53 protein-coding genes, 1 rRNA gene, 1 pseudogene and 1 riboswitch are annotated in these 56,313 nt (G+C 70.6%); of the genes and pseudogenes, 36 read left to right on the forward strand and 19 right to left on the reverse strand.

The annotated features are described in order from the left end of the window. The 11 genes from rrf to ABZT12_RS24900 form a co-directional block, all read left to right on the forward strand. Positions 1–95: ribosomal RNA gene (rrf, locus tag ABZT12_RS24850) — 5S ribosomal RNA — on the forward strand; the annotation flags it as partial. Between the two features lie 113 nt (positions 96–208). Next, entirely contained in the window at positions 209–817 is a 609-nt protein-coding gene (locus ABZT12_RS24855) for a CDP-alcohol phosphatidyltransferase family protein (protein ID WP_356388434.1), read from the forward strand. A gap of 115 nt (positions 818–932) precedes the next feature. Beyond that, positions 933–3,428 (forward strand): mannose-1-phosphate guanyltransferase, encoded by a 2,496-nt coding sequence (locus ABZT12_RS24860; RefSeq protein ID WP_356388436.1) that lies wholly within the window; start codon positions 933–935, stop codon positions 3,426–3,428. Positions 3,429–3,595: 167 nt separating this feature from the next. Next, positions 3,596–4,432, forward strand: a complete 837-nt coding sequence (locus tag ABZT12_RS24865) for a DUF881 domain-containing protein (protein ID WP_356388646.1) — start codon at positions 3,596–3,598, stop codon at positions 4,430–4,432. Next, a complete protein-coding gene (locus ABZT12_RS24870; RefSeq protein WP_356388438.1) occupies positions 4,429–4,761 on the forward strand; it encodes a small basic family protein in 333 nt (110 codons plus the stop codon). Before ABZT12_RS24865 ends, ABZT12_RS24870 begins: the two co-directional genes overlap by 4 nt. Before the next feature lie 5 nt (positions 4,762–4,766). Then, positions 4,767–5,618, forward strand: a complete 852-nt coding sequence (locus ABZT12_RS24875; RefSeq protein ID WP_356388440.1) for a DUF881 domain-containing protein — start codon at positions 4,767–4,769, stop codon at positions 5,616–5,618. A 61-nt stretch (positions 5,619–5,679) separates the two neighbouring features. After that, a complete protein-coding gene (locus ABZT12_RS24880) occupies positions 5,680–6,579 on the forward strand; it encodes an FHA domain-containing protein (RefSeq protein WP_356388442.1) in 900 nt (299 codons plus the stop codon). Positions 6,580–6,598: 19 nt separating this feature from the next. After that, complete coding sequence (locus tag ABZT12_RS24885) at positions 6,599–7,336, forward strand: MerR family transcriptional regulator (RefSeq protein WP_356388444.1); 738 nt, start codon at positions 6,599–6,601, stop codon at positions 7,334–7,336. Positions 7,337–7,420: 84 nt separating this feature from the next. After that, complete coding sequence (locus ABZT12_RS24890) at positions 7,421–7,894, forward strand: bifunctional nuclease family protein (protein ID WP_006123076.1); 474 nt, start codon at positions 7,421–7,423, stop codon at positions 7,892–7,894. 273 nt (positions 7,895–8,167) lie between these two features. Beyond that, the gene (locus ABZT12_RS24895; RefSeq protein ID WP_356388446.1) at positions 8,168–8,812 is read left to right on the forward strand and encodes a MerR family transcriptional regulator; all 645 of its coding nucleotides are present in this window, start codon (positions 8,168–8,170) and stop codon (positions 8,810–8,812) included. A gap of 56 nt (positions 8,813–8,868) precedes the next feature. Continuing rightward, positions 8,869–10,356 (forward strand): DNA polymerase IV, encoded by a 1,488-nt coding sequence (locus ABZT12_RS24900; RefSeq protein WP_356388448.1) that lies wholly within the window; start codon positions 8,869–8,871, stop codon positions 10,354–10,356. Here the strand turns inward: ABZT12_RS24900 and ABZT12_RS24905 are convergent. Next, on the reverse strand, positions 10,278–10,649 hold the full coding sequence (locus ABZT12_RS24905) for a PRC-barrel domain-containing protein (RefSeq protein WP_356388450.1): 372 nt from the start codon (positions 10,647–10,649) through the stop codon (positions 10,278–10,280). The genes ABZT12_RS24900 and ABZT12_RS24905 overlap by 79 nt on opposite strands. A 113-nt stretch (positions 10,650–10,762) precedes the next feature. Further along, positions 10,763–10,858, forward strand: a riboswitch (glycine riboswitch). A 176-nt stretch (positions 10,859–11,034) separates the two neighbouring features. Between ABZT12_RS24905 and gcvP the strand changes: the two genes are divergently transcribed. Continuing rightward, entirely contained in the window at positions 11,035–13,920 is a 2,886-nt protein-coding gene (gene gcvP, locus ABZT12_RS24910; RefSeq protein ID WP_356388452.1) for an aminomethyl-transferring glycine dehydrogenase, read from the forward strand. A gap of 57 nt (positions 13,921–13,977) precedes the next feature. Here gcvP and ABZT12_RS24915 read toward each other — a convergent pair whose 3' ends face one another. The 5 genes from ABZT12_RS24915 to ABZT12_RS24935 all read right to left on the reverse strand — a co-directional run bounded on the left by ABZT12_RS24915 (position 13,978) and on the right by ABZT12_RS24935 (position 18,056). Then, entirely contained in the window at positions 13,978–14,397 is a 420-nt protein-coding gene (locus tag ABZT12_RS24915) for a TOBE domain-containing protein (protein WP_356388454.1), read from the reverse strand. A 27-nt stretch (positions 14,398–14,424) separates the two neighbouring features. Beyond that, the gene (locus ABZT12_RS24920; RefSeq protein WP_356388456.1) at positions 14,425–15,516 is read right to left on the reverse strand and encodes an ABC transporter ATP-binding protein; all 1,092 of its coding nucleotides are present in this window, start codon (positions 15,514–15,516) and stop codon (positions 14,425–14,427) included. Positions 15,517–15,566: 50 nt separating this feature from the next. Next, positions 15,567–16,424 carry a molybdate ABC transporter permease subunit gene (gene modB / locus ABZT12_RS24925; protein ID WP_356388458.1) on the reverse strand — a complete coding sequence of 286 codons (858 nt, stop codon included), beginning with the start codon at positions 16,422–16,424 and terminating at the stop codon, positions 15,567–15,569. Then, positions 16,421–17,260 carry a molybdate ABC transporter substrate-binding protein gene (gene modA / locus ABZT12_RS24930; protein WP_356388460.1) on the reverse strand — a complete coding sequence of 280 codons (840 nt, stop codon included), beginning with the start codon at positions 17,258–17,260 and terminating at the stop codon, positions 16,421–16,423. The genes modB and modA overlap by 4 nt, the downstream gene beginning before the upstream one ends. 400 nt (positions 17,261–17,660) lie before the next feature. Next, a complete protein-coding gene (locus ABZT12_RS24935) occupies positions 17,661–18,056 on the reverse strand; it encodes a helix-turn-helix transcriptional regulator (protein ID WP_356388462.1) in 396 nt (131 codons plus the stop codon). Positions 18,057–18,170: 114 nt separating this feature from the next. On the opposite strand from ABZT12_RS24935, the gene ABZT12_RS24940 reads away from it, so the two are divergent. The 5 genes from ABZT12_RS24940 (at position 18,171) to ABZT12_RS24960 (ending at position 23,924) form a co-directional block, all read left to right on the forward strand. Next, entirely contained in the window at positions 18,171–18,791 is a 621-nt protein-coding gene (locus ABZT12_RS24940; protein ID WP_356388464.1) for a DUF1707 domain-containing protein, read from the forward strand. Positions 18,792–19,276: 485 nt separating this feature from the next. After that, the gene (gene kdpF, locus ABZT12_RS24945) at positions 19,277–19,366 is read left to right on the forward strand and encodes a K(+)-transporting ATPase subunit F (RefSeq protein WP_356388466.1); all 90 of its coding nucleotides are present in this window, start codon (positions 19,277–19,279) and stop codon (positions 19,364–19,366) included. A gap of 8 nt (positions 19,367–19,374) precedes the next feature. After that, positions 19,375–21,075: a potassium-transporting ATPase subunit KdpA gene (gene kdpA, locus ABZT12_RS24950; RefSeq protein ID WP_356388468.1), complete on the forward strand. Its 1,701-nt coding sequence runs from the start codon at positions 19,375–19,377 to the stop codon at positions 21,073–21,075. Continuing rightward, the gene (kdpB, locus tag ABZT12_RS24955; protein ID WP_356388470.1) at positions 21,072–23,216 is read left to right on the forward strand and encodes a potassium-transporting ATPase subunit KdpB; all 2,145 of its coding nucleotides are present in this window, start codon (positions 21,072–21,074) and stop codon (positions 23,214–23,216) included. Before kdpA ends, kdpB begins: the two co-directional genes overlap by 4 nt. 24 nt (positions 23,217–23,240) lie before the next feature. Beyond that, positions 23,241–23,924, forward strand: a complete 684-nt coding sequence (locus ABZT12_RS24960; RefSeq protein WP_356388472.1) for a potassium-transporting ATPase subunit C — start codon at positions 23,241–23,243, stop codon at positions 23,922–23,924. 102 nt (positions 23,925–24,026) lie between these two features. Here the strand turns inward: ABZT12_RS24960 and ABZT12_RS24965 are convergent, their stop codons facing one another. Beyond that, positions 24,027–24,233, reverse strand: a complete 207-nt coding sequence (locus ABZT12_RS24965; RefSeq protein WP_356388474.1) for a DUF5999 family protein — start codon at positions 24,231–24,233, stop codon at positions 24,027–24,029. A 422-nt stretch (positions 24,234–24,655) separates the two neighbouring features. Further along, positions 24,656–25,240, reverse strand: a complete 585-nt coding sequence (locus ABZT12_RS24970; protein WP_356388476.1) for a hypothetical protein — start codon at positions 25,238–25,240, stop codon at positions 24,656–24,658. Positions 25,241–25,782: 542 nt separating this feature from the next. Between ABZT12_RS24970 and ABZT12_RS24975 the strand changes: the two genes are divergently transcribed. Next, positions 25,783–27,300 (forward strand): glutamate--cysteine ligase, encoded by a 1,518-nt coding sequence (locus ABZT12_RS24975; RefSeq protein ID WP_356388478.1) that lies wholly within the window; start codon positions 25,783–25,785, stop codon positions 27,298–27,300. Positions 27,301–27,953: 653 nt separating this feature from the next. Then, positions 27,954–28,754 (forward strand): type II CAAX endopeptidase family protein, encoded by an 801-nt coding sequence (locus tag ABZT12_RS24980; RefSeq protein WP_356388480.1) that lies wholly within the window; start codon positions 27,954–27,956, stop codon positions 28,752–28,754. A gap of 27 nt (positions 28,755–28,781) precedes the next feature. Here the strand turns inward: ABZT12_RS24980 and ABZT12_RS24985 are convergent, their stop codons facing one another. After that, positions 28,782–29,591, reverse strand: coding sequence for a PhzF family phenazine biosynthesis protein (locus ABZT12_RS24985; protein ID WP_356388482.1), 810 nt, complete (start codon positions 29,589–29,591; stop codon positions 28,782–28,784). Between the two features lie 221 nt (positions 29,592–29,812). Between ABZT12_RS24985 and ABZT12_RS24990 the strand changes: the two genes are divergently transcribed. Further along, the gene (locus tag ABZT12_RS24990) at positions 29,813–30,442 is read left to right on the forward strand and encodes a PadR family transcriptional regulator (RefSeq protein WP_356388484.1); all 630 of its coding nucleotides are present in this window, start codon (positions 29,813–29,815) and stop codon (positions 30,440–30,442) included. A gap of 99 nt (positions 30,443–30,541) precedes the next feature. Here ABZT12_RS24990 and ABZT12_RS24995 read toward each other — a convergent pair whose 3' ends face one another. Next, on the reverse strand, positions 30,542–30,970 hold the full coding sequence (locus tag ABZT12_RS24995; protein WP_356388486.1) for an SRPBCC family protein: 429 nt from the start codon (positions 30,968–30,970) through the stop codon (positions 30,542–30,544). A gap of 299 nt (positions 30,971–31,269) precedes the next feature. Here ABZT12_RS24995 and ABZT12_RS25000 point away from each other — a divergent pair, with 299 nt between their 5' ends. Beyond that, positions 31,270–31,830 carry a Clp protease N-terminal domain-containing protein gene (locus tag ABZT12_RS25000; RefSeq protein WP_356388488.1) on the forward strand — a complete coding sequence of 187 codons (561 nt, stop codon included), beginning with the start codon at positions 31,270–31,272 and terminating at the stop codon, positions 31,828–31,830. An 89-nt stretch (positions 31,831–31,919) separates the two neighbouring features. Further along, positions 31,920–32,924 (forward strand): EamA family transporter, encoded by a 1,005-nt coding sequence (locus ABZT12_RS25005; RefSeq protein WP_356388490.1) that lies wholly within the window; start codon positions 31,920–31,922, stop codon positions 32,922–32,924. 48 nt (positions 32,925–32,972) lie between these two features. On the opposite strand, the gene ABZT12_RS25010 is transcribed toward ABZT12_RS25005, so the two are convergent. Next, entirely contained in the window at positions 32,973–33,620 is a 648-nt protein-coding gene (locus ABZT12_RS25010; RefSeq protein ID WP_356388492.1) for an FMN-binding negative transcriptional regulator, read from the reverse strand. Further along, complete coding sequence (locus ABZT12_RS25015; protein WP_356388494.1) at positions 33,620–34,303, reverse strand: pyridoxamine 5'-phosphate oxidase family protein; 684 nt, start codon at positions 34,301–34,303, stop codon at positions 33,620–33,622. Before ABZT12_RS25015 ends, ABZT12_RS25010 begins: the two co-directional genes overlap by 1 nt. Positions 34,304–34,338: 35 nt before the next feature. Here ABZT12_RS25015 and ABZT12_RS25020 point away from each other — a divergent pair, with 35 nt between their 5' ends. Then, positions 34,339–35,670 (forward strand): aminotransferase class I/II-fold pyridoxal phosphate-dependent enzyme, encoded by a 1,332-nt coding sequence (locus tag ABZT12_RS25020; RefSeq protein WP_356388496.1) that lies wholly within the window; start codon positions 34,339–34,341, stop codon positions 35,668–35,670. A gap of 61 nt (positions 35,671–35,731) precedes the next feature. Here the strand turns inward: ABZT12_RS25020 and ABZT12_RS25025 are convergent, their stop codons facing one another. Further along, on the reverse strand, positions 35,732–36,466 hold the full coding sequence (locus ABZT12_RS25025) for a TetR/AcrR family transcriptional regulator C-terminal domain-containing protein (RefSeq protein WP_356388498.1): 735 nt from the start codon (positions 36,464–36,466) through the stop codon (positions 35,732–35,734). Between the two features lie 134 nt (positions 36,467–36,600). Between ABZT12_RS25025 and ABZT12_RS25030 the strand changes: the two genes are divergently transcribed. After that, positions 36,601–37,734, forward strand: a complete 1,134-nt coding sequence (locus ABZT12_RS25030; protein ID WP_356388648.1) for an NAD(P)/FAD-dependent oxidoreductase — start codon at positions 36,601–36,603, stop codon at positions 37,732–37,734. A 36-nt stretch (positions 37,735–37,770) separates the two neighbouring features. Here ABZT12_RS25030 and ABZT12_RS25035 read toward each other — a convergent pair whose 3' ends face one another. Further along, entirely contained in the window at positions 37,771–38,781 is a 1,011-nt protein-coding gene (locus ABZT12_RS25035; RefSeq protein ID WP_356388500.1) for a DMT family transporter, read from the reverse strand. 74 nt (positions 38,782–38,855) lie between these two features. On the opposite strand from ABZT12_RS25035, the gene ABZT12_RS25040 reads away from it, so the two are divergent. Beyond that, positions 38,856–39,761 carry a LysR family transcriptional regulator gene (locus ABZT12_RS25040; RefSeq protein WP_356388502.1) on the forward strand — a complete coding sequence of 302 codons (906 nt, stop codon included), beginning with the start codon at positions 38,856–38,858 and terminating at the stop codon, positions 39,759–39,761. 10 nt (positions 39,762–39,771) lie between these two features. Here the strand turns inward: ABZT12_RS25040 and ABZT12_RS25045 are convergent, their stop codons facing one another. Further along, positions 39,772–40,239 carry a pyridoxamine 5'-phosphate oxidase family protein gene (locus ABZT12_RS25045; RefSeq protein ID WP_356388504.1) on the reverse strand — a complete coding sequence of 156 codons (468 nt, stop codon included), beginning with the start codon at positions 40,237–40,239 and terminating at the stop codon, positions 39,772–39,774. A gap of 162 nt (positions 40,240–40,401) precedes the next feature. Between ABZT12_RS25045 and ABZT12_RS25050 the strand changes: the two genes are divergently transcribed. Beyond that, on the forward strand, positions 40,402–41,052 hold the full coding sequence (locus ABZT12_RS25050) for a cysteine hydrolase (protein WP_356388506.1): 651 nt from the start codon (positions 40,402–40,404) through the stop codon (positions 41,050–41,052). 3 nt (positions 41,053–41,055) lie between these two features. On the opposite strand, the gene ABZT12_RS25055 is transcribed toward ABZT12_RS25050, so the two are convergent. From ABZT12_RS25055 to ABZT12_RS25065, 3 genes are all read right to left on the reverse strand, one after another. After that, complete coding sequence (locus ABZT12_RS25055; RefSeq protein ID WP_356388508.1) at positions 41,056–41,556, reverse strand: Rieske (2Fe-2S) protein; 501 nt, start codon at positions 41,554–41,556, stop codon at positions 41,056–41,058. Between the two features lie 211 nt (positions 41,557–41,767). Then, a complete protein-coding gene (locus ABZT12_RS25060; RefSeq protein ID WP_356388510.1) occupies positions 41,768–42,430 on the reverse strand; it encodes a response regulator transcription factor in 663 nt (220 codons plus the stop codon). Further along, positions 42,427–43,590: a histidine kinase gene (locus ABZT12_RS25065; RefSeq protein WP_356388512.1), complete on the reverse strand. Its 1,164-nt coding sequence runs from the start codon at positions 43,588–43,590 to the stop codon at positions 42,427–42,429. Before ABZT12_RS25065 ends, ABZT12_RS25060 begins: the two co-directional genes overlap by 4 nt. 117 nt (positions 43,591–43,707) lie before the next feature. Between ABZT12_RS25065 and ABZT12_RS25070 the strand changes: the two genes are divergently transcribed. The 7 genes from ABZT12_RS25070 (at position 43,708) to ABZT12_RS25100 (ending at position 52,716) form a co-directional block, all read left to right on the forward strand. Then, a complete protein-coding gene (locus ABZT12_RS25070) occupies positions 43,708–44,508 on the forward strand; it encodes a hypothetical protein (RefSeq protein WP_356388514.1) in 801 nt (266 codons plus the stop codon). A 457-nt stretch (positions 44,509–44,965) separates the two neighbouring features. Continuing rightward, positions 44,966–46,987 carry a glycosyltransferase gene (locus ABZT12_RS25075; RefSeq protein ID WP_356388516.1) on the forward strand — a complete coding sequence of 674 codons (2,022 nt, stop codon included), beginning with the start codon at positions 44,966–44,968 and terminating at the stop codon, positions 46,985–46,987. A 51-nt stretch (positions 46,988–47,038) separates the two neighbouring features. Beyond that, positions 47,039–47,635, forward strand: coding sequence for a dTDP-4-dehydrorhamnose 3,5-epimerase (gene rfbC / locus ABZT12_RS25080; protein ID WP_356388518.1), 597 nt, complete (start codon positions 47,039–47,041; stop codon positions 47,633–47,635). A 155-nt stretch (positions 47,636–47,790) separates the two neighbouring features. Beyond that, complete coding sequence (locus tag ABZT12_RS25085) at positions 47,791–49,050, forward strand: alpha/beta hydrolase-fold protein (protein ID WP_356388520.1); 1,260 nt, start codon at positions 47,791–47,793, stop codon at positions 49,048–49,050. A 112-nt stretch (positions 49,051–49,162) separates the two neighbouring features. Further along, the gene (locus ABZT12_RS25090) at positions 49,163–50,008 is read left to right on the forward strand and encodes a hypothetical protein (protein ID WP_356388522.1); all 846 of its coding nucleotides are present in this window, start codon (positions 49,163–49,165) and stop codon (positions 50,006–50,008) included. A 264-nt stretch (positions 50,009–50,272) separates the two neighbouring features. Beyond that, entirely contained in the window at positions 50,273–51,919 is a 1,647-nt protein-coding gene (locus tag ABZT12_RS25095) for an alkaline phosphatase family protein (protein ID WP_356388524.1), read from the forward strand. A 251-nt stretch (positions 51,920–52,170) separates the two neighbouring features. Continuing rightward, positions 52,171–52,716, forward strand: coding sequence for an alpha/beta hydrolase (locus ABZT12_RS25100; protein ID WP_356388526.1), 546 nt, complete (start codon positions 52,171–52,173; stop codon positions 52,714–52,716). Positions 52,717–53,013: 297 nt separating this feature from the next. On the opposite strand, the gene ABZT12_RS25105 is transcribed toward ABZT12_RS25100, so the two are convergent. Continuing rightward, positions 53,014–54,216, reverse strand: coding sequence for a hypothetical protein (locus tag ABZT12_RS25105; protein WP_356388528.1), 1,203 nt, complete (start codon positions 54,214–54,216; stop codon positions 53,014–53,016). Between the two features lie 306 nt (positions 54,217–54,522). Between ABZT12_RS25105 and ABZT12_RS25110 the strand changes: the two are divergent. The 3 genes and pseudogenes from ABZT12_RS25110 to ABZT12_RS25120 form a co-directional block, all read left to right on the forward strand. Beyond that, positions 54,523–54,621: pseudogene (locus ABZT12_RS25110) on the forward strand (IS5/IS1182 family transposase); the annotation flags it as partial. Positions 54,622–55,139: 518 nt separating this feature from the next. Continuing rightward, positions 55,140–55,433 carry a hypothetical protein gene (locus ABZT12_RS25115; RefSeq protein ID WP_356388530.1) on the forward strand — a complete coding sequence of 98 codons (294 nt, stop codon included), beginning with the start codon at positions 55,140–55,142 and terminating at the stop codon, positions 55,431–55,433. Positions 55,434–55,439: 6 nt separating this feature from the next. Continuing rightward, positions 55,440–56,210, forward strand: coding sequence for a DUF2637 domain-containing protein (locus ABZT12_RS25120; protein ID WP_356388532.1), 771 nt, complete (start codon positions 55,440–55,442; stop codon positions 56,208–56,210). The last annotated feature ends 103 nt before the right edge of the window (positions 56,211–56,313 follow it).

Raw genomic sequence — 56,313 nt, forward strand, 5'->3', positions numbered from 1 at the left:
AAACGCCCGGTTACATTTCGAACCCGGAAGCTAAGCCTTACAGCGCCGATGGTACTGCAGGGGGGACCCTGTGGGAGAGTAGGACACCGCCGAACTCCTTTTAGATAGAGCTCTGGCTCTTGGGCATACAGCCCAAGAGCCAGAGCTTTTTTGCGTTGCGGTAGGGTCAGGGGGCATCGTCGGCTTATTTCCCACAGGAGGCCCCCGGGTGGAGGTCCAGGAGACCCGTGTCCAGACAGACCGGGTACTCACCATCCCGAACATCCTCAGCATGGCGCGGCTCGTCGGGGTACCCGTTTTCCTCTGGCTGATCCTCCGGCCCGAGTTCGGCGGCCCCAAGAGCGACGGCTGGGCCCTGCTCGTACTGGCCTTGAGCGGGATCACCGACTACCTGGACGGCAAGCTCGCGCGGCGCTGGAACCAGATCAGCAGTCTCGGCCGGCTTCTCGATCCCGCAGCCGACCGGCTCTACATTCTCTCGACCCTGGTCGGGCTGACCTGGCGCGAGATCCTCCCCATCTGGTTGACCGCTCTACTGCTGGCGCGGGAGCTCGTCCTGCTGGTCATGGTGGGCATCCTCAGACGCCATGGCTATCCGCCGCCCCAGGTGAACTTCCTGGGGAAGGCCGCCACCTTCAACTTGATGTACGCGTTCCCGCTGTTGCTGCTCAGTGACGGAAGCGGATGGCTGCCGTCACTCGCTGCTGTTTTCGGATGGGCGTTCGCCGGATGGGGTACAACGCTCTACTGGTGGGCAGGAGTCCTGTACGTGGTTCAAGTCCGCCGGCTGATCCGTGCGGACGCCGCGGCCGACTGAGTCCGGCCGACTGGGCGCCAACAGTGGCTCGATGGCCCGCAACGGCAAAGTGCGGGACAATCTGTAGTGGTGAAGTCGGCTGGACCGTCATCTCTTAGAGGAGGACGCTTCCGACATGAAGGCCGTAGTGATGGCCGGAGGCGAAGGCACGCGCCTTCGCCCTATGACCTCGAGTATGCCCAAGCCGCTCCTGCCCGTGGTGAATCGCCCGATCATGGAGCACGTGCTGAGGCTGCTCAAAAGGCATGGGCTCAATGAGACCGTTGTCACAGTGCAGTTCCTGGCCTCGCTGGTCAAGAACTACTTCGGTGACGGCGAGGAGCTCGGCATGGAGCTCTCGTATGCCAATGAGGAGAAGCCACTCGGCACCGCCGGAAGCGTCAAGAACGCTGAAGAGGCGTTGAAGGACGATGCCTTCCTCGTCATCTCCGGTGATGCCCTGACCGACTTCGACCTCACCGAACTGATCAATTTCCACAAGGAGAAGGGCGCGCTCGTCACCGTCTGCCTGACGCGTGTGCCCAATCCGCTGGAATTCGGGATCACCATCGTCGACGAAGAGGGCAAGGTCGAGCGGTTCCTGGAGAAGCCGACCTGGGGTCAGGTCTTCTCGGACACTGTGAACACCGGCATCTACGTGATGGAGCCGGAAGTCTTCGACTACGTCGAGTCCGACGTGCCCGTCGACTGGTCCGGCGATGTCTTCCCGCAGTTGATGAAGGAAGGCAAGCCGGTCTACGGCTATATCGCCGAGGGCTACTGGGAGGACGTCGGCACCCACGAGAGCTATGTGAAGGCTCAGGCCGATGTCCTGGAGGGCAAGGTCGACGTCGAGATCGACGGTTTCGAGATCTCGCCTGGTGTCTGGGTGGCCGAGGGTGCCGAGGTGCACCCCGACGCGGTGCTGCGGGGCCCGCTCTACATCGGCGACTACGCCAAGGTGGAGGCCGGCGCCGAGATCCGTGAGCACACCGTCGTGGGCTCCAACGTCGTCGTGAAGACCGGGGCCTTCCTGCACAGAGCCGTGGTGCACGACAACGTGTACGTCGGACAGCACAGCAACTTGCGCGGCTGCGTGGTCGGGAAGAACACCGACATCATGCGGGCGGCCCGCATCGAGGACGGCGCGGTCATCGGTGACGAGTGCCTCATCGGTGAAGAATCGATCGTGCAGGGCAATGTGCGGGTCTACCCGTTCAAGACGATCGAGGCCGGCGCCTTCGTCAACACCTCCGTCATATGGGAGTCCAGGGGCCAGGCGCACCTCTTCGGTGCCCGTGGTGTCTCCGGAATCCTGAACGTGGAGATCACGCCGGAACTCGCGGTACGCCTCGCGGGTGCCTACGCGACGACCCTGAAGAAGGGGTCGACCGTCACGACGGCCCGCGACCACTCCCGTGGTGCCCGGGCGCTCAAGCGGGCGGTCATCTCCGCGCTCCAGGCGAGCGCCATCGACGTACGGGACCTGGAGAACGTACCGCTGCCTGTGGCACGGCAGCAGACCGCGCGGGGCAGTGCCGGCGGCATCATGATCCGGACCTCGCCCGGAGTGCCGGACTCCGTCGACATCATGTTCTTCGACGGGGACGGCGCGGACCTCTCGCAGGCGAGCCAGCGGAAGCTGGACCGGGTGTTCGCGCGGCAGGAGTACCGCCGCGCGTTCCCCGGTGAGATCGGGGACCTGCACTTCCCGGCCAGTGTCTTCGACTCGTACACCGGGTCGTTGCTGCGGAACGTGGATACGACCGGCATCGCCGAGTCCGGTCTCAAGGTCGTGGTGGACGCGTCGAACGGCAGTGCCGGGCTGGTGCTGCCCAGCCTGCTCGGCAAGCTCGGCGTGGACTCGCTCACCATCAATCCCGGTCTGGACGAGTCCAGGCCCACGGAGACGAGCGACTCGCGGCGGTCGGGGCTGGTGCGGCTCGGCGAGATCGTGGCGTCCGCGCGCGCGGCGTTCGGCGTGCGGTTCGACCCGGTCGGTGAGCGGCTGTCGCTCGTGGACGAGAAGGGCCGGATCGTCGAGGACGACCGGGCCCTGCTGGTGATGCTCGACCTGGTGGCCGCGGAGCGGCGCAGCGGGCGGGTGGCGTTGCCGGTGACCACGACGAGGATCGCCGAGCAGGTTGCGGCGTACCACGGCACACAGGTCGAGTGGACCACGACGTCGCCCGACGATCTGACCAGGGTCGGCCGCGACGAATCGACCATCTTCGGCGGGGACGGCAAGGCCGGCTTCATCATTCCGGAGTTCAGCAGCGTCTTCGACGGTACGGCGGCCTTCGTGCGGCTGATCGGGCTGGTGGCGCGGACGCAGCTCACGCTCAGCCAGATCGACGCGCGGATTCCGCGGGCGCACGTCCTCAAGCGGGACCTGGCGACTCCCTGGGCCGTCAAGGGACTTGTCATGCGACGGGTCGTGGAGGAGGCCGGAGACCGGTTCGTGGACACGACGGACGGTGTACGGGTCGTGGAGACCGACGGACGTTGGGTGATGGTGCTGCCCGACCCCGCCGAGGCGGTCACGCATCTGTGGGCCGAAGGCCCTGACGATGCCTCCGCGCAGGCCCTGTTGGACGAGTGGGCCGCGGTGGTGGACAGCGCGGGCCGGTAGACGAGGCGGTACGCGCGCGTGCCGGGCAGGTGTCCCTGAGGGGGCCTGTCCGGCACGCGCGCGGGGCCATTCGGAGGTAGCGGTCGCGACGTGCGACGATGTGCGGCATGCCGCAGCAGCCCCCCGTTCGGAGCACACCTACGCGCCCCTCGCGTCCGGACGCGTCCATGTCGCTGCTGACCAACGTCATGGACCACAGCCTCGACGACGGATACGCGGAGGCGGCGGCCCGCAAGACGGCGGAGGGTTCGGGCGGTCTGCCGAAGACCCTGCGGGCGAAGCTCGGCCTGGCCGCGGGACTGGTGCTCGCGGCCCTTGTCGTGACCGTCGGCGCGGCGCAGGCGCGGGTGGCCGCCCCGGTGGTGGCCAAGGAGCGCCAGGAGCTGATCGACCGTATCGACAAGGAGACTGCGTCGGCGGACACGTTGGAGAGCACGGTCGACAAGTTGCGCGACGACGTGAACGCGCGTCAGCGGGCGGCTCTCCGGACGAGCGGCGGCGGTGAGGGCACGGAACTGGTGGACCTGCTGTCGGGCGCCGTCGCGGTGCACGGCCCCGGCGTACGACTGGTCGTGAACGACGCGAAGGAGGCCACCTCCGGAGGTGGCGACAACCCGCGTGAGACGTCCGACTTCTCCGACATCGGGCGGGTGCGTGATCATGACATGCAGCGGGTCGTCAACGGTCTCTGGGCGGCGGGCGCCGAGGCCGTCTCCATCAACGGACAGCGGCTGACGGCACTTTCGGCGATCCGGGCCGCCGGTAACGCGATACTGGTCGACAACAAGCCGCTGGTGCCCCCCTACACGGTCCTCGCGGTGGGGGACGGCAAGCGGCTGAGCACCACGTTCCAGAACGGCGCCGACGGCCTGTATCTGCACGCCCTGGAGGAGGACTACGGGATCCGGGCCACCATCTCCGTGGTGGGCGACCTGCGGCTGCCGGCCGCACCGAGTGTGATCGTACGTACAGCACAGCCGAGATCTGAGAAGGGCACATCGTGATCGCCGTACTGGGCCTCATCGTGGGAGTGGTGGCCGGACTGTTGGTCCGGCCGGAGGTTCCTGCGGTCGTCGAGCCTTATCTGCCGATCGCCGTCGTGGCGGCCCTGGACGCCGTGTTCGGCGGGTTCCGGGCCATGCTGGACGGCATCTTCGACGACAAGGTCTTCGTGGTCTCCTTCCTGTCGAACGTGGTCGTGGCGGCCCTGATCGTGTTCCTGGGCGACAAGTTGGGCGTGGGCGCGCAGTTGTCGACGGGTGTCGTGGTCGTCCTCGGTATCCGGATCTTCTCCAACGCCGCGGCGATCCGTCGGCACGTGTTCCGGGCGTGAGGGCGATGAGTGATCAGAACGGGCCCCACGAGCACCGGCTGCGCAAGGAGTTGCCCGAAGAGGTGCCCGCGGCGGCTCCCCGGCATGTCGGGAGCGCGGGGGAGGCCGAGCAGCCCGAGCAGCCCGAATCGAAGGTGACGGGCCGGCAACGGCTGGTGCAGGGTGTGTGGCCGCCCCGGCTGAGCCGCGCCCAACTCATCGTCGCCGTGCTGCTGTTCGGGCTGGGATTCGGACTCGCCGTCCAGGTCGCCTCGAACAGCGACAGCGACAGCGCGCTGCGCGGCGCACGCCAGGAGGACCTCGTACGCATCCTCGATGAACTGGACGCGCGTACTCAGCGTCTTGAGGACGAGAAGCAGGGTCTGCAGAAGCAGCGCGACGAGTTGGCGAACAGCTCCGACCAGGCCGAGGAGGCCCGCAAGCAGACGGTCGAGAAGGGGAAGCAACTCGGCATTCTGGCGGGCACCGTGGCCGCGCAGGGACCCGGTATCACGATGACCATCGACGACACGAAGGGGACGGTCGAGGCGGACATGCTGCTCGACGCGATCCAGGAGCTGCGTGCGGCCGGGGCGGAGGCGATCCAGGTGAACAGTGTGCGAGTGGTCGCCGGCACCTATCTGGCGGACTCCGGCAAGAGCGTGAGCGTCGACGGGAACAAGATCAACGCTCCCTATCGTTTCAAGGTCATCGGCAAGCCGCAGGATCTCGAACCGGCGCTCAACATCCCTGGAGGCGTGGTGCAGACTCTCGAGAAGGAGCAGGCCACCGTGACCGTCGAGCGGTCGGACAAGATCGTCGTGGACGCCTTGCGGGCCGCGAAGCAGCCTGACTACGCTCGGTCGTCCTCCCGGTGAACCGCGGGTGCATGCGGGCCGTCGTGCGAGGGCATGAGCTTGCGGGGGGTCGGCGCACCGATTGGGTGGTGCGTGGTGGAAACTGTCTGGTGGATACGGACGTTGTGAGGATGTCCGGGTCGACCGGTGTGTGCAGTCAGGGTTCGTCCTGCCCCACGGGCGGGTCTGTTTCGGTCAAGGGGAATCGCCCGTGAAGTTGTTTGCGAAGTTGTTCGGCAAGAGCGCGCGAGAGGGCGGCGAGAACCAGACCGCCCGCCATCGCGCACAGCCCGACGCAGAGGGTCAGCGGCCGCTGTTCCGCGATCAGGTCCCCGGCGGGGACGTTCCCGGAGGTCAGGGCGGGTCGTCGGTTGACCCCGCACAGGCCGGCGGCATAGGTTTCGGCCAACCGTCGACCTCGAGTACGGGTGGAGGGTTCTCTCCTGTGTCGAACCTGGTGTGTACGAGGTGCGGTAACCGCAACGCGGAGAACAGCCGCTTCTGTTCCAACTGCGGAGCGCCGCTGCGTCCCGGCGTGACTCCCGAGCGGCCGTCCGAGACGACCTCCACGATCTCCATCTCCGGCCTTGAGGCGTACGACGCCGAGGTGACCGGTCAGACGCAGATGCCCACGCTCTCCCCGGAGGCGCAGGCGGCCGTGGACGCTCTGCCAGTGGGCTCGGCCCTGCTGGTAGTGCGCCGTGGGCCGAACTCGGGCAGCCGCTTCCTCCTGGACAGCGACCTGACCACGGCCGGCCGTCATCCGCAGAGCGACATCTTCCTGGACGACGTGACAGTCTCGCGCCGGCACGTGGAGTTCCGGCGCGCCGCGGACGCCTCGTTCACGGTCGCCGACGTCGGCAGCCTCAACGGCACGTACGTCAACCGCGAGCGGATCGACCAGGTCCCTCTGTCGAACGGTGACGAGGTCCAGATCGGCAAGTACCGGCTGGTCTTCTACGCGAGCCAGCGAGGTTACTGACCCTCCCCGGAGAAGGTCGATGCTTCAAACACCGAGCGGCGGTGCCGGACACGGCGCCGCCGCCGCGGACGGTGGACTGATGAGTATCGGGGCGGTGCTGAGCGCGCTGCGTGCCGAGTTCCCCGAGGTCACCATCTCCAAGATCCGTTTCCTTGAGTCCGAGGGACTCATCGAGCCGCGGCGGACCCCTTCCGGGTACCGCAAGTTCAGCGCCCGGGACGTCGAGCGGCTCGGCCATGTACTGAGGATGCAGCGGGACCACTATCTGCCGCTCAAGGTGATCCGCGAGCATCTGGACGCCGTGGAGCGCGGAGAGGCCGTGGCGCTGCCCGGCGTGGGGCGCCAGCGGGACGGGGAGAGTGCCCTGGAGCCCGCCGAGGCGCCCACGGTGGCCCGTATCGGACGGGTCCAGCTGCTCGACGCGGCCGGGATCGGCGAGCGGGAGCTGGACGAGTGGGAGTCGTACGGGCTCATCGCCCCCCTCCCGGAGGGCGGCTACGACGCGGAGGCGGTCACCGTGGCGGCCCTCGTCATCGAGCTGGGGCGGTTCGGGATCGAGCCGCGGCATCTGCGGGCCATGAAGGCGGCGGCCGACCGTGAGGCGGGGCTCGTCGACCAGGTGGTGGCTCCGCTGAAGCGTCACCGCAATCCGCAGACCAGGACGCACGCCGAGGCTCGTACGAAGGAGCTGGCCGGGCTCACGGTGAGGCTGCACGCGGCCCTGGTGCAGACCGCGCTCGGTGTGCGGCTGCCCTGAGCCGGGCGGCTCGGCGGCCTCCGATCGGCCGCCCGTTGCGGGCCCGACTACCCAAACGTCCCGGGCACGGCCTAGGGTTGCTGTGTGAACGAGCTCGATGTCGTAGGTGTCCGGGTCGAAATGCCCTCCAACCAACCGATCGTGCTCCTGCGTGAAGTGGGAGGCGACCGCTACCTCCCCATCTGGATCGGGCCCGGGGAGGCGACGGCCATCGCCTTCGCCCAGCAGGGCATGGCCCCCGCACGACCGCTGACCCATGACCTGTTCAAGGACGTGCTGGAAGCCGTCGGCCAGGAACTGACCGAAGTGCGCATCACGGATCTGCGTGAGGGCGTCTTCTACGCGGAGCTGGTCTTCGCCAGCGGCGTCGAGGTGAGCGCCCGCCCGTCCGACGCCATAGCGCTGGCCCTGCGCACCGGAACGCCGATCTACGGCAGTGACGGTGTGCTCGACGACGCGGGGATCGCGATTCCGGACGAGCAGGAGGACGAGGTGGAGAAGTTCCGCGAGTTCCTCGACCAGATCTCGCCCGAGGACTTCGGGACCAACAGTCAGTGAACCGGCCGTCGATGACCGAGGCGTTCCGTGTGGACGCCCGGTCCTCGACGGCTCTGCTGTGTCCGGGGGCGACGGGAATGCCAGCATTTGCCCGCGGCGAGTGAGAGCGTCCTGCGGCCCGTCCGGAGCGCATTCGGCTAGCCTTTCCCCGCGGTGGGACACGGGAAACCACTCCTTGGGTGATTATCACTCGGCGTGCCGAGTGTGGCGATCGTTGACGCACCCCTGGTGACTGCCTACCGTCGAGAAGGCAGGTCAAGGACGGAGGTCGGCGTGAGAAGCAGCGGCGACGGTACGGCTGGGGGTGCCCCGGAGCGCAGTTTCGGGGACAGTGGCCCGTACCCGCTTCACGGCAGTGCGGCTGATCACGTTCCGCATCGACCCACTGCCGTGCCGAGCAGCGGAGGGGCGACGTCCATGGCGTCCGAGCAGATCGGCTACCGGGGGCCCACGGCCTGTGCGGCCGCCGGCATCACCTATCGGCAACTCGACTACTGGGCCCGCACCGGGCTCGTCGAGCCCAGCGTGCGGCCCGCCCACGGGTCGGGGACGCAGCGGCTCTACAGCTTCCGGGACGTCGTCGTCCTGAAGATCGTCAAGCGGTTCCTGGACACCGGGGTGTCGTTGCAGAACATCCGCACCGCCGTCCTGCATCTGCGGGAGTGCGGTTTCCGTGATCTGGAGCGCATGACGCTGATGAGCGACGGTGCCACGGTCTACGAGTGCACCTCGCCCGACGAGGTCCACGCGCTGCTCCAGGGCGGCCAGGGTATCTTCGGGATCGCCGTGGGCGTGGTGTGGCGAGACGTGGAGAGCGCGCTCTCGCAGCTGCACGGGGAGCGCGTCGACACCGGCGAGACACTCGTCGGGCCCAACCCCGCCGACGAACTGGCGCGGCGGCGCAACCGCGCGGTCTGAGCCTCCCGGGGCTGCTCGAGAGGGCATTGTCAGTGGCGTAGGGCAGCATCGGTGTGGTGAGAACCGCGCCCACGATCCTGCATCTCGACATGGATGCCTTCTTCGCCTCGGCGGAGCAGGCGTCCAAGCCGAGCCTGCGCGGGAAGGCCGTCGTCGTGGGCGGGCTCGGGCCGCGCGGGGTGGTCGCGACCTGCTCCTACGAGGCGCGTGTCTTCGGAGTGCACTCGGCGATGCCCATGGCCCAGGCGCGCCGGCTCGCTCCGAACGCCGCGTACCTGGTGCCGCGCTTCGAGTTCTACCGGGCCATCAGCGAGCAAGTCATGGCGTTGCTGCGGGCGATGTCGCCGCTGGTGGAACCCTTGAGCCTGGACGAGGCGTTCGTCGATCTGGAGGCCGGGGGAGTGGCCTGGGACGCCGGGTCGGCGCAGCTGACCGGCGCACGGCTGCGCGAGGACATACGGGCGGTCACGGGGCTCACGGGCTCGGTGGGGCTGGCCGCCTCCAAGATGCTCGCCAAGATCGCCTCGGAGCAGGCCAAGCCCGACGGCCTGGTGATGATCGAGCCCGGGACCGAGCGCGCCCTGCTCGGCCCGATGTCGGTGCGCACGCTGCCCGGGGTCGGCCCGGCGACCGGTGACCACCTGCGGCGCGCCGGGATCCTCACGGTCGACGAGATCGCCGAGGCCGGCGAGGACGAGTTGGTGCGGCTGGTGGGCAAGGCGCACGGGCACGCGCTGTACGCGATGGCGCTGGCGCACGACGAGCGGCCCGTGGTGTCCGAGCGGGAGACGAAGTCGGTGTCCGTGGAGGACACCTACGACGTGGACATCCACGACCGGGTCCGGGTCGGCCTGGAAGTGCAGCGGCTGGCCGACCGCTGCGTACGGCGGCTGCGCGCGGCGGGGCTGTCGGGGCGGACCATCGTGCTCAAGGTGCGCAGGTACGACTTCTCCACGCTGACCCGGTCCGAGACGCTGCGCGGGCCCACGGACGATCCGGGCGTGGTGCGCGAGGCGGCGGCCCGGCTGCTGGACTCCGTGGACACGACGGGCGGGGTGCGACTGCTCGGGGTCGGGGTCTCCGGGCTCGCCGACTACACGCAGGAGGACCTGTTCGCGCAGGCGGCGGGGGTGCCGGTCGATCTGCCCGCGGAGCGGCGGGCGGAGGAGTCCGCCGCGGAGGGGGCCGCGCCCGTCGAGCGGCGCTGGCCCGCCGGGCACGATGTGCGGCACGCTGAGCACGGGCACGGCTGGGTGCAGGGCAGCGGGGTGGGGCGGGTCACCGTCCGCTTCGAGACGCCCGACTCGGCGCCCGGGCGGGTACGGACGTTCCGGACCGACGACCCTCTCCTGGAGCCGGTCGAGCCGTTGCCGCTGGTGCCCCTGGCGGAGCCGCCGGCGCCGAAGGCACCGCGAAGACCCGGCGGCCCGCCCCCTGGTTCACCGCTCCCGCCGCTCCCACCGTTTCAGGACTCGTCCGAGCCCGCCAGCCTGCCGAAGTCGCGGTCCGGCAGCGGGGGCGGGGCCGACACGTCGAGCCCGTAGTGGTGGTAGAGCTGGAGTTCCTGTTCCGGGGAGAGGTGGCGGCCGACGCCGAAGTCGGGGGCGTCCTTGATGAGGGAGCGCTCGAAGGGGATGTGCAGGGCGCCGTCGATCAGTTCGCTGGGCTCCAGCGGCACGAAGGCGTCCCGCGAGAACAGGCCGGTCCGTATGGCCGCCCACTCCGGTACGCCGGTCGCGTCGTCGAGATAGACCTCGTCAACGGTGCCGATCTTGGCGCCGGTGCGGTCGAACGCCTTGCGGCCGATCAGGTTGCGCGGATCGATGTCGGTCTGCACGGGCCCTCCTCTTGGTCGCAACTCATCCGTAAGCACTACAAAAGAGTACATTCGGGCAGGTGGCCACTCGAAGGTCTGTGCGGTGGCTCGCTGGTAGGCTGGCGAACGGCTGCTGACCCCGCGCGGGAGAGTCCTCCGGGAACCACTGGAGGCGCCGAAGGAGCAAATCCTCCCCGGAATCTCTCAGGCTCACGTACCGCACGGGCGAGGTCACTCTGGAAAGCAGGGCGGGTGCCGACGGCCTCCGCTCTCACCGACGGTGAAAACCGGTGGCTCACGGGCCGCCTGGTGAAGCTCTCAGGTCGAGATGACAGAGGGGGAGGCCGTCCGGGTACCCGTGCCGTGGTGCCCCTCGAAGGTCGTGTCTGACCAGGAGGCCTCCGTAATGACCGTCCCTCGCACTCCGCTCTCCGAGCTCGAACAGGGCATCCCCTTCGAGCAGCGTCACATCGGGCCCGACCAGGAGGCGCGGGCCAAGATGCTCGCGCAGGTCGGATACGGCTCGCTCGACGAACTCACGGCCGCCGCCGTCCCGGCCGTGATCAGGAACGCCGACGCCCTGGAGCTGCCGGGCGCCCGCACCGAGGCCGAGGTACTGGCCGAACTGCGCTCGCTGGCCGACCGCAACCAGGTGCTCGACTCGATGATCGGGCTCGGTTACTACGGGACCTTCACCCCGCCCGTCATCCTGCGCAACGTGATGGAGAACCCGGCCTGGTACACCGCCTACACGCCGTACCAGCCGGAGATCTCCCAGGGCCGGCTCGAAGCGCTGCTGAACTTCCAGACGATGGTCGCCGATCTGACCGGTCTGCCGACCTCCGGCGCCTCCCTGCTCGACGAGGGCACGGCCGCCGCCGAGGCCGTGGCGCTCTCCCGGCGTATGGGCAGGAACAAGAAGGGTCTCTTCCTGGTCGACGCGGACGCGCTGCCGCAGACCATCGCGGTGATCCGGACCCGCGCCGAGCCGGCCGGTGTCGAGATCGTCGTCGCCGACCTCAGCGAGGGCATCCCGGCCGAGATCGCCGAGCGGGAGATCAACGGCGTGCTGGTGCAGTACCCGGGCGCCTCCGGTGCCGTACGGGACTTCGCGCCGCTCGTCGAGCAGGCGCACGCTCTCGGCGCGCTCGTCACGGTCTGCGCCGACCTGCTGGCGCTGACCCTGCTGAAGTCGCCGGGCGAGCTGGGCGCGGACATCGCGGTCGGCACCACCCAGCGCTTCGGTGTGCCGATGGGCTTCGGCGGCCCGCACGCCGGCTACATGGCCGTACGCGAGAAGTTCGCGCGCAGCCTGCCCGGGCGGCTCGTGGGCGTCTCCGTCGACGCGGACGGGAACAGGGCCTACCGGCTCGCCCTCCAGACGCGGGAGCAGCACATCCGCCGGGAGAAGGCCACCAGCAACATCTGTACCGCGCAGGTGCTGCTCGCCGTCATGGCCGGTATGTACGCCGTCTACCACGGGCCCGAGGGCCTGCGGGGCATCGCGCGCCGCACCCACCGCTACGCCACGGTCCTCGCCGCCGGACTGACGGCCGGGGGCGTCGAGGTCGTGCACGGTGCCTACTTCGACACGCTGACCGTACGGGTGCCGGGCCGGGCCGCCCCGGTCGCCGCCGCCGCGCGGGAACGCGGGGTCAATGTGCACCTCGTCGACGCCGACCACCTCTCCCTCGCGTGCGACGAGACCACCACGCGGGCCCAACTGGCCGCCGTCTGGGCCGCGTTCGGGGTCGAGGGCGACATCGAGGCGCTCGACGCGAGGGCCAGGGACACGCTGCCGGAGGCGCTGCTGCGGACCGACGAGTACCTGACGCACCCGGTCTTCCGTCAGTACCGCTCCGAGACCGCGATGCTGCGGTACCTGCGCCGGCTCGCCGACCGCGACTACGCGCTCGACCGGGGCATGATCCCGCTCGGCTCCTGCACCATGAAGCTCAACGCGACGACGGAGATGGAGCCGGTCACCTGGCCCGAGTTCGGCGGCCTGCACCCCTTCGCCCCCGCTGAGCAGGCGCGGGGGTACCTCACGCTCATCCGTGAACTGGAGGAGGGGCTCGCCGAGGTCACGGGCTACGACAAGGTGTCGTTGCAGCCCAACGCCGGTTCGCAGGGCGAGCTGGCCGGGCTGCTCGCCGTACGCGGGTACCACCGCGCCAACGGGGACGAGCGGCGCACGGTCTGTCTCATCCCGTCCTCCGCGCACGGCACCAACGCGGCGAGCGCCGTGATGGCCGGCATGAAGGTCGTCGTCGTGAAGACCGCCGGGGACGGCGAGATCGACATAGAGGACCTGCGGGCCAAGATCGAGCAGTACCGCGACGAACTCTCCGTCCTGATGATCACCTACCCGTCCACGCACGGGGTGTTCGAGGAGCACGTCGCCGACATCTGCGCGCAGGTGCACGACGCCGGCGGGCAGGTCTACGTCGACGGCGCCAACCTCAACGCCCTGGTGGGGCTCGCCAAGCCGGGCCACTTCGGCGGTGACGTCTCGCACCTGAACTTGCACAAGACGTTCTGCATCCCGCACGGCGGGGGCGGTCCGGGCGTCGGTCCCGTCGGGGTGCGCGCGCACCTGGCGCCGTATCTGCCCAACCACCCGCTCCAGCCGGCCGCCGGTCCGGAGACCGGGGTCGGGCCGGTCTCGGCCGCGCCGTGGGGCTCGGCGGGCATCCTGCCGATCTCGTGGGCGTACGTCCGCCTGATGGGCGGCGAGGGGCTCAAGCGGGCCACGCAGGTGGCCGTGCTCTCCGCCAACTACATCGCCAAGCGGCTGGAGCCGCACTACCCGGTGCTCTACACCGGCCCCGGCGGCCTCGTCGCGCACGAGTGCATCATCGATCTGCGCCCGCTGACCAAGGCGACCGGCGTCAGCGTGGACGACGTGGCCAAGCGGCTCATCGACTACGGCTTCCACGCGCCGACGATGTCGTTCCCGGTGGCCGGGACGCTGATGATCGAGCCGACCGAGTCCGAGGACCTGATCGAGCTGGACCGGTTCTGCGAGGCGATGATCGCGATCCGCGGCGAGATCGAGAAGGTCGGAGCCGGCGAGTGGCCCGCCGAGGACAACCCGCTGCGCAACGCCCCGCACACCGCGGGCGCGCTCGGCGGCGAGTGGGCGCACGCCTACGACCGCGAGGAGGCCGTCTTCCCGGCCGGGGTCTCGGCCGCCGACAAGTACTGGCCGCCGGTGCGCCGGATCGACCAGGCCTTCGGCGACCGGAACCTGGTCTGCTCCTGCCCGCCGCTGGACGCCTACGAGGACTGAGGACCGTCCGTACCGTAGGGGCTCCCCGCCGCGCCTGGCGGGGAGCCCCTACGGCTGTCAGGCCGTCGCCAGGGAGACCTCGGTCGCCTTGATCAGGGCGACGGCGGGGGAGCCGGCCCTCAGGGCGAGATCGTCGACGGCTTCCCGGGTGACGGCCGCGGTCAGCACACCGCCGTCCACGGAGAGCTTGACCGAGGCCATCGCGCCCCCGGTGGTGACGTCGGTGACCGTGCCGGGCAGCTGGTTGCGGATCGACAGGCCCTCGACCGGCCGGGTGGCGAGCGCGACCTCGGTCGACTTGACCAGGGCGCGGACGGCGGAGCCCGGGGCGAGTCCGAGTTCGGTCACCGCCTCCAGGGTGATCGCGGCGGTGAGGGTCCGGCCACCGGTGAGGCGGACTGCCACGGTGGCCATCACCTCGCCCGGAGTGACGGTGGTGACGGTGCCGGGGAGCTGGTTGCGGATGCTCAGGGTCATGGGCGCCACCGTAGGGGGCCGGGAGGGCTATGCGGGGTACGCGTGGGTCTGCGTTGCCTTGACGGTCGCCCAGACCGGTGCGCCGGGGTGCAGGTCGAGTTCGGCCGCGGCGACGGTGGTCAGGTCGGCGGCGAGCGGGAGTTCGCCGCGCAGGTCGGCGCGGATCTGGTCGCCGTAGGTCTCCAGCCCGGCCACCTCGCACCGCCAGAGGTTACGGGCGCTGGTGCCTGCGGGGCGCTCCCGGAACAGGGTGACCGCGCTCGGCGGGAACGCGACGAAGACCGGGCCGGAGAGGACGTCGGTGGTGGTGATCGCCGGCCCGGCGTCCAGGGCGACCGCGTGGCCGTCGGAGTGCCCCCGGTAGAGGTTGAGGCCCACGAGCCGGGCGATGTAGTCGGTACGGGGGTGACGGGCGATGTCCGCCGGGGAGCCCTCCTGCACGACCCGGCCCCCCTCGATCACCACCAGCCGGTCGGCGAGCACCATGGCGTCCAGCGGATCATGGGTGACCAGGACGGCGACGGCCTCGAACTCGGCCAGATGGCGCCGGAGTTGGCCGCGCACATCGAGGCGGGTGCGTGCGTCCAGGGCCGCGAGCGGCTCGTCCAGGAGGAGCAGCCGGGGGCGGGTGGCCAGCGCGCGGGCGACGGCGACCCGCTGGGCCTGCCCGCCGGAGAGGCCGCGGGGCCGGGTGCCGGCGTGGGCGGTGAGATCCATCCGGTCCAGCCACTCGGCGGCCAGGGCCCGCGCCTCCGCCTTGCTCGCGCCGTGGCAGCGCGGCCCGAAGGCGACGTTGTCGAGCGCGGACAGGTGCGGGAAGAGCAGATAGTCCTGGAAGACCACACCGACCGGCCGCGACTCCGGCGGCGTACGCTCCAACGAAGCGCCGTCCAGACGTAGGTGACCCTCCGTCAGTTCGGTGAGGCCCGCGAGGGCGCGCAGCGCGGTGGTCTTGCCCGCGCCGTTGGGGCCGAGCAGCGCGACGACGTCACCGGGCGCGGCGGTCAGCGCGATGTCGAGGCGGAAGGACCCGCGGTCGATGACGAGCCGGGTGTCCAGGCCCGGTCGGCCGGGGCCGGTGGTCACCGGGCGGGCTCCGCCGCCGTCGATGTCGGTCATGGGGTGCACGTCCAGGAGACTGGGGAGAGCACGATCGTAGGGCCCGAGGCTCATGACGGGGTCAGCCAGCGGTCCCGCAGGCCCGCCAGGACCGCGATCGACACGGCCAGCAGCACGAGGCTGAGGGCGATCGCCGCCTCCGGGTCGTTCTGAAGGGCCAGGTAGACCGCGAGCGGCATCGTCTGGGTGCGGCCGGGGAAGTTGCCGGCGAAGGTGATCGTGGCGCCGAACTCGCCGAGCGCCCGCGCCCAGGCGAGCACCGCGCCGGCCGCGACGCCCGGTGCGATCAGGGGCAGCGTGACCCGGCGGAACGCGGTGAAGCGGGAGGCGCCGAGCGTCGTCGCCGCCTCCTCGTAGCGCGGGTCGGCGGCGCGCAGGGTGCCCTCGACGCTGATCACGAGGAACGGCATCGCCACGAAGGCCTCGGCGACCACGACACCGGCCGTGGTGAACGGCAGGGTGATGCCGAACCAGGAGTCCAGCCACTGCCCGACGACACCGTTGCGGCCCAGCGCGAGCAGCAGGGCCACTCCGCCCACCACCGGGGGCAGCACCAGCGGCAGGGTCACCAGGGCACGGACGACACCGCGTCCGGGGAAGTCCGTACGGGCCAGCAGCCAGGCCAGCGGTACGCCCAGGACCAGGCTCACGGCGGTGGCCGAGGTCGCGCTGACCAGGGAGAGCTGGAGCGCCTGCCACACCGCGGCGCTGGTGAGCTGTCCCGGCAGGGAGCGCCACGGGGCCCGTACGAGCAGCGCGAGCAGCGGCAGCAGGAGGAACGCCAGGCCCAGCAGAGCGGGCAGCAGCAGCGGCAGCGGCACTCCGCGGGAGACGGTCCTGACCTGGCCGCGCCGCGGCCCGCCCGTGCGGGGGACGGCCGCGGTGCGGGATCTGTCGCTCCGGGTCACGGCTTGAGGAATCCCGCCGCGGACAGCACCTTCTGGCCCTCCGCGGACCGCACCAGCGCGATGAACGCCTTGGCGGTGACGGCGTTCGGCGCGTTCTTCAGCAGCGCGATCGGATAGTCGTTGACGGCGTCGGCGGACTCGGGGAACTCCACGCCCGCCACCTTCTCACCCGCCGCGTGCACGTCGGTCTTGTAGACGACCGCCGCGTCGGCCTCCTTCAGCTCCACCTTGGTCAGGGCGCTCTTCACGTCCTGTTCGTAGGAGACCGGGGTGAGCTTCAACTTGGCCGCGTCCAGGGCCTTTTGAGCGGCGGCGCCGCACGGCGCCGTCTTGTCGCAGAGTACGACCTTGAGTCCGGACTTGGTGAGGTCCTTCAGCGAGGTCACCTTGTCGGGGTTGCCCGGCGGGGTGGCGATCTCCAGCTGGTTGCGGACGAAGGTGACGGGGGTGCCGACCGCGTCCTTCTTGTCCGTCACCGTCGCCATGGTCTTGGGGCTCGCGGCGGCGAAGACGTCCGCCGGGGCGCCGCCGGTGATGCTCGCGGCGAGCGTGTCGCTGCCGCCGAAGCTGAAGGTGACCTCCGTGCCGGGGTGCGCCTTCTCGAACTCCTTGCCCAGGGCGGTGAAGCTCTCCTGGAGCGAGGCCGCGGCGAACACGGTCACCGTGCCGGACGGCTTCGTCGACGCGGAGGCCGAGGACGAGGACGAGGCGTTCGCCTTCGACGAGGCCGAGGACGAGTCGTCGGAGGAGGAGCAGGCACTCAGGGCCAGCAGCGCGGCGGTTCCCGCACCGGCCACCTGAAGGGTCCGACGGGTCCGGCGGGCGGAACGGGTCATCACGGAGTACTCCTCTGGTTCAGCACGAAAAGGGCCGTCGCGCCCTCGCACGACCCAGCAGGCCATGCCGCGATGATACTGCCGCACCTGCGAGGTAGAAGGGTGTTGTCACATCGCATGAGCAGCGCGGAACGGTTCCCCGCCGGGCATGTGCGTTTGTACGGGGAGACCCCGACCGGTGCTGCCTCAGGACCGCTGCGGGGCCCGGTACGTCAGCGGCGTCAGCGCGATCCGGGTGGACGGCGCGTACGGAACCCCGCCGCCGGGGCGCCCACGTTGAAGTGGCGCCGCCCGCTGGGTACTTCGAGGACGCGAGCGCCGCTGTCGTGCCGGCCCGGGCGGGCGCGTACTCCTGCTCCGTCGGCGGCTGAACGGACGGCTGCCGGCAGGCCGCCCCGGCTCAGACGCGGTCGATGTGCACGTTGGTCGACTTCACCCGCGCGGTGGCCTCCATGCCGACCTCCAGGCCGAGTTCCTCGACGGCCTCCCGGGTCAGCAGCGAGACCAGGCGGTGCGGGCCCGCCTGGATCTCCACCTGGGCCGCCACGTCGCCCAGTTTGATCGCGGTGACGATACCGGGGAAGGAGTTGCGGACCGAGGTGGTGGAGGTGTCCTCCTCGGCAGCGCCCGCCCGCCCCAACTCCACGGAGAACGCGGCCAGATCGGCGCCGTCGATGAGCCGGCGCCCGCCCTCGTCGCGATGGGTCGTCACCCGCCCCGCGTCCGCCCACCGGCGCGCGGTGTCCGGGCTCACGCCGAGCAGCCGCGCCGCCTGACCGATTGTGTAGGACTGCATACGGGTCAGCCTAGGGCCTCCGCTGTCCTGGTCCGGGCGACGGGCCGGGGCCGCGAACAGGTCACCGGGGACAGGGGGTTGGCTCACGGCTGTGACGCGATATATCGTCACTCCATGGATCGGGGTGAAGCCATGTCGGGTGACCTGACGAAGCCGGGCGGCGCGCTCGCGTTGCGGGCCTCGCACGCGGACCGGGACCGGGTCGTGGACGTACTGAGCCGTGCGGCCGGCGACGGCCTGCTCAGCGCCGAGGAGCTCGACGAGCGGGTGGAGGCCGCCCTGACCGCCCGCACCCGGGGTGAACTGGCCGCGCTGACCGCCGACTTGCCCGCGCTGTCGGGCGTGCTCCCGGCCGCGGTCAAGGACGTCGCCCGTATCGAACAGCGCGGCGCCTCGGTCCGGCGCGGCGACGGCTGGGTGGTGCCGCGCCGGCTGGAGATCGACTCGTCGCTGGGTGAGGTGACGCTCGACTTCACCCACGCCGTGCTCACCGAGTCGACCCTGCGCATCGACCTGGACATGAGCCACGGCGCCCTCCGTCTGATGACCCGCCCGGGCATCGTGATCGACGCCGACTCCCTCGTGACGGAGTTCGCCGACGTCAGAATCCGGCCGGCGGGCCGCCCCGAGACCCCCGTGGTGCTGCGGGTGGAGATCGCCGGACGGCTGAGCCACGGCAGGGTGCTGGCCCGCCCGCCCCGGCGGCGACTTCTCAGGAGAACCCCGAAGCCCTGAGCATCGCCCACGCGAATCCGGGCCTGCCGTTCGGATCCCGCGGCGGTCCGCGGGGTCCGTGGAGTGCGGCAGCGCAGGACCGCGAGGAGCACCGCGGACAGGCCGCACCGCAGACGGACCGCACCCCGGCAGCGGGGCGCGGTCCGCTGTCGTGATGCCCGCCTCCCGGTCGGCCGGTGAGGGCAGCCCGAGGAGCGCGAGCGCACCGCCCCGGGGCGAGTCGCACGTCGTCCTTCCAGCGGCCGGGCGCGGGCCGGTGGGCGCCGAGGACCACCGTCGCCGTAAGAGGCGCGTCAAGGGCGAGTGCGTCGCCGTAAGGGACCTGTCAACGGCGGTCGCATCCGGTCGCGGACGAGGTTTCCTCGAAGCGTCCGCACCATTCGCACCTCAATCCAGGAGCCCACGATGGCCGATCTGGCCTTCGTCGTCATCACGATCGCGGTCTTCGCGCTGGTGGCACTCGTCGCCAGGGGGGTGACGAAGCTGTGAGCGCCGAGAACATCGTCGGCCTGATCGTGGCCGTCGCCCTGCTGGGCTATCTCGTCCTCGCCCTGATCTTCCCGGAGAGGTTCTGAGCAGCGCCATGAGTCCCGTCCTAGCCGGTGTGCTCCAGCTGGTCGCCCTCGTCGCGGCGCTGGCGCTCGCGTACGTCCCCCTCGGCACCTACATGGCCAGGGTCTACTCCTCCGACCGGCACCTGCGGGTCGAGAAGTGGATCTACCGGGGCATCGGAGCCGACCCCGGCACCGCCATGCGCTGGCCCGCCTATCTGCGCGCGGTGCTGGCCTTCTCGGCCGTCGGCGTCCTCTTCCTCTACCTCCTCCAACGGCTCCAGGGTGTGCTGCCCGGCTCGCTCGGCTTCGCGTCGATCGAACCCGCCCAGGCCTTCAACACCGCCGCGTCCTTCGTCACCAACACCAACTGGCAGTCCTACTACGGCGAACAGGCCATGGGCCATGTCGTCCAGACCGCCGGACTCGCCGTACAGAACTTCGTCTCCGCGGCCGTCGGCATGGCGGTCGCGGTGGCACTGGTACGGGGCTTCGCGCTCCCCCTCTCTCGGCTTCGCTCGAGTGGGGGGACCCCCATCCGCACCGGTGAACTGGGCAACTTCTGGGCCGACATGGTGCGCGGCACGATCCGGATCCTGGTGCCGCTGGCTGTGGTCGCCGCCCTCGTGCTCGTCGCGTGCGGCGTCATCCAGAACTTCGCCGGCATCCACGCGGTCGGCCAGTTCCAGGGCGGTGCGCAGCAGTGGAACGGGGGAGCGGTCGCCTCGCAGGAGGCCATCAAGGAACTGGGCACCAACGGCGGCGGCTACTTCAACGCCAACAGCGCCCACCCCTTCGAGAACCCGACCCCGTTCTCCGACCTGTTCGAGATCTTCCTGCTGTTGGTCATCCCGTTCGCGCTGACCCGCACCTTCGGCCTCATGGTCGGCTCCGTCAGGCAGGGTTACGCCATCCTCGCCACGATGGCCACCATCTGGCTCGGTTTCGTCGCCCTGATGATGTGGACCGAATTCGCCCACCACGGACCGGCGTTGCAGGCGGCGGGCGGCGCGATGGAGGGGAAGGAGACGCGCTTCGGCGTCGGCGCCTCCTCGATCTTCGCGGTGTCCACCACCCTCACCTCGACGGGCGCGGTCAACTCCTTCCACTCCTCCTTCACCGGTCTCGGCGGCGGAATCGCCATCCTCGGCATGCAGTTGGGCGAGATAGCGCCCGGCGGCACCGGCTCCGGCCTCTACGGCATGCTGGTCATGGCCGTCATCGCGGTCTTCATCGCCGGTCTGATGGTCGGCCGCACCCCCGAGTACCTGGGCAAGAAGATCGGCACCCGCGAGATCAAGTTCGCGGCCTGCTACCTCCTCGTCACCCCGGCGCTGGTGCTCGTCCTCACCGCCGCGGCGATGGCGCTGCCCACCCCGGGCCACTCGACGCTCAACGGCGGGGCGCACGGCTTCTCCGAGATCCTGTACGCCTACACCTCGGGCGCCAACAACAACGGCTCGGCGTTCGCCGGACTGAACGCGAACACACAGTGGTTCAACACCACCATCGGGCTCGCGATGCTGCTCGGCCGTTTCGTGCCCATGGTCTTCGTGCTCGCCCTGGCCGGTTCGCTGGCCGAGCAGCGGCCGGTGCCGGCCACCGCGGGCACCCTGCGCACCGAGAAGCCGCTCTTCACCGGGCTGCTGGTGGGCGCGATCCTGATCATCACCGGTCTGACCTACTTCCCGGCCCTGGCGCTGGGCCCGTTGGCCGAGGGGCTGGCGTCATGACGACCCGTACCGAGAACCAAGAGGACTCCATGGCCACAGCCACCCCGGCCCGGGCGCCGCGGCGCTCCGTGCCGACCGGCCCACCGGATCGACCACGCGTCGGCGCGGGCGTGTTCGACCCCGGGCAACTGCTGAGGTCGCTCCCGGACGCGTGCCGCAAGCTCGACCCACGGGTGATGGTCAAGTCCCCTGTGATGTTCGTGGTGTTGATCGGCTCGGTCCTGACGACGGTGTTCTCCGTCAAGGACCCGGGCGACTGGTTCGGCTGGGCGATCAGCGGCTGGCTCTGGCTGACCGTCGTCTTCGCCAACCTGGCGGAGGCGGTCGCCGAGGGCCGGGGCAAGGCGCAGGCGGACACCCTGCGCAGGGCCAAGACGGAGACCGTCGCCCGACGGCTCGCCCGACCCGCCGAGGGCACCGCGCGCATCGAGGAGCCGGTGCCCGGCACCGAACTGCGCGTCGGCGACCTGGTCGTCTGCGAGGCCGGTGACGTCATCCCCGGCGACGGCGACGTCGTCGAGGGTGTCGCCTCGGTGGACGAGTCGGCCATCACCGGCGAGTCCGCCCCGGTCATCCGCGAGTCCGGCGGCGACCGGTCCGCGGTCACCGGCGGCACCAAGGTCCTCTCCGACCGGATCGTCGTGAGGATCACCACGAAGCCCGGCGAGACCTTCATCGACCGGATGATCGCCCTGGTCGAGGGCGCCGCCCGGCAGAAGACGCCCAACGAGATCGCCCTCAACATCCTGCTGGCCTCCCTCACCGTCGTCTTCCTGCTCGCCTGCGCCACCCTGCCGCCCTTCGCCGACCACGCCGGCACACACCTGACCATGGTCGTCCTGGTGGCCCTCCTGGTCTGCCTCATCCCGACCACGATCGGCGCGCTGCTCTCCGCGATCGGTATCGCGGGCATGGACCGGCTGGTCCAGCGCAACGTGCTGGCCATGTCCGGGAAGGCGGTCGAAGCCGCCGGTGACGTCTCGACCCTGCTGCTCGACAAGACCGGCACCATCACCCTCGGCAACCGCCGGGCCGCCGAGTTCGTGCCCGTGACCGGCACCACCGAGGCCGAACTCGCCGACGCCGCACAGCTCTCCTCGCTGGCCGACGAGACGCCCGAGGGCCGCTCCATCGTCGTACTGGCGAAGGAGAGGTACGGTCTGCGCGAACGCGGGCAGGGCGAACTCGCCGGCGCCGAGTGGATCGCCTTCACCGCGCAGACGCGGATGTCGGGCGTGGACGTCGACGGACGCGAGATCCGCAAGGGCGCGGCCGGTTCGGTGCTCGCCTGGGTCCGGGAGCGCGGCGGCGAGGTCGCGTCGGACGCGGACGCCCTCGCGGGGCGGATAGCGCAGTCGGGCGGTACGCCGCTCCTCGTGGCCGTCCAGGACCCGTCAGGCGCACGGGTGTTGGGCGTCATCCACCTCAAGGACGTGGTCAAGGACGGGATGCGCGAGCGGTTCGCCGAGCTGCGCCGCATGGGCATCAGGACCGTCATGATCACCGGTGACAACCCGCTGACGGCCAGGGCGATCGCCGAGGAGGCGGGTGTCGACGACTTCCTCGCGGAGGCCACCCCCGAGGACAAGATGGCCCTCATCAAACGGGAGCAGGCGGGCGGCAAGCTGGTCGCGATGACCGGCGACGGCACCAACGACGCCCCTGCCCTCGCCCAGGCGGACGTCGGGGTCGCGATGAACACCGGTACGTCGGCCGCGAAGGAGGCCGGCAACATGGTCGACCTCGACTCCGATCCGACCAAGCTCATCGAGATCGTCGAGATCGGCAAGCAACTGCTCATCACGCGGGGCGCGTTGACGACGTTCTCCATCGCCAACGACGTGGCGAAGTACTTCGCGATCATCCCGGCGCTGTTCGCGGCGGTCTACCCGGGCCTGGACCGGCTCAACATCATGCACCTGTCCTCGCCCGACTCCGCGATCCTCTCCGCGGTCGTCTTCAACGCGCTGATCATCATCGCGCTGGTCCCGCTCGCCCTGCGCGGTGTGCGCTACCGGCCGGTCAGCGCCGACAAGCTGCTCCGCCGCAACCTCGCGGTCTACGGGGTCGGCGGACTGGTCGCCCCCTTCGTCGGCATCAAACTCATCGACCTGCTCATCTCCCTCGTCCCCGGGCTCTGACTCCTCGAAAGCGTGTTGATCGGCATGAACAACTCGGTATCCAGCACGGCCCGGTTGCTCTGGGCGGGGCTGCGCGCGCTCCTCGTGCTGACTCTGGTGACCGGTGTCGTCTATCCGCTCGCGGTGACGGGCGTCGCCCAGAGCCTCTTCCACGGCGCCGCCAACGGCTCGCAGGTCTCGGCGGACGGCGCGGTCGTCGGCTCGTCCCTGATCGGGCAGTCGTACGACCTGCCCCTGAAGAAGGGCCAGCAGACGGCGCGGGCGGACCTGAAGTGGTTCCAGGGGAGGCCGCGGAACGGCCTCGGCGGCAACACCGTCAATCGGCAGTACCAGTTGCTTCTCTCCGGGGCCACCAACCTCGCCGCGGACAGCGAGGTCCTCGGCCGGCAGGTGAGGGACGCCAAGGCGGCGGTCGTCAGGGACAACTCGGTGCCCGGTCACCCCGTCCGGCCCGCCCAGGTCCCCGCCGACGCCGTCACCTCCTCCGGCTCCGGCCTCGACCCGGACATCTCCCCGGCCTACGCCGAACTCCAGGTCCGCCGGGTCGCCGAGAGGAACGCCCTCCCGGCCGGCCAGGTGGAGAAGCTGGTGCGGAGCCACACCGAGGGCCGCACCCTCGGCTTCATGGGGGAGCCGCGGGTGAACGTCCTGGAGCTCAACATCGCGCTCAAGTCCCTGGCCGACGAGGCCAATTCCGGGTCGAGGTGACGTAGGCCGTCGCTCGCGGACATGCGTCGGGGCCGGTTCGCGGAGTCTCCCGCGGGCCGGCCCCTCGTGTCTGCGGACGGTGTGCCGCACCGCCGGTGCCGCTCAGGCGGCGGTCATCACCTTCTCCGAGCCCAGCGGGCGGTGCGGAGCGATGATCTGGCCGTCGGGCAGCAGCTCACCGGTGTCCTCGAAGAGCAGTACGCCGTTGCACAGCAGGCTCCACCCCTGTTCGGGGTGGTGGGCGACGAGGCGCGCTGACTCCCGGTCGGCTGATTCGGCTGACGGACACGGTGGCTGGTGCTGGCACATGGGTGGGATCTTTCGCTCTGTCGTGACGAGTGAAACGGATGTCTGATCTGTCGCGCGGCTTGAAGCGTTGTCCATGGCCGCCCCCCGTTGTGTTTAAAGTCGGTCGGGACCCAGTCTTGCCCCACGGGCGTCATTCCGCAGGTATTTGGCAGCACCACTTCTCACAGGTTGATGACGCGTCCGCCGCACCGGCGGTTCAGTCCAAGTACCCTGCCGCTTCGGGTGGTTCGCCATGGCCGGATCGGGCTAGTCCAGACCGGCCGGAGCCCTTTTCCGGCTCTTCCGAGTCTTTTCTCGCTCGTACGAGCAGGGCGCGGGTGAAAGACGGACCGTACACGCGACCGGACCCCGTCACCGATAACACGGTGGCGGGGTCCGGACGGCGGCTCGGGGCGGTGCGGGACGGCTGAGGGCGGTGCGGCTCAGGCGGGCGAACCGAGCAGCGGGGCCCGAGTCACCCGATGGGTCAGCACCGGGAGGAGCTCCGCGGCGGGGTGCGGCCGGTGGGCCGCGATGCCGGGCGGCGCCGGGGCGAGGGGCACCAGCAGATCGGCGGCGGCCGGGTGGCCCGTGGCCGCGTCGGCGGCGCAGTCGCCGTGCAGCCAGAGCGTGAGCATGTACAGGCCGGGCACCGAGAGCAACCGCGGCTGGTAGGTGTGGCTCATCGTCTCGGCCTGGCGCAGCGCCAGTTCGGTCGAGGCGATGTAGGGCCCCTCGAAGAAGTGGGAGAACGCCCAGCCGTCGGGCGTCAGCATCGTCTCGGCGGCGGCCACCGCGCGGTCACCGCAGCGGATCAGGAAACGCCACCCGGTGAGCCGGGTGGCGGAGACGCCCTCCGCGCTGACCCCGTCCCATACGTGCACCGGCAGCGGGAGTTCGGGAGTCGCGGGTCCCTGTGCGGCACGCAGGGACGGTGTGCGGGCCTCGCGGACCGCGGTGGGGGAACCGAGTGCCGTGAGGACGGAGCGCAGGGCGGGCGCGGGAGCCGGGGGGATGTGCAGCGGCATGGTGGGTCGCCTCTCTCATTCGACAGGCACGGGGGCGCGAGGGCGGGGGCGGACGACGCTGTCAGCTCTCGGGGGGTCAGAGAGGCGGGGTCACGGTGAGTGAACGGAGGGTGGAGCGCGGCACACGGACCGCCGTACGTGACGTGGACGACGGGAGTGGAAACCGTGGGTGCCAACCTTCTGCCTTGTCTGCGGAGTTTATACGACACGCGTTCAGGCATTGTTTCGGCTAGCTGTTTCCCGTATGAACAACAAGGAGCAAATGAGTCGTCGATTCGGGGGAAAAATCCCGGTTCCCGGCCGGTCGCGCGGCGATGACCTCGGGATATGTCGGTGGACCGGTCGGCCAATTCCCATCGGCGCTTTTCACGAGTTTCTCAGAAGCCGCGAACCGCCCGGCGCTTCATGCCGCGTGAATGTGCCGCCGGTCACATCCGACCACAGTAGCGGGTACGCCGCCCGTCCGGGACGTTATCGATCGCATCCGCTGGGCATCATCAATCCTGACCCAGACACCCGACGGAGACCGAGGAGGCGCAGCGATGGGCGAGAAGGTCGTGGCCGGAACGTTCGACCTGGCCGATCGCCAGCGCTACCGCGACAAGCTCCGGCAGTGTCTGGCGGGACTGGAGCGGCTGCTGGCCGAGCAGCGGTTCGACCGCCCCAAGAATCTGATGGGGCTGGAGATCGAATTGAATCTCGCCGATCCCCATGGTATGCCGAGCATGTTGAATGCGCAGGTACTCGAGCGGATCGCGAGCCACGATTTCCAAACAGAACTCGCCAGGTTCAACCTGGAAGTCAACATAGCGCCCCACCGATTGAGCGGTCCGGTATTCGACCGGCTCAGCGAGGAACTGCGCACTTCCCTGGCATATGCCCACCGGAAAGCGGGAGAGCTGGACGCCGGAATTGTGATGATCGGCATTCTGCCGACCCTCGACGCGGATCACGTGGTCCCCTCGAACCTCTCCGCCGCCGACCGCTACACGCTGCTCAACGACCAGATCGTGGCCGCCCGGGGCGAGAACTTCGCCCTCGACATCGACGGGGTCGAGCGCCTCACCTGCACCTCGCGCTCCATCGCGCCGGAGGCCGCCTGCACCTCCGTACAACTGCACCTCCAGGTCACCCCGGACCGCTTCGCCGACGTGTGGAACGCGGCACAGGCGGTCGCCGCCGCGCAGGTCGCCGTCGGCGCCAACTCGCCGTTCCTCTTCGGCCGTGAGCTGTGGCGCGAGTCCCGGCCCCCGCTGTTCCTCCAGTCGACCGACACCCGGCCGCCCGAACTCCAGGCCCAGGGCGTGCGCCCGCGCACCTGGTTCGGGGAGCGCTGGGTGACGTCGGCGTACGAACTCTTCGAGGAGAACCTGCGCTACTTCCCGGCCCTCCTGCCGATCAGCGACGACGAGGACCCGATCAGCGTGCTGGACGCGGGCGGCGTGCCCAGCCTCGCCGAACTCGTCCTGCACAACGGCACGGTGTACCGCTGGAACCGCCCGGTCTACGACATCGCCGACGGCGTCCCGCACCTGCGCGTGGAGAACCGCGTGCTGCCCGCCGGCCCCACCGTCACCGACGTCGTCGCCAACGCGGCCTTCTACTACGGCGTCGTCCGCGCCCTCGCCGAGGAGGTGCGTCCGGTGTGGACCCGGCTTCCCTTCGAGGCGGCCGCCGCCAACTTCGACACGGCCTGCCGCTACGGCATCGACGCCCGGCTCGTCTGGCCCCGGCAGGGCAGGCTGAGCGGCACCTCGGAGATCGACGCGGTGACCCTCGTACGCGAGGAGTTGCTGCCGCTGGCGGCGGCCGGGCTGGACGCCTGGGGTGTCGAACCCGCCGACCGGGACTTCTACCTGGGCGTGATCGACGAACGGTGCCGGCTCCGGGTCAACGGCGCGTCCTGGCAGGCGGCCACCTTCCACAGTGCCCTCGAAAAGGGCCTGGACCGGGAGGCCGCGCTGGCCGCCACCACGCGCCGCTACTCCGAGCTGATGCATCTGGGGGAGCCGGTCCACACCTGGCCGGTGGGGCTGCCGGAGCCCGCCCCGCTGGGCTGACGCGCGCGTCAACTGCGTTGCTCGCAGCGGCTGTTCAGTTCCGGTCGGCGGAGGCTGCCGCGCCGCCGGCCGCCACGGTCGCCTGGAGGATCACCGACTGGATCTGCGCGGGGTTGCTGGCCTCGTGGCCCGAACCGCCGGTGGCCTCCGCGATCTGCCGGGCCCCGTCCGAACCAGGACCCTGGCAGCATCACGCGCTCCGCACTCCTCGGCGACGTCCGCGTCCCGGGCCCGGTCGGCGGCCGCTCTCAGCGTGGGGGCCAGGTCGGCGGAGGAGGCGAGGTCCAGCCTCACCGCGTTCTCCCGGCAGGAGGAGTCGAAGGAGAGGAGCCCGCCTCTGACCGCGGCCGCCGTGCCCCCGGCGACGGTGAACACCAGGACCGGGGCGACGGCCACCGTGCGCCGGCGTGCCCGTGGGCGGGGGTCGCTGCTTCCCGCCCCGTGGCCATCGGGCAAGCTGTGACGTCCGATGACGGTGGTGTCCCTCCCTCGTGAACCTCGTGCCGAAGTCCGGCCGTATGGCGGACACGAGGGGGAGCACACCCCGCGTCCGTCCCCCCAACGGCCTGTCGCGCACGATCTTCGCACCTTCTTTCGAGACCCTGGCGGGGCGAGGATGGCCGTGCGGCGGGACTACTCAACTGGAGGCAGGAGTGCAGGTGGAGGCTGGTGCGGTGGCTGGTTCCCAGCCGCCGGAGCGGCTCTCGGGACGGATGCTCCGTTCCGAGACGCTGCTCGTTCTGGGGCTTTCGCTCGGAGCGAGCGGGGTGTCCGCCCTGATCAGTTTCGTCGGATCGGTCACCAAGCCGGGCGGCCTCAAGGACCAGGCGGCGACCCTCAACGCCTCGGCCGCGCCGGGCCGTCCATGGCTCGATCTCGCCTGGCAGCTGTTCGGTATCGCCTCCGCCCTGGTGCCGGTCGCGCTCGTCGCGCACCTGCTGCTGCGGGAGGGCGCGAGCCTGCGCGCGATCGGCTTCGACCGCACCCGGCCCTGGCCGGACCTCGGACGCGGGGCGGCGGTCGCGGCGGTCATCGGCAGCGCCGGGATCGCCTTCTACCTGGCCGCGCGCGGGCTCGGTTTCAACCTCACCGTGGTGCCGGAGGCGCTGCCGGACGTGTGGTGGAAGTACCCGGTGCTGATCCTGTCGGCGATGCAGAACGCGATCCTCGAAGAGGTGATCGTCGTCGGCTATCTGCTGCGCAGGCTCGGCCAGTTGGGCTGGACGCCGGGCACCGCGCTGGTGGCCAGCTCCGTACTGCGCGGCAGTTACCACCTCTACCAGGGGATCGGTGGCTTCATCGGCAACATGGTGATGGGCGTGGTCTTCGTGTACCTGTACCGGCGCTGGGGCCGGGTGGGTCCGCTGGTGGTGGCGCACTCCCTGCTCGACATCGGCGCGTTCGTCGGCTACGCGCTGCTGGCCGGGAAGGTCGGCTGGCTGCCCACGGCCTGACATGCGCGCGGGCCGGACCTGTTGGGTTCAGGCGAGCAGTTCGCCGTCGATGACCGTGACCGCGCTGCCGGTCAACAGGGTCCGCTCGCCGCGCAGTTCGGTACGGACGCGGCCGGAGCGGGGCGATGCCTGGAGCCCGGTGAGGACCGTGCCGCCGAGCCGCCCGGACCAGTAGGGGGCCAGGGCGGTGTGGGCGCTGCCGGTCACCGGGTCCTCGTCGATGCCGACGTTCGGGAAGAAGCAGCGGGAGACGAAGTCGTAGCCCCGGGAGGGGTCTTCGGCGCGGGCGGTGGCGATGATGCCGCGCTCGGAGTGGGCGGCGAGCGCCCTGTGGTCGGGGTCGAGCCCGCGGACCGTTGTCTCGTCGGCGACCTCGACCACCAGGTCACCGACGTCCGGTCCGGTGTCGGTGGCGGCGAGCGGCTGTGCCCCCAGCGCCTCCGCGAGTCCGGCCGGGATCTCGACGGGGGTGAGCGGGGCGGTGGGGAAGTCGAGGGTGATCGTCCCGTCGGCCCCCGGCGTGGCGCGCAGCACCCCGCTGTGGGTGGCGAACCGCACGGGTCCCCGGTGCTCTCCGGTGCTGAAGAGCACATGAGCCGTGGCGAGCGTGGCGTGCCCGCACATCGCGACCTCCGTGGCCGGGGTGAACCACCGCAGCGCCCAGTCGGCCTCCCCGCCCGCCGGCAGCCGGTGTGCGAACGCCGTCTCCGCGTGGTTGACCTCCAGCGCCACCCGTTGAAGGCGGAAGTCGTCGGGAAAGGCGTCGAGGAGCAGCACTCCGGCCGGGTTGCCGGCGAAGGGGCGGTCGGTGAAGGCGTCGACGATTCGAATCCGCATGGCCCGACGCTAGCGGTCGCACGCGGCGGGGCGACAAGGCCAATCCCCGGTGCGTGGACCGCGCCACACCGACGGCCGGAGCGCCGGGGCACGGACGGCGGCCCCTCCCGGACTTCCGCCCCCGCTTCCGGAACGGGCCTCCGGCGGGGGTTGTCATCCGAACTCAACCGATATATCGTTGACGCATCGCGACAGATCAACGATGGAATGGAGTGATTGCGATGCGTACCCACGGATACGAGCGTGGACATGGACGTCGGGAAGGCGGTCCGGGCGGACGCGGGCAGGACGGTTTCGAGGGGCGGCGTGCCGCCTTCGGGCCCTTCGGTCCGGGTGGCCCCGGCGGCTTCGGGCCGGGCTTCGGCCCCGGCGGCCCCTGGGGCGGCCGGGGGCGCGGAGGTCCAAGGGGCAGGGCGCGCCGCGGTGACGTGCGGGCCTCGATCCTGGCGCTGCTGAAGGACCGGCCGATGCACGGCTACGAGATGATCCAGGAGATCGCCGAACGCAGCGGCGGCGCGTGGAAGCCGAGCCCCGGCTCGGTCTACCCCACCCTGCAACTGCTGGAGGACGAGGGCCTGATCATCAGCGAGACCGAGGGCGGCAAGAAGCTCTTCGCCCTCACCGAGTCCGGCCGCACCACGGCCGACGAGGGCCCGGACGCCCCCTGGGAAGAGGCTTCCCGCGGGGTCGACTGGGAAGCCCTCGGCGAGATCCGGCAGGCCGGCGTCGGACTGATGGAGGCCTTCGGCCAGGTCTGGAAGACCGGCAGCAAGGAGCAGCGCGACAAGGCGCTGGCCGTCATCAACGACGCCCGCAAGAAGCTGTACCTCATCCTCGCCGACGAGGACTGAACGGTCGGCGGGCCGTCACGGCGAGCCGGCCGGACTCGCCCCACGCGACGAACACGGCACCCCGCGCAGCACTCCACGGGGCGCCGCCTTCGTGTGTTCTCAGGTCACCAGCCCGTCCAGTCTGCGCAGCGACTCGGCCAGCGCGGCCGTCGCCGAGTCCTTCAGCTTGCCCGCCATCAGCGACACCGCCGCGCCCGTGAACTCGCCGTCGATGCGCACGGTCGTCGCGTCCCCGTCCGGAATGAGCGTGTAGCGCGTGACGACGGTCACGGCCATCGGCCCCTTGCCGCGGATCGCCAGCACCCGGGCCGCCGCCACCTCTTCGATGGTCCACTCGACCTCCGCGGGGAAACCCATGAGCTTCATGTTCTCCAGGAAGGTCCCGCCCGTCTCCAGCGTCTGGGGGCCGCCCTTGGGGAAGTTGGTGTGGGTCGCGTTCCACTTGCCGTACGCGGACCAGTCCGTGAGCTGGGCCCACACCTTCTCGGCCGGCGCCTCGATGCGTGTCTCCGCGGTGACTTCGGCCATGCGACCACCTCTTCTGTCGGGCTACGGTGTCGCGGAACGTAGCCGCCGGGCCCTCAACATTCAATACTGATGAACCGTCAGGAAGTGCGCGCGTGAACGTGGTTGAGGCCGGCAGGAAAGCGGCGTGGGCTCGGGCGGCTACAGCGCGCGTCGCGGGACGGTGCGCGCCCGCGAGGGGATACGGGCCTGATCTCCTCCGCGAGGAGGAGATCGCGGAGGTGGTCGTCCACTCAGCGTGGGACACGAGGATGGTTCCCGCCGGGGATGCCCGGGTCGCGCCGGACTGATGGGGTAGGAGTGTGCGAACCCGTATCCCCCGGCAGTCGACCTACGAGCAGGGCATCCACCGCGCGGACAGCGATGCCAGGCTGAGCGCCGAACTGGCGGCGGTGGTCGCCGCCGCCCGCCGCCGCGCACTGAGAGACGGGGACCGGCAGCTCGACACCGCACATCTGCTGCACACCCTGCTGGAGTCCGACCCGGAGGTCCGGGGGGTCTTCGGCGACGGGCCGCGGATCGCCCGGCTGCTCGGCTACCTCGTCCAGCGCAGCATCGGCTACGGCCTGCGCTGGCAGGGCACGGTCGAGGACTCCGGCGCGCTTTCCGCCCCGGCCGCCGCCGACGGCTGGTCGCCGCTCGCCGCGGACGCCCTGGAGTGCGCCTGCGAGCGCGCCGGACGGCGCGGGGGCGACCTGGCGCGCGGGACGGATCTGCTCGCCGCGATCGTCGCCGACCCCCGGGCCCGCGCCGTCGAGGTGCTCGGCCGCGCCGGGATCGCGTCGCCCGACGTGCTGGTCCGGGCGGAGGGCCGTGCGGGGGAGGAGGAGTGCGTACGGAGCGGCGGGGCGGCGGCCCGCTGAGACGGCCGGCCGCCGTGGCTCGGCGTCCACCCGCTGAGACAGGTGCGTAGCGGGATGACGCTCATGTCGTCCCCTGTCATCATGGGCCGGTGCACACGTCTGAGAGCGGCCGGAGCCGCGGCGGAAAGGGCGCCGGACTCGGCCTCGCCCTGCTCTCCGCGTTCGCCTTCGGGGGCTCCGGGGTCGCGGCCAAACCACTGATCGAGGCGGGTCTCGACCCGCTCCACGTGGTGTGGCTGCGGGTGACCGGCGCGGCCCTCGTGATGCTGCCGCTCGCCGTGCGCCACCGCGCGCTGGTGCGCCGCCGTCCGGGGCTGCTCCTCGGCTTCGGACTCCTCGCCGTGGCCGGTGTCCAGGCGTGCTACTTCGGGGCGCTCTCCCGGATCCCGGTCGGGGTCGCCCTGCTCGTGGAGTACCTGGCGCCCGCCCTCGTGCTCGGCTGGGTGCGGTTCGTGCAACGGCGGCCCGTCACCCGCGCCGCCGTGCTGGGCGTGGTCCTCGCGGCGGGCGGACTGGCCTGTGTCGTGGAGGTGTGGTCGGGGCTCCGGTTCGACGCCCTCGGACTGGTGCTCGCGCTCGGCGCGGCCTGCTGCCAGGTCGGCTACTTCGTCCTCTCCGACCAGGGCGGCGACGCGGGCGAGGCCGCGCCGGACCCGATCGGCGTCATCGCGTACGGCCTGCTCGTCGGCGCCGCCGTGCTGACCGCGACGGCCCGCCCCTGGACGATGGACTGGTCCGTGCTCACCGGTGACGCGCGGATGAACGGCACCCCCGTCGCGGCCGGACTGCTGCTGGCCTGGATCGTCCTGGTCGCCACGGTGCTCGCCTACGTCACCGGCGTGCTCTCCGTGCGGCGGCTCTCCCCGCAGGTCGCCGGTGTCGTCGCGTGCCTGGAGGCGGTCGTCGCGACCGTGCTGGCCTGGGTGCTGCTCGGCGAACACCTCTCCGCGCCGCAGATCGCCGGGGGCGCGGTGGTGCTGGCGGGAGCCTTCATCGCGCAGTCGTCGGCGCCGGTGAAGGGGGCGGACGGTCCCGTCGCGAGCGGGGACGGCGGGGCGGAGCGGGAGTCGCCGGCGCGCGAGTCGTCCACATAGGGGCGACGCGCGGCCGCCGCACACCGTCCGGACCGCGGGCCGGGCGGATCAGGGGGTCCTCGGCCAGGTACCCCGTCGGCGCAGCTGGTGCTCGCGCGCCTCGGCGTCCCTGGGCCGGTCCCGCTCCGCCAGCCCCGTCGCGATCCGGTCCTGCACCTCCTCCGGCCGGTGGCTCGCGTACTTGAACTTGGCCCGTACGCCGGTCACTTCGAGCCGCAGCACCCGGATGCCGGACAGCATGCGGTCGAACGGAGCCTGATCCGGGGCGACTTCGGCGGAACCGCCTTCCGGCTGGAAGTGGCCGACCTGGCGGTTCAGCAGTTCCGCCTTCGCCGTCGGGTCGTCCACGACGTGCGCCGTGCAGCGGAGTTGGACCGCCGCGTAGAGACTGGTCGGAGTGCCGTGCTCGGGCGGATCCTCCGGGGGTGCCTGCCAGGGGCCCGGTACGTACACGTAGTCGTCGACCACGCTCAGCAGCACCACGGGGTCGGCCACCAGCGCGGGCCACAGCGGGTTGGGGCGGGCGAGATGGGTCACCGCCTCGCCGCGCCCGGGGTCGTAGGCGAAGTGGAGCGGCTGGACGAACGGGGGTTCCCCGGACGGCCCGTTGACGGCGAGCTGGCCGAAGTCGTGGGTGGCGAGCCACTGTTGCCACTCGGTGTCGTCGGTGGGGGCGTCCCAGGGGTGGATGAGCATCAGAGGCTCTCCAGGTAGTGGGGGAGCGCGGTGCCGGGGGCGAGGTCGCCGTCCGGGAGCGGGGTGCCGTACGTCCTGCGCAGCGGGACCACGCCGGCCCAGTGGGGGAGGGCGAGGTCCTCGGGCTCGTCGTTCACCCCGCCCGTGCGGACCTTCGCGGAGACCTCGCCGAGGTCGAGGCGGATCACCGAAGTGGCGGCCAGTTCCTTCCTGTTGGCGGGCCGGGAGTCGGTCGCCCGGCCCGGTACGACATGGTCGACCAGCAGGTCGAGGGCGGTGCGCTTCTCCTCGGGGTCCGTGACCTGACGGGCGATGCCGTGCACCACGACGGAGCGGTAGTTGATCGAGTGGTGGAACGCGGAGCGGGCCAGCACCAGCCCGTCGACGTGCGTGACCGTCAGGCAGACGGCGAGTCCGGGGTCTGCCAGGCCCGTCATGCGCAGCGGGCGCGACCCCGTCGAGCCGTGCACGTAGAGCCGCTCGCCGGACCGTCCGTACAGCGTCGGCAGGACGACCGGCGCGCCGTCGCGCACGAAGCCGAGATGGCAGACGTACCCCTCGTCGAGTATCGAGTGCACCAACTCCTTGTCGTACGACGCCCGGTCCGCCGAGCGGGTGGGGACGGTGCGGTCGGTCGGCGGGTACACGGCGGGCTGGTCGGACGGCTGCGGGGTCCCCTGCATTGCGCTCTCCATTGCACTAGTGCATAATCTGGTTTGTGCTAGGAGAATATAGGATCGCCGGGCGGCGCGCAGCCGAGATCTCGGCGGACATCGAGCGCGCGGTCGGTTCCGGCGCACTGGAGCCCGGTCAACTGCTCCCGCCGATGCGGGAGTTGGCCGTGGAGCTGGGGGTGAACGCGAACACCGTGGCGGCCGCCTACCGCACGCTGCGGGAGCGCGGGGTGATCGAGACCGCCGGGCGGCGCGGCAGCCGGGTGCGGCCCCGGCCGGCCACGACCGGGCGGGAGCGGGTGCGGGCGGATGTGCCGGAGGGCGTGCGGGACGTCTCGCACGGCAACCCCGACCCGGCGCTGCTGCCCTCCCTGGCGCGGGCGTTCGCGCTCGCCGCCGAGCAGGGCGACCGCGACCCCGTGCTGTACGGCGACGCCCCCGTGGAACCGGGGTTCGCCCGCCGCGCCCGCGCCGGACTCGACGCCGACGGGGTGCCGGACGGCCCGGTGGGCGTCGCCTCCGGCTCGCTGGACGCCGTCGAGCGGGTCCTCGCGGCCCACCTCAAGCCGGGTGACACCGTCGCCGTCGAGGATCCGGGCTGGGGCAGCCTGCTCGACCTGATCCCCTCACTCGGGCTGCGTGTCGCCCCCGTGCGGGTCGACGACGAGGGGCCGCTGCCCGACGACGTGCGGGCCGCCCTGGAGTCCGGCGTGCGGGCCCTGATCGTCACCGACCGGGCCCAGAACCCGACCGGCGCCGTCGTCACCGCGGCACGCGCGCGTGCCCTGCGCGCCCTGCTGCGCCGGCACCCGGAGACGCTGCTGATCGAGGACGACCACGGGCACGACATCGTCGATCTGCCCCTGCACCCGCTGGCCGGCACCACGCGCAACTGGGCCTTCGTCCGCTCGGTCGCCAAGGCGTACGGCCCCGATCTGCGGCTCGCGGTGCTGACCGGGGACGCCGTCACCCTCGACCGGGTCCGGGGCCGCCAGCGGCTGGGCCCCGGCTGGGTCAGCCGCCTGCTGCAACGGGCCGTGCTGCGGCTGTGGGACGACGGCGCGGTGGACACCCCGGCGGTGGCGGCGGCCTACGCCGAGCGCCGGTCCGCCCTGATCGCCGCGCTCGCCGCCCGGGGCATCACGGCCCACGGCCGCAGCGGCCTCAACGTGTGGGTCCCGGTACCGGACGAGACCGGCGCCGTCTCCCGCCTTCTGCACGCCGGCTGGGCGGTGGCCCCCGGCGCCCGTTTCCGCATCGGCGCCCGCCCCGGCATCCGGGTCACCGTCTCCACCCTGCCGGCGACGGAGACGGAACCCCTGGCCCAGGCCATCGCCTCGGCGATCGGACCGGCCCCGGACCGGAGTTACGTGTAGTCGCGCCTGCGGGCCGCGCGGTTCTGCCGCGATCCGGCCCGGCCGCAACTCGGCTCCGCGATCAGGCAGTTGGCGGGGTCGCCGGCTCTGTGCCGGGGCGTCGGCGGGTGGTGATGCCGGCGAGGACGAGGTCGATACCGGCGAGGAACTGCTCGCGGTCGTCGTGGTCGCGCAGTTGGCCGGCGACGGCCCGGGCGAACGGGTACTCGTCGGGATCGAGCTCCTCCCAGGCCGTGGACACCGAGTCGAGGAACTCCGCACGGTCCGTACCGGGCCCGAGGGCGTGGCCGCTCGCGGTGTTCGCCGCGTTCTGGGCCGCCGCGCCGAGGATGTAGTGCACCAGCACGGAGGCCGCCACGAACCAGCCGTCCTCGGGCACACCCAGCCCGCGGACCTGCCGGCCGATGCTCTCGAAGATCCTCGGCGCGACCGGCCCCCAGGGGCTGCGGGAGAAGTGTGTGGAGAGCTGCGTCGCCAGCCACGGGTGGGCCTCGATCGCGTCGAACAGGCCGAGCGCGACGGCGCGGACCCCGTCCTGCGGCGAGTCCGGAACCCGGGCGGCCTCGCCGGCCAGGGCCGCGGCGACCACGGCGTCGGTGGCGGCGCCGAGCAGCTCGCCCTTGTTCGCCACATGCCAGTAGATCGCCCCGGGGCCGGTGGCGAGGTGCTCGGTCAGCGCCCGGAACGTCAGCCCGCCCTCGCCCGCGGCGTCGAGCAGCCCGACGGCCGCCTCGACGATGCGCTCCCGGGAGAGTGCCTCCGTGCGCCGCTGTGATCGGGGTGTCCGCGTTGCCACCCCCGTATTTTCCCACATCTGGAGTGCCGTTCCAACTTGACACGTCTGGAGCGCTGTTCCAACAATGGAACGACGTACCAGCACGTCATGGCCGCCCCCGCCAGCCGGGGCGGTCGCAACCCGGAGGAGTCACCATCAGCACGCACGTCACGATCGTCGGAGCCGGCCTCGGCGGCCTCACCCTTGCCCGCGTCCTGCACGTCCACGGCATCCCGGCCACGGTCTACGAGGCCGAGCCCTCCGCGGCGGCCCGCACCCAGGGCGGGATGCTCGACATCCACGACCACAACGGCCAACCCGCTCTCCGGGCGGCGGGGCTGACCGACCAGTTCCGCGCCCTCGTCCTGGAAGGCCGCGAGGCGACCCGGATCCTCGCGCCGGACGGGACGGTCCTGCTCGACGAGCCCGACGACGGCACGGGCGGCCGCCCCGAGGTGCAGCGCGGCGAACTGCGACGCGTGCTGCTCGCATCGCTCCCGGCCGGCACCGTCCGGTGGGGACACAAGGTCAGCGGTGCCCGCGCCCTCGGCGAAGGCCGCCACGAGGTGACCTTCGCCGACGGCGGGACGGTCGTGACGAACCTGCTGGTCGGCGCGGACGGCGCGTGGTCGCGGGTCCGGCCGCTGCTCTCCGACGCCGTGCCGGAGTACGTCGGCACGTCCTACGTCGAGACCTACCTCTATGACGGGGACGCCCGCCACCCCGCCGCCGCCAAGGCGGTGGGCGGCGGGGCGCTCTTCGCCCTCGCCCCGGGCAAGGGCATTCAGGCGCACCGGGAGAGCGAGGGGAACCTCCACACCTACGTGGCGCTCCGCAAGCCGCGCGAGTGGTTCGACGCCGTCGACTTCACCGACGCCGCCGCGGCCACCGCCCGGATCGCCGAGGAGTTCGACGGCTGGGCGCCGGAACTCACCGCGCTGATCACCGACGGGGAGACCGCGCCGGTCCTGCGCCCCCTCAACACCCTGCCGACCGGCCACCGTTGGGACCGGGTGGCGGGGGTGACCCTGATCGGTGACGCCGCCCACCTCATGATCCCCTCGGGCGAAGGCGCCAACCTCGCCATGTACGACGGCGCCGAACTCGGCGAGGCCATCGCCGCGCACCCCGGTGACGTCGAGGCGGCGCTCACCTCGTACGAGCAGGCCATGTTCCCGCGCAGCGGCGCGGAGGCCGCCGTCGCCGTCGACCTGTACGAGCTCATGTACGGTGACCGCGCGCCCCAGGGCCTGATCGACATGTTCACCGCGCAGGGGCAGCCCGGGTGAGTCGGGCGCCATGCCGGCCCCGGGACGCCGGGAGCATCATCCGCGGGACGGCCGACCCGGTTCCCGTCCCCGCGCCCTGGCCTGCGTGAGCGCCGCCCCCGCCAGTACGACCACCGCGCCGACCGGTGTCGACCAGGACAGCGACTCGCCCAGGAGCGCGACGCCCGCGGCCGTGGCGATGACCGGGACGAAGTACGTGACCATCTGCGCGGTGGTCGGGCCGACTTCGGCGACGATGCCGTACTGAATGAGCATGGCCACACCGGTGCCGACGGCTCCCAGGGCGACGATCGCCAGCAGGGGCAGCAGCGCGAAGTGGGCCGGTATGGAGGTGAACAGCGGTGTCACGACAGCCAGTTGCAGGGTCGCCAGCAGCAACTGGGTGCCGGTGAGCGACAGATGGGACTGGCTGCTCCCCGCCAGCGTGCGGCGGACGTAGATCCAGCCGACCGGATAGCTGACCGACGCCGCCAGCGCGAGGCCCGTGCCCCTGGCGTCCAGGCCGCTGAAGCCCTGCCAGACGCCGAGCACCGTCAGGACACCGAGGAAGCCGAGGCCCAGCCCGGCCACCCGGACCCGGCTCGGCCGGTCCTCGGAGAGCGCCACCAGGGACAGGGCCATGCCCCACAGCGGCGAGGCCGCGTTGCAGATGCCCGCGAGCGTGGACGGGATCGTCAGCTCCGCGTAGGCGAACAGCGAGAAGGGCAGCGCGTTCAACAGGAACGCGGCGACCGCGAGATGCCCCCAGGTCCGCGCGCCGCGCGGCAGCCGCTCCCGCTTCACTGCCATCGCCGCCACCAGCACCGCCGCCCCGCACGCCAGCCTGCCCAGGGTCACCTGGAACGGCGCGTACCCGTGGGTGCCCACCTTGATGAGCAGAAAGCTGAAGCCCCAGATCAGGGAGAGAAGACCGAAGCGCAGCCGCCAGCCGGCCGGACGGCGGGCGCGCGGGCGGGGCGGGGTGGCCCGGCCCGGGTCCTGATCCCGGTCGCGGGTGGCGTCAGCGGTCGTGTCGGCGGTGGGGACAGAGGTGGGGACGGTGGTCATGGGATACACGATGACGCCCCCCATCTCGTAGCACAACCGAGATTTCGAGCACGGTATCTCGTAGAATCACTTACATGTTGAACCTGGAGCGCCTCCGTACCCTCGACGCCCTGGCCCGGCACGGCTCGGTCAGCGGTGCCGCCGAGGGGCTGCACGTGACGACGTCGGCCGTCTCGCAGCAGATGTCCAAGCTGGAGCGCGAGGTCGGCCAGCGACTCCTCGCCAAGAACGGGCGCGGCGTCCGCCTCACCGACGCCGGCCGGCTGCTCGCCGAGCACGCGGGGCGGATCCTGTCCCAGGTCGAACTGGCCCAGTCCGACCTGGAGGCCCAACGCGGGCGCGTCGTGGGGGAGTTGCGCATGGCAGCGTTCCCCACGGCGGCGCGCGGACTCTTCCCCGCCGCGCTCGCCGCCCTGCGCGCCGACCACCCGGCCCTGCGCGTGCGCTCGTCGGAACTGGAGCCGGAGACCGGGGTGGCGGGCGTCGCGCGCGGCGACCTCGACCTCGCCGTCGCCCTCGACTGGTACAACAAGCCGATGCCGGTGCCCGGCGGGCTGGTGAAGGCGCCGCTCCTGGACGACCCGGCCGAGGTGGCGATGCCGGCCGGCCATCCGCTGGCCGGCCGCGACGAGGTGGACCTCGGGGAGTTCGCCGACGACGAGTGGATCACCTGGGGCGAGGGCGAGTTCTGCCACGAGTGGCTGATGTACACGCTGCGGTCCCAGGGCATCGAACCGATCGTCGGCCACCGGGCCGGCGAGACCCACACCCAACTGGGCCTGGTCGCCGCCGGACTCGGCGTCTGCATCGCTCCCCTGCTGGGCCGGCACCCGATGCCCGCCGGGGTCGTCACCGTCCCCCTCAAGCAGCGGGTGCGCCGCCATGTCTACGTCCTGTGGCGCGAGGACGCCGACCGCCGTCCGTCCATCCGCGCGGCGGTCCAGGCGCTGCGGGGTGCGGCCCGCGCCGTCGTCCAGTGAGCCGACCGCCTCACCCCGCCGCCAGTTTGCGGAAGTCCCAGGAGGCGACCGTGTCCGGCGTCAGCCGCACCCACGCGTGCCGGCCGTCGTGCGGCAGCTCGTCCACACCGAAGTTCTTCCGCGCGAACAGCCGCTCCACAGCGACGAGTTCGGGCACCGGTTCGCCGATACGCGGCACCTCGCCCACGAACTCGACGGAGCCGGACAGTTCGGCGCCCCGCAACTCGTCGTAGGAGTCCCCGGCGTCCACCACCACGGCGACCCGGGGATCGCGGCGCAGATCGGCCCACCGCTTGCTGCGGGTGATCGAGTACAGCCACAGCGAGGTGCCGTCCCAGACGAACCAGAGCGGGCTCGCGTGCGGGGCGCCGTCCGCGGACACGGTCGCGACGCGGCAGGTGCGCTGGGCGGTGAGGAACTCGTCCAGTTCCCCGGCCGACATCATGATTCTCCGGCCCCGGCGCTGAGTGGCGGCCATGCGATCCCCTTCGGCTCTCGTGAACGGCCCTGTGCGGAACCGTTCCTGACGGCGCGTCAGTAAACTGGGTCGAGGGCGAGGGTGACCGTCGACCGTCTTCCGTCCGCACACGATGCTCGTTACTCTCGCCCGCTCCGGCTGTCGGGGACAAGGGAGCGGGCCATGCCGTCGCACGAACGACTCACCGAACTCCTCGACCCCTTGAGCACCGTCGTGCTCACCGTCGAGTGCCAGCAGGGAGTGGTGGGCCCGGACAGCGCCCTGCCCGAACTCGCCCGCGAGGCGCGCGCGTCGGGCGCGCTCACCCGGGTGGCCCGGCTGGTCGCCGCCGCGCACGAGAGCGGGATCCAGGTGATCCACGCGGTCGCCGAGCGCCGCCCGGACGGCCGGGGCGCCAACCGCAACGCCCGGCTCTTCCGCGCCGCCGAACGCCTCCCCGTACAGCAGTTGTCGGGCACCAGCGCCGTACGCGTGGCGCCCCCGATCGAGGTCACCGAGGAGGATCTCGTCGTACGGCGACTGCACGGCCTGTCGCCGCTGCACGGCACCGGAGTCGACGCGCTGCTGCGCAACCTCGGCTGCCGGACGCTGGTCGTCATCGGGGTCTCCGCCAACGTGGCCGTGCCGAACGCGGTGTTCGACGCCGTCAACCGGGGCTACACCGTCGTCGTGCCCGCGGACGCCATCGCGGGGGTGCCGTCCGACTACACCGCCGCGATGATCCGCAACACCCTCGCCCTGGTCGCCACGGTCGCGACCACGGACGAGGTGCTGGGGTGCTTCGGGCGACCGCACCGAGCGGGTCGCGGCTGACGCTCAGGCCAGCTTGATGGAGTCCCCGTCGACCTTGACGCTCGCGGCGGGCAGGGGCTGGGTCGCCGGGCCCTTCTTCACGCTGCCGTCGGTGGCGGAGAACTCGCTGCCGTGGCACGGGCAGCTGATGACGCCGTTGCTGATGCCCGTGACCGCGCAGCCGGCGTGCGTGCACTTCGAGGAGAACGCCTTGTAGGTGCCGGCGGTCGGCTGGGTGACCACCACGCCCTGGCTCGCGAAGATCTTGCCGCCGCCCTCGGGGATGTCGGAGGTCTTGGCGATCTCCGTGCCGCCGGCGTCGGCCTGGGAGGTGGCCGGACTGGAGGCGCCCGAAGTGGTCGTGGACCCCGAATTGCCGTTGGCACCGCTGGAGTTGGCGGAGTCCGAGGAACCCTTGTCCGAAGAGCACGCGGTCAGCGCGACGGCGAGGCCCGCCGCGCCGACTGTCGCCAGGGCGGTGCGACGGGACGGTGCCGGAACGGGCCGGAGTGAGTCGCTGGTCATGCTGACGTTCCTTCCGTAAAAAGCGTGTGTTCGTCTGTCCAGGGGTACGAAGGGCGGCGAGCCGCCGTTCAGACGGTGCCGAGAGCTTCGCCTGATCGACATCAGAGAAGCGTAAAACCTCCCTGTCGGTGCGCTGTCATCGGCGACCCGGCTCGCACAAGCGCTGGCCAGGTACGGTGCGCAGGGCGCACCCGGCGCAGAAATCCGGTGCTCAGTTGCCGTGCGGGCGCAGCTGATGCTCGTAGGCGAAGATCACGACCTGCACACGGTCGCGGAGCCGCAGTTTGGTGAGGATGCGGGTGATGTGGGTCTTGACGGTGGCCTCGGTGAGGAAGAGGCGTCCGGCGATCTCGGCGTTCGACAGGCCGGCGGCGATGAGGTGGAACACGTCCCGCTCCCGGGCCGTGAGCCGGGCGAAGAGCGCGCCCGCGTCGTCGGCGCGGGGCCACGGGGCGATCTGGGCGAAGCGGTCGACGAGACCGCGGGTGATGCGCGGGGTGAGGACGGCGTCGCCGCAGGCCACGGCCCGGATCGCCGCCTGGAGCGTGGCGGGGACGACATCCTTGAGGAGGAATCCGCAGGCTCCGGCGCGCAGCCCCTCGAAGGCGTACTCGTCGAGGTCGAAGGTGGTGAGGATGAGCACGCGGGAGGCTGTCCGGCCGGTGATGTGCCGGGTCGCCTCGATGCCGTCCATGACCGGCATGCGCACGTCCATCAGCACCACGTCCGGCAGCGTGCGCCGTGCGAGGTCGACCGCCTCCTCCCCGTTGGCGGCTTCGCCGAGGACGGTGATGTCCGGCATCGTGTCGAGGAGGCTGCGGAAGGCCATGCGGACGAGTGCCTGGTCGTCGGCGAGGAGGACCGAGATCGTCATCGCGGTTCCCCCAGCCTCAGTTCGCCGGAGACGACCCACCCGGACGGGGTGGGACCGGCCCGCAGGTCGCCGTCGAACATCGCGACCCGTTCCCGCATCCCGGTGAGCCCGTTGCCGGCGTTTCCCTCCGCGCCGGTCCCGGGCGCGGGTATGCCGTCGTCGGTGACGCGGAAGCCGACCAGGTCGCGGCCGCACTCCAGGACGACGTCCACCGTCGACGCGTCCCGGGCATGCTTGACGACGTTCGTCAGTGACTCCTGCAAGATCCGGTAGACCGTCGTCTGCGCCTCCGCGCTCAGGTTCGCCGGGCTGCCGGTCCGGGCCAGCCGGACGTCCAGACCGGTGCCGCGAGCCTGCTCCACCAGGGCCTCAAGCGAGCCGAGGTCGGGCTGAGGGGCCCGGTCGCCACCGTCGTCGGCGCGCAGCACGCCGAGGAGGCGACGCATTCCGGCGAGGGACTGCCGACCGGTCGCCGCCGCCTGGAGCATCTTCGCGCGGGCACCCTCCGGATCGGCCGCCGTGGTCGCGGCGGCGGCCTCGGAGAGGGCGACGACGACCACCAGACCGTGGGCGACGATGTCGTGCATCTCCCGCGCGATCCGGGTGCGTTCGGCCGCCGCGGCGAGCTGCGCCTGCTGAGCGCGTTCCTGCTCCAGACGCTCCGCGCGGTCCTCGATGGAGGCGAGGTAGCGACGCTGGGCCCGGACGGTGGTACCGAGGAAGAACGCCGCGGCGGCCAGCCCGCTGAGGATGACGAAGGCGTCGTTGACGCTCGCGGCCGGGGCGAACCGCACCGCCACCAGGACGACGCCGAACTCGACGGCCGCCGCGGCGCAGAGAGAGTGCCGCAGACCCCGGTGGGCGGCGACGGCGTAGAGCGCGACGAGCACCGCGAACTCGGAGAACGAGACCGTACCCAGCGCCCAGGTCCCCATCGCCACGGCCCAGCAGAACCAGAACACGGCGACCGGAGCCCGGCGGCGCAGCAGGAGGGGACAGATCACCGCGAGCGCCAGCACCCAGTCCGACACCGCGGACCGGTTGTAGAGCAACTCGTGGGACGCGGCGACCGCGCACAGGACGGGCGGCCCCAGGAGCAGTACGAGGGACAGGGACGGGCGGGCCCGGGACCATCGGTGCGCCGGCTGGAGGTGCTTCACCCCGCCGACATTACGGAAGGGCGGTCACGGTGGCGTCAATCAAAGGTCTTACATTCGCCGGAAAGTGACCACCATCGTCGGATGTGCGGGTCCCGGCGCCACTTCTAGTCTCGCGATATGGAAACACGAACAGCGACCATGGCCATGAAGGTGCCGGAGATCACTCTCCTCTTCTGGATCGCGAAACTCTGCACCACGGGATTCGGTGAGTCCTTCTCGGACTACGTCTTCTTCAACGACTACATCGGGCAGCATACGGCCATTCTCCTCGGCCTCGCCCTGCTCCTCGTCTGCCTGGCCGTACAGCTCCGCACCACGAAATACATTCCGTGGGTCTACTGGCTCGCGGTGACGGCAGTGAGCATTTTTGGGACGATGTCGGCGGACTTCCTGAACAAGGATCTGGGAATGCCGCTCTACGCCTCCACACTGATGCTGGTCGCCGTCCAGATCGCCGTCTTCGCCGCCTGGTACGCGACACAGCACACCCTGGACGTGCACAGCATCAACAACCGTCTGCGGGAGCTGTTCTACTGGCTGACCGTCCTCGGCACCTTCGCTCTCGGCACAGCCGCGGGTGACTTCGCGGCGGTGACCCTGGGGCTCGGCACCCTGGCCTCGTCCTTCGTGTTCCTCGGAATCATCCTGATTCCGGCAGCCGGTTATCGCTGGTTCCGTCTGAACGAAGTCCTGGCTTTCTGGTTCGCCTACACCATCACCCGCCCCCTGGGCGCGTCCGTCGCGGACTGGCTCTCCGTACCCGCCCCTTATGGGGACGGACTTCAATGGGGAACAGGTCCTGTCAGTCTCGCCCTCGGAATTCTCCTCGCGGGAGTCGTCGCGGTGACCGCGGCGCGACACCGCCGATCCGGATCTCCGAAAGCGGGAATGCAGGAAGCGGCCACTCAGGTCCGTTGACCGCGCCGGGAAAGACGCTTCGGCGCGGGCGCAGTGCTGCGGTCAGGGCTCTGGCACTCGATACTTACCTTCTTCTCACGCTGCTGGCAGATCGAGACCCCCTACCCGCGCAAACGTCAGGATATCGGCCCGTGCGGGAGCGCCGATTCATGGCCTGGCCGGCGCCCGCGCCGAGGATTTTCTTACCCGACAGCCCCTGCCCGCCCTCCGGCGCCGCAGGCGTTCCACCACGGCCGAGGCACGACCGGCGCCGGCAACCTACAGCTTGTAGGGTGTGACTCCGTGGCAGGCACGTCTCCCGGCTGAGGTGTCGAACGGCGCAACGTCGCGCACGTCGGCGCAGAGCGGGGGCGAGGCCTCGACCACCCTGTGAACACAGTCAACCAAACGTGTACTGAGCGGCGTCGTGCGCCGGATGGTCACGAAAGTCACCCAGTAACTGAGGCGGTAGAGAGACGTGCCCATCAAGGTGAGCGTGGTGATCCCGGTCTACAACCCGGGCACATACATCGAGGACTGCATCGACTCTCTGCTGCGCCAGAGCCTGCCGGACGACGAGTACGAAGCGATCTTCGTCAACGACGGTTCCACCGACGGGACGCCCGAGCGCCTCGACCGGCTCGCCGCCGACCACCCCCACATGCACGTCATCCACCAGGAGCCGTCCGGGTGGTCGGGCAAGCCGCGCAACGTCGGTATCGCCGCCGCCCAGGGAGAGTTCATCCAGTTCGTGGACAACGACGACTGGCTGGGCGACGAGGCGCTGGAGCGCATGTACGACTACGGCGTGGCGAACGACGCCGACGTGATCGTGGGCAAGATGGCCGGCAAGGGACGTCCGGTTCCGCTGGAGCTGTTCCGCGAGAACCGCCCGCACGCCAACGTCGGCAACGCCCCGCTGATCGACAGCCTCACCCCGCACAAGATGTTCCGCAAAGCGTTCCTGGACAAGCACAACCTCCGCTACCTGGAGGGGCGCCGCCGTCTGGAGGACCACGTCTTCGTCACCGAGGCCTACCTGCGGGCCGACAACGTCGCCGTCCTCAGCGACTACCTGTGCTACTACCACGTCAAGCGCGAGGACGCCTCCAACGCCGGCTTCCAGCGGTTCGACCCGGCCGGCTACTTCAAGAACCTCCGTGAAGCCCTCGACGTGGTCGAGGAGCTCACCGAGCCTGGCCCCCTGCGCGACCGGCTCTTCCGGCGCTGGCTGCGCAACGAGATGGTCGAGAGAATGCGCGGACAGCGCCTGCTGAAGCTGCCCGCCGACTACCGCCGGGAGCTGTTCGACGAGATGCACAAGGTGGTCGTCGAACGCTTCGGACCAGGTGTCGCGGCCGGACTCCAGCCCACCCAGCAGATCGTCGCCGGCCTGATCGCGGCCGACCGGCTCGCCGACATCGAGGAGTTCGCCCGGTGGGAGTCGGGCATCAAGCCCTCCGGCGTCCTGGAGAACCTCGGCTGGGAGAACGGCGAACTGACGATCGGCTTCAGCGCCGAGTACACGTCGGGCGGGGAACCCGTCACCTTCCGTGCCGACGGCGAGAAGGACCGGCTCGTTCCGCCGTTGCCGCAGACCAGCCTGGACGCCATCGCCCTGCTCGGCGCGGACACCTCCGCCCCGCTGGCCAGGTCCAAGGTCGACCTCGTCGTGCGCGAGCGCGCCACAGCGGCGGAGTTCTTCCAGCCCGTCGAACTCGTCCGCGAGAAGATCGCCGTAGCGGACCGGGAGGGACACTTCCGGCAGGTGCTGCGCGCCACCTCGCGCGTCGACCCGCTGTCCGCAGCGGCCGGCAGCGCCCTGGAGCCGGGCATCTGGGACGTCCTCATCCGCGTCAGCTCCTGCGGGTGGACCAAGGAGACCCGCCTGGGTTCCGTGCGCGGCCAGGAGGCGGGGCGCGGGCGCCGTGCCGCCGTCGTCGGCTCCCCGGCCCGCCTGGTTCTGCCGTACTGGACCGACCCGCACGGCAACCTCTCGCTCGACGTCGGCCAGAAGACCAACCGGATCGCGTACGAGTTCGCCGGTCTGGCCCCGGCCGACGTCACCGTGACGACGGACCCCGGCCGCATCAGCGTGGCCCTGCCGTTCCACGTCCAGGCCGAGAGCGAGGCAACGCTGAAGCTGACGAACGCCACGACCAGTCGCTCCGTCGACCTCCCCGCCACACTCACCGCTCGCGTGACCGGCGACGCCGACCTGCGCGCCGACCTCTCCTTCGGCGAGCCGGCGGACGGCCGGTGGCGGCTGGAGCTGACCCTGCCCTCCACCGGAGTGGGCAAGCCGATTGCCCTCCCGCTGGCGCTCGCCGTCTCCGCCGACGGCGGAGCCGTGGTCGAACGCCTCGCTGCCGCCGCCGCCGACCTGGCCGCCGCGGACCCCGGGCGGCGCGGCCCCGCCGCTCGCCCTGGGAGGCCGACGTTCCGGCGCCGCGCGACGGCCAGGCTCCGGCGGGTTCTGAAGAAGTATCTGAAAAAGTAACCGAAAGAAGTAACCGAGAAAGCAACCGACCACGCGAGCAAGGATCAATACGTGCGACCACTGGACATCGAGGGCGCCTGGGTGCTGGAGCCCAAGATCTTCCCCGACGACCGCGGCAGCTTCCACGAGTGGTTCCGCGGCGCCGGGTTCCGTGAGGCGACCGGCCAGGACCTGAACCTGGCGCAGGCCAACTGCTCCGTCTCCAAGCAGGGCACCCTGCGCGGCATCCACTACGCCGACGTTCCGCCGAGCCAGGCCAAGTACGTGAAGTGTGTGCGCGGCGCGGTCCTCGACGTCATCGTCGACATCCGCGTCGGCTCACCGACGTACAAGCGGTGGGAGGCGGTCCGGCTCGACGACCGGGCTCACCATGCCGTCTACCTGTCCGAGGGACTCGGCCACGCCTTCTTCGCCCTGACGGACGACGCGACGGTGGTCTACCTCTGCTCCGAGGGCTACGCCCCCGAGCGCGAGCACGGTATCCACCCGCTCGACCCGGACCTCGCCATCGAGTGGCCGCCCGGCATCGAGCCGCTGCTGTCCCCGAAGGACGAACAGGCGCCGACCCTCGCCGAGGCGGAGGCGCGGGGACTGCTCCCGAAGTACGAGGAGTGCGTCGCCTACCGCGGGACCCTGCGCGGCAACTGACGGTCAATCAGGTTCTTGGACGGGCCCTTTCGTGGAAACGCGGAAGGGCCCGGTTCGTTGTCCCATTAGCGTCTCTTGGGGAACGCGGGAGGGCCGGTGTCCCTCCTCCTGGGTGACGGAAAGACCACGGGCGAGGAAACCAAGGACTGAGTGGCATGGGCCTGACCAGCCAGACGACCGTGTACGTGATGGCGGCTCTGTCCGCCGCGGGTGTGGTGCTGTTGGTCTGGTTGTGGCCGCGGCTCGCCAAGCAGGGCCTGTGGCAGGTGCTCGGACGGCTGGCGGCCGTCGGAGTGACCCAGGCGATGATCATCGCGGCGTTCGCGTGCTGGCTGAACTCCTCGTACCAGTTCTTCGGATCGTGGGCCGAACTCCTCGGCAACGTCGACTCCGCACCCGTCGGCGTCACACAGGCGTCGGCGCACAACAGCGACGGGACGGTGAACGGCGTCTCCGTCAAGGGCGCGCTGATCCAGCCCGCCGGCGCCGAACAGCTGAGCCGGGTCAGCGGACTGCCCACCGGTCCCGCCGCGGTCAACGGGCGGGTGGAGTCCGTGAAGGTCATCGGCCGTCGTACGGGCGTCGTCGACCCCGCGTTCGTCTACCTGCCGCCGCAGTACTTCCAGAAGGCGTACCACCGGCAGCGCTTCCCGGTGATCGTCGCGCTCAGCGGCTACCCCGGCAGCATCTTCAACCTCGCGCAGTACCTGCGGGTGTCACAGACCGCCGGCGAGCTCCAGAGGAGCGGCCAGATGCAACCCACCGTCATGGTGATGATCCGGCCGACGATCGCTCCGCCGCGCGACACCGAGTGCGTCAACGTCCCGGGCGGACCACAGACCGAGACCTTCCTGGCCAAGGACCTCCCGGACGCGCTGAAATCCACCTACCGGGTGGGCCACGACGCCGGCTCCTGGGGCGTCACGGGCTACTCCTCCGGTGGCAGCTGCGCCCTGCAACTGGCGATGCGCAACCCCGGCGTGTACACAACGGCCGGCGCCCTCTCACCCGACTACAAGGTCCAGGACGACCCCACGACCGGCAATCTCTTCGGCAGCGGGCTGGGCCGGGTCAACCGGGTCAACGGGCACGACCTGATGTGGCGGCTCAAGCACCTTCCCGTCCCGCAGATCTCGGTCCTGGTCGCCGAAAGCAAGCACGGCGAGCGGGGCTACCCACAGACGCTGGCCTTCATCAGGGCCGTCAAAGCGCCGATGCGCGTCGTGTCGATCCTGCCCGACCAGGGCAGCCACAACTTCCCGACCTGGGTACGGGAGATGCCGGCCACCCTGAAGTGGATGAACCAGCAGCTGACCTTCCCCCAGGACGTCGTTCCCCGGCACCACAAACCGGGCCGCACCACGGAGCGCGCCTCGGGCGCCGAACCCACGAAGACCGCCGCCAAGCCCAGATGACGGAAGGCCCCTGCCGCTCCAGTGGCCGGCGCCGCGGCGGGGACGCGTGGGGGAGGTGATGCGCACGCGCAGTCAGGATGCGTTCAGGTGCCAGCTGGCACGGTCGTGTTCCATGACCTGCGAACTCTCCGAGACACCGGAAGCCGCACGGGACGCCGACGGTCCCACCCGGCACGCGCGCCGCCTCCGCCTGAACAGGGTCCCCGAGATCACCGTCTACTTCTGGATCATCAAGGTCCTCTGCACGACGGTGGGGGAGACCGCGGCCGACCTGCTCAACGAGAAGGCCGGACTGGGGCTGACCGGTGTGTCGGTGCTGATGAGCGCGCTGCTCGCGGTCGTCCTGGTCGTCCAGTTCCGCACCGCCGCCTACCGCGCCGGCGTGTACTGGCTCGCCGTCGCCCTCATCAGCGTCGTCGGCACGCTGATCAGCGACAACCTCACCGACAACACGGGCGTCCCGCTGGAGACGACCACCACGGTGTTCGGGGTCATCCTCGTCGTCGTGTTCATCGTCTGGTACCGCCGTGAGCGGACCCTGTCGATCCACAGCATCGACACCACCGGCCGTGAGTCGTTCTACTGGCTGGCCGTGCTGTTCACCTTCGCCCTCGGCACGGCCGCCGGCGACCTGGTCTCCGAGCGCATGGACCTCGGCTACTGGCTCTCCGCGGTGCTGTTCGCCCTCGTCATCGCCGCCGTGGGCATCGCCCACTTCACCCTCGGCCTGGACGCGGTGTGGAGCTTCTGGATCGCCTACGTCCTCACCCGCCCGCTGGGCGCCTCGATCGGCGACTACCTCTCCCAGCCGACCGGCGACGGCGGCCTCGGCCTCGGCCTCGCCACCGTCGTGACGAGCGGGCCCTTCCTGGCCGTCATCCTCGGCATGGTGGTGTACCTGACGGTGACCCGTAAGGACGTCGTGGAGACCGAAGGCGCGGCACGGCAGGCGGCCTGAACGGTCGGGGAGGGACAGGTTCGCCGGAGTGGTGCGCGCACGGCCACTCCGGCGGAGGCCGCCGCGTGGCCCGGCTGCTCACCGACGCCTTCGGCGCTCCCCCTTTCGGTGAAATCCAGTCATGTTCGGTGGAACGCAGACCGGTTTGGGGAAGACCCGACCGCGCATTACGGGTGTGTTCACGCATATGCCGTTTACTGTCCACAAAGCGCGACTCTGATGGGCCCGGCACCCACACCCGCCCGAACACCCGGGAGAGAACAGATGTCCAGACGCCATGTCAGGCCCGCCGCCATCGTCGCCGCCGGACTCCTGACCGGCCTGACCGCCGCCCAGCCCGCCGCGTCCGCCGCCTCCCACCCCCGGGCCACCACCGGGCACGTCCTGCTGATCTCCGTCGACGGGCTGCACCAGTCGGACCTCGCCTGGTACATCGCCAGGCACCCGAAGTCCGCGCTGGCCCGGCTGACCGGCAGCGGGGTGGAGTACACCCACGCCAAGACCACCACGCCGTCCGACTCCTTCCCGGGCATGGTCGCCCAGGCGACCGGCGGCAGCCCCGGCACCACGGGCATCTACTACGACGACACCTACGACGCCGCGCTCCTCCCGGCGGGCACCACCCGTTGCCAGGGCGTCAAGCCCGGGGTGGAGGTGGACCTCACGGAGGACCTGGACAAGAACCAGGCGTCCATCGACGCCGGTCAGGGCCTCGCGGGCCTGCCGGACAGCGTCCTGTCGATGACCGGCCACCCGGCGAGCCTCATCAACGCGTCGAAGCTGCCGGTCGACCCGAAGACCTGCCAGCCGGTGTACCCGCACTCGTACCTCAAGGTGAACACCGTCTTCGAGGTGGCCCGCCAGGCGGGCCTGCGCACCGCCTGGTCGGACAAGCACGCCGCCTACGAGATCCTCAACGGCCCCTCGGGCACCGGCGTCCAGGACCTGTTCACCCCGGAGATCAACAGCGACGCCCCCGGCTACGCGGCCGGCAACGACTGGACCACGGACAACAAGGCCACCGAGCAGTACGACGGCTACAAGGTGAAAGCCGTCCTCAACGAGATCGACGGCTACGACCACAGCCGCTCCCACGAGGTCGGCACCCCGGCGATCTTCGGCCTCAACTTCCAGTCCGTCTCCACCGCGCAGAAGCTGCCCGCCTCGGACGGCCTCACCGGCGGCTACACCGCCAAGAACGTCCCGGGCCCGCTGCTGGCGCGGAACCTGGACTTCGTCGACACCGAGGTCGGTGCCCTGACCGCCGAGATCCGCGAGCGGCACCTCTCCGGCAGCACCACCGTCATCCTCTCCGCCAAGCACGGTCAGTCGCCCACCGACCCCGGCGCGCTCACCCGCGTCGACGACGGTCCGCTGCTGGACGGTCTCAACGCCGCCTGGAAGAGGCTCCACCCCGCCGCCGCCGACCTGGTGACGCACGCGGTGGACGACGACGCCATGCTGCTCTGGCTCTCCGACCGCTCCGCGGCGGCCACCGCCTTCGCCAAGAAGTACCTCCTCGCCCAGAACGGCTCCGGCACCGACGTCAATGCCGCGCCCAAGAGCTACAGCCGCAGCGGGCTCAGCGAGGTCTACGCCGGCTCGGCCGCGGCCGACTACTTCCACGTCAAGGCCGGCGACGCCCGGGTCCCGGACCTCCTCGGTGTCGCGCAGTACGGCGTCGTCTACACCGGCGGCACCAAGAAGATCGCCGAGCACGGCGGCGGCCACTCCGACGACCTCGACGTCCCGCTCGTCGTGTCCGGCGCCTCGGTCCCGCACGGCGTGCGCGAGGCCGCGAGTGTGCGGACCAAGCAGATCGCCCCGACGATCCTGAGCCTGCTCGGTCTCGACCCCCGCTCCCTGCAAGCCGTGCGCGAGGAGCACACCACGGTGCTGCCGGTCCGCTGACGGGTCCGGTCGGGTCCGGTGCGATGCGGTGGAACGCCTGGTTGAGGTTGTACGGGGCACCGACGAACGGTCAACGGCCGTGCAAACGCGGTGAGTTCGCGATCCCGCCCACGTGCTGAACCGGGCGCAGTCCGTTCCGCTACCTTCCTTGAGATCATTTACCGGACCCGGTCACAGCCGCCGGCCCATCGAGATGCGCCCCACAAGGTCTCGTCGAAGCCCGGGGCCAGGAGCGGAAAGGGCGGTGCGCGATGACCGCGTACGTCATCATCCCCGGGATCGACGGTTCGGACGAGAGGCATTGGCAGAGCCTGTGGGAGAACCTGTGGGGAGCCTCAGCGGTCAGGATCGCACCGGCCTCGTGGAGCACGCCGGACCTCCGGGACTGGGTCGCCGCGGTCCAGGCTGCCCACGCGATCGCTTCCGAGCGCGACGACCAGGTGGCGTTGGTGGCTCACAGCCTCGGCTGCTGGGCGGCTGCGGAATGGCTGGACCTGGCGCGGCCCGACGGGGTCACGGCGTTCCTGGTCGCCCCGCCCGACCTCCGGGGGCCGGACTTCCCACGCGAGGCCGCGTCGACGTTCACCGAACTGCCCGTCCGCCCCTTGCCGTGCCGGAGTCTGATGGTCGCCAGCGACGACGACCCCTACTGCGCCCCGGCGACCTCGGCCTCGATCGCCCGCCGATGGCAGGCGCAACAACTCCTCGTAGGAAGCCACGGACACTTCAATTCCGACAGCGGCCTCGGCGACTGGCCGGCCGGCCGGGAACTCCTCCACACACTCCTCGACGGCTGAGATGCACGACCCGCCACGGAGGCGTCGCCCTGGCCTCGGCGCCGACATGGCTCTCGCGTATACGAGTTGAGGCGCCGATCGAACACCTCCCTCGACGTCACGGGAGCCTTCCCCAACGTGGACACGCAGCTTGTCTGCGCGACGATGACTGGAGCGAACGGCTCGCATGAGTCCCTGAACGCTCCCCGTGCCGTGCTGCGGAGGCCGTACCACATGGCCAAGCACCGCCGAAGGGGCTGCCATCCGCCTGGTGTGAGCGGAAGGCAGCCCCTTCGGGGTGTGACGGTGTGACGGGGATCAGGCCGGGAGCCGGTCCATGAGCCAGTCGCAGAGTTCCTCGGTGATCGCCGTGTGCTCGGTGGTCGTGGACGAACAGCGGAAGTCGTCCAGCTCGCTCTCGGCGGGGTCGGCTCCGCCGATGTTCATGTACAGGTCGGCCTGCTGGTCGAAGTCGCGGATCGCGACCGCGCTGACCGAGGGGACGAAGCACACATCCTCGTGCCGCAGGTCCGCCTTGCCGCCGAGCTTCCTCATCGCCTCGGCGAGGATCTTGTAGGTGTGCAGGGTGCCGCCCGGCGCACCGTCCAGCTCCGGGAAGTCGTTGGTGGTGATGGTCTTCTCGGCCTTCGGGAACCTGCGGTTCAGATACGCGGCCGTCACGTCGTCGCCCTGGGCCTGGGTGTAGAAGGTGGTGCCGGGGTAGATCCGGTCGATCCGCAGCGCGGCGTCGCCTGGCTTCACGTCCGGCAGGCCGACCCCGTCGGCGCGACCGTTCGCCACGCCGATCTTGAGCGGGATCTGCGGCCAGTTGCCGACCCGGTCGAGGGCGTTGAGGAACTCCGAGCGCTCCGGGGCCACGCCGATCTTGCCGCTGTCCTTGTCGTAGTGCTGCCACAGCATCTGCCGCGCGGCCGGGCTGTCCATCTGCTTCGCGAAGTCGTTCGCGAACGGGATGAAGTGCGAGAACGCCTGCACGCCGACCGGGATGGAAGCGCCGCGGTGGGGGCTGTCGTAGGAGAAGTACAGTCCGGTGCGGTGGTCGATCCGCTGCGTCTCCATCTCGGCGAGCGCGTAGCGGGTGACGATGCCGCCCATGCTGAAGCCGCCGACGACCAGGCGGGCGTCGCCCTGTTGCTCGGCGATGGCCCGCATGACCGCGGCCTTGACCGCCTGCGCGTTGGCCAGGATCGACGCGCTGCGCTCCTCGTAGCCGAGCAGGATCACGTCCCTGCCGCGCCGACGCAGCTCGGAGACGAACGCGAAGTCGCTCTCCAGCCCTTGGTAGAGGGAGTCGAGCTTGCTCCGGCCGAGGCTGAAGCCGTCGGCCATGATCACCGGCCGGACGAGACCGCGGTTGCCCTCGCCGAGGAAGACCCAGGCGAAGCCGTTCGGCAGGGTCCACTCTTCGTGCTCGGGTACCTCGATCGGCCCGGCGGGTTCGGCGGTCAGATGACCACCGAGGGTGAACGAACCGACGTTGGGCTCGGTCGTCTCGGACATGGTCGTACTCCTTGGGGAAGGGGTGGAGAGACGACGTCATCATGCGGGACAATTAGGTCAAATCATCCCTTACGTGCTGCGGAGTTCACCCCATCTGATGGAGCGCGCGAGGGAAGGGTTTGACATGTCCGCCGTACGCCACGGACCTGCTCAGCCTCTCGTCAGGCGTGTTCGGGGGCCCTCACGCACGCGAGAGGGTGAACTCACTGGTCCGCGTGCCGTAGGCCGGGGGCGGTCCCGCCCCGAGATGCCCGTCCTGTCCGATGAGGGTGAACTGCGGTGCGTGACGGCCGCTTTGACGCATGGATCGCCCGCAAGGGCGTCGGGTCAAGCGAGCGACTCGGCCGCCGCCAGTGGGTCATCGAACGCACCATGCCGTGGCCGCCGGGCGGCCGCAGACTCAACTGCCGCTAATGAGACGGAACTTGTGGCCACGGCGCTCGGTCCAGCGATGCCCCGTGGCGTGGGCTCGTTTTTCACGATGAGGCGTGGCATTGGGCGATGCTGGCGATCCATGGCGATCAGTACGCGGTGAGACATCCTGAACTGGCCCAACCGGCATCCGAGTTCCGGGCTTTGGGGTGAACACCGTGCTCAGGGAGCATGTGGCACCCCTCATGCGTTGGTTCCGGGGACTCCAGATGGGCGTCAGAGGTAGTCCGTCGTCGTCGGTGATCAGGTGCCGCTGCGATCCCGGTTTGCCGCGATCGGTCGGAATTATCCCGCTAAAGATTGTTCATCGCCTTGTCGACTTGTAGGCGATCTCATCCGCCGCGCAACGGGATTCCGCAGATAACCCGTTCTATGTACGCGGAGCGGAATGAGAATGGCTTAAATGAATAAACGCTCTCCTCAACTTTCCGGTACGTCACGTTCACTCATTTGCCGCGTATCACGAGGAGAGAGGGTTGCGTTAGTGGACTATGACGAAAACAGGGCTGAATGGTTTCCCCCGTCGCGCCGCAGGGGAGAATGATCTGTTCGCGGGCCGCGTCGTGGCAGCAGGTACCTATATTTACGCACCTGATGTGGCGGGCTCGGAGATCGAGACGCGTGGTTCCTTGGACGGAGATCGCACCCGGGTTTCACTCCACATCACCGGTTCACTGCTCCGCGATTTCCTCGCGCTGATGGACAGGACGCAGGAAGAGTTCAACCAGCGGTGGGACGACCAGGAGAGGTACGGCTTCCACGTGGACCGCGCGCGACGGGGCTGAAAGTCTGTGAACTATGACTATGCGGACCCCTACTCCGCGCGGGGCGAATGGTCCGCCAACCCGTACCTCTATCCGGCGGATGCCGGCTGGAGCGGGAGTCCTGTCGACGCCGTGCACACGGAGGCCCCCCTGACCCCTCCCGACCTGGGCTGGGACCCGGTCGAGGAGCTTACGTACATCTTGCAGGAGACCGTTCCGGCGGAGCCCGCGGCCGTCGTCCCGCCACCTCGCCAAGAGCCTCCACCGAGTGTCGAGTTCATCGACCCGGCGGAGAGCCTGGTGCAGACCACGGCTCAGGTGCCGCCTCTCCGAAGCTCCGCTGTCGGGCATCGGAAAAGCCGAGCGCGTGAACTTCGCGTCAAGTGGTTGCGGACCGGCAGTTTCATGATCGTCGCCTTCGTCGCGGTCCTGGTGGCGATGGTCAGCGTCTTCGGCGGAATGGTGGCCTACGAGCCTCTCAAGAACATCACGTCCAGCACGAAGGACGGGCTGATTTCCTGGTGGCCCATTCTCGTGTACGGCCCCTGGATAGTGGCTTCCCTTTCCGTTCTGCGCAGCGCGTTGCATCGTCGCCGGGCCCTGCATTCATGGCTCATTGTTCTGCTGTTTTCCTGCATCGCGATAATGCTGTGCGTGGTTGAGGCCGACAGGACGGTCACCGGAATCGCTGGAGCCGCCCTACCCGCTCTCGCGTCTCTGGCATGCTTCCACCAACTCGTCCGGCAGATCACCTTGACTCTGCCCCCGCAGCAGGAAACTCCCCGCCACCGCCGGTGACGTCCCGCCGCGGTTCCGCACCAGCTTTTTCGAAGCTCGCTCGGATCGGCCCGATCGAGCGCCCCGGCCGTAGAACAGGCATGGGCCGTGCGATCACGGAATC

It is taken from the genome of Streptomyces sp. NPDC005423, assembly GCF_040606415.1.
GTDB lineage: Bacteria > Actinomycetota > Actinomycetes > Streptomycetales > Streptomycetaceae > Streptomyces.

Bases quoted from the DNA above. Each gene is read 5' to 3' on its own strand.
- ABZT12_RS24860 (WP_356388436.1), top strand. From the start codon at position 933: ATGAAGGCCGTAGTGATGGCCGGAGGCGAAGGCACGCGCCTTCGCCCT.
- ABZT12_RS24865 (WP_356388646.1), top strand. From the start codon at position 3,596: ATGTCGCTGCTGACCAACGTCATGGACCACAGCCTCGACGACGGATAC.
- ABZT12_RS24875 (WP_356388440.1), top strand. From the start codon at position 4,767: ATGAGTGATCAGAACGGGCCCCACGAGCACCGGCTGCGCAAGGAGTTG.
- ABZT12_RS24885 (WP_356388444.1), top strand. From the start codon at position 6,599: ATGCTTCAAACACCGAGCGGCGGTGCCGGACACGGCGCCGCCGCCGCG.
- gcvP (WP_356388452.1), top strand. From the start codon at position 11,035: ATGACCGTCCCTCGCACTCCGCTCTCCGAGCTCGAACAGGGCATCCCC.
- ABZT12_RS24915 (WP_356388454.1), bottom strand. From the start codon at position 14,397: ATGACCCTGAGCATCCGCAACCAGCTCCCCGGCACCGTCACCACCGTC.
- ABZT12_RS24920 (WP_356388456.1), bottom strand. From the start codon at position 15,516: ATGACCGACATCGACGGCGGCGGAGCCCGCCCGGTGACCACCGGCCCC.
- modA (WP_356388460.1), bottom strand. From the start codon at position 17,260: ATGACCCGTTCCGCCCGCCGGACCCGTCGGACCCTTCAGGTGGCCGGT.
- ABZT12_RS24935 (WP_356388462.1), bottom strand. From the start codon at position 18,056: ATGCAGTCCTACACAATCGGTCAGGCGGCGCGGCTGCTCGGCGTGAGC.
- ABZT12_RS24940 (WP_356388464.1), top strand. From the start codon at position 18,171: ATGGATCGGGGTGAAGCCATGTCGGGTGACCTGACGAAGCCGGGCGGC.
- kdpA (WP_356388468.1), top strand. From the start codon at position 19,375: ATGAGTCCCGTCCTAGCCGGTGTGCTCCAGCTGGTCGCCCTCGTCGCG.
- kdpB (WP_356388470.1), top strand. From the start codon at position 21,072: ATGACGACCCGTACCGAGAACCAAGAGGACTCCATGGCCACAGCCACC.
- ABZT12_RS24960 (WP_356388472.1), top strand. From the start codon at position 23,241: ATGAACAACTCGGTATCCAGCACGGCCCGGTTGCTCTGGGCGGGGCTG.
- ABZT12_RS24965 (WP_356388474.1), bottom strand. From the start codon at position 24,233: ATGTGCCAGCACCAGCCACCGTGTCCGTCAGCCGAATCAGCCGACCGG.
- ABZT12_RS24970 (WP_356388476.1), bottom strand. From the start codon at position 25,240: ATGCCGCTGCACATCCCCCCGGCTCCCGCGCCCGCCCTGCGCTCCGTC.
- ABZT12_RS24975 (WP_356388478.1), top strand. From the start codon at position 25,783: ATGGGCGAGAAGGTCGTGGCCGGAACGTTCGACCTGGCCGATCGCCAG.
- ABZT12_RS24985 (WP_356388482.1), bottom strand. From the start codon at position 29,591: ATGCGGATTCGAATCGTCGACGCCTTCACCGACCGCCCCTTCGCCGGC.
- ABZT12_RS24990 (WP_356388484.1), top strand. From the start codon at position 29,813: ATGCGTACCCACGGATACGAGCGTGGACATGGACGTCGGGAAGGCGGT.
- ABZT12_RS24995 (WP_356388486.1), bottom strand. From the start codon at position 30,970: ATGGCCGAAGTCACCGCGGAGACACGCATCGAGGCGCCGGCCGAGAAG.
- ABZT12_RS25010 (WP_356388492.1), bottom strand. From the start codon at position 33,620: ATGCTCATCCACCCCTGGGACGCCCCCACCGACGACACCGAGTGGCAA.
- ABZT12_RS25015 (WP_356388494.1), bottom strand. From the start codon at position 34,303: ATGCAGGGGACCCCGCAGCCGTCCGACCAGCCCGCCGTGTACCCGCCG.
- ABZT12_RS25035 (WP_356388500.1), bottom strand. From the start codon at position 38,781: ATGACCACCGTCCCCACCTCTGTCCCCACCGCCGACACGACCGCTGAC.
- ABZT12_RS25040 (WP_356388502.1), top strand. From the start codon at position 38,856: ATGTTGAACCTGGAGCGCCTCCGTACCCTCGACGCCCTGGCCCGGCAC.
- ABZT12_RS25045 (WP_356388504.1), bottom strand. From the start codon at position 40,239: ATGGCCGCCACTCAGCGCCGGGGCCGGAGAATCATGATGTCGGCCGGG.
- ABZT12_RS25050 (WP_356388506.1), top strand. From the start codon at position 40,402: ATGCCGTCGCACGAACGACTCACCGAACTCCTCGACCCCTTGAGCACC.
- ABZT12_RS25055 (WP_356388508.1), bottom strand. From the start codon at position 41,556: ATGACCAGCGACTCACTCCGGCCCGTTCCGGCACCGTCCCGTCGCACC.
- ABZT12_RS25060 (WP_356388510.1), bottom strand. From the start codon at position 42,430: ATGACGATCTCGGTCCTCCTCGCCGACGACCAGGCACTCGTCCGCATG.
- ABZT12_RS25070 (WP_356388514.1), top strand. From the start codon at position 43,708: ATGGAAACACGAACAGCGACCATGGCCATGAAGGTGCCGGAGATCACT.
- ABZT12_RS25085 (WP_356388520.1), top strand. From the start codon at position 47,791: ATGGGCCTGACCAGCCAGACGACCGTGTACGTGATGGCGGCTCTGTCC.
- ABZT12_RS25090 (WP_356388522.1), top strand. From the start codon at position 49,163: ATGACCTGCGAACTCTCCGAGACACCGGAAGCCGCACGGGACGCCGAC.
- ABZT12_RS25095 (WP_356388524.1), top strand. From the start codon at position 50,273: ATGTCCAGACGCCATGTCAGGCCCGCCGCCATCGTCGCCGCCGGACTC.
- ABZT12_RS25100 (WP_356388526.1), top strand. From the start codon at position 52,171: ATGACCGCGTACGTCATCATCCCCGGGATCGACGGTTCGGACGAGAGG.
- ABZT12_RS25105 (WP_356388528.1), bottom strand. From the start codon at position 54,216: ATGTCCGAGACGACCGAGCCCAACGTCGGTTCGTTCACCCTCGGTGGT.
- ABZT12_RS25115 (WP_356388530.1), top strand. From the start codon at position 55,140: ATGACGAAAACAGGGCTGAATGGTTTCCCCCGTCGCGCCGCAGGGGAG.